A 57,671-nucleotide genomic window follows, 5' to 3' on the forward strand; every position below is an offset into this window, starting at 1 on the left:
AGGGGAAAGAGTGGTTCTGGTAAGTCTACTTTCTTAAAAGCCTTTCAATTCGCATATGAGTGTGAATATATCTATGAAGGACAGAGAATAGATGAACAAGATCAAGATAGTAGACAACAGCTCATTTATGATCATATGGTCAATGTACCTCAGATTCCTTTGTTTATTGAAGGAATGACTATAGAGGAACATATTAAACAATTAGTTAAATTAGGTTATCAAAGAAATGATACATATGAAGAAAAGTTTGGTATAGCTTCTCTAAAGAAAAAATATCCTAGAAACTTATCAGGTGGTGAAAAGACAAGAGTCGCTATCTGTTTAGCTATTATGAGTCAGCCAGAAATATTGATACTTGATGAGCCTACAGCCGCTTTGGATGCATCCTATGCGATAGAAATGATTAAGTATCTAAAAGAGTATGCGCAAGAGGGACATTATGTGATTGTGGCAACTCATGATAAAAGGATGATTGAAGAAGCAGATGTGCTCTATAAGGTTGATCAAACACTTATTCTAGAAAAAGAAAATAAGAGGGAAACATCTCTTATATCACAGATACCACATAATCGTAAATTATTTACTCTACGTTTTTCTCATCGTACGTTTAGAATAGTTATGAACATACTTGTTGCTTTCACAATGATTATATGTGCATATAGCTATAATGTTTATGGACATTATAATGCATCTTATGAACAAAAAATCAATACGATTGCTTCGAGAGATTTAACTGTATATAAGGAAAAGATGAGTAATGACTATTATTCATATAATGGTTCAGAAATTCCTATGACACAATCAGATTATAAAAAGATTAAATCTGTAAAGAATATTGAGAGTGTTAAATGGCGTTATGAAAAAGAATACAATGATGTTATGATACTTGGATTAGATACTGAAACTCAATTGAAATATCAAGAAGCAAAACTAACAGGAAAGAAATGTAATCAAACAATAAGTCTAGGAAGTATGCAGGTATATGGGGATGAAGATGATTATACAAATTTAACTGTAAAGCATATTGATAATAAAGGTGTATATATAAGTAATCAGTTATTATCTAATCAGGATGTTTCAGTTGATTCAATCAATATGGATGATCTTAAATTAAAGTTTTATTTACCTATTCCTATGTATGATGCATCAGGTATTACACAGACAGGTATTGATTTAGAAGGTAGTGAATATGTGGATGTTAATACTGTCCTCGTGGATTTAGTAGAGGTAGAACTACCTGTAAGAGGTATATTAAAGGAAGGAACAGAAATAAGTTCAAATTCATATAATGGTACTGGCAGTATCTATGTCCCACGAAGTGTTGTAAATCAATATAGGAAGAAACATCGTGCAACACAATCAAAGGTATTATATGGTGTGCCTGGTGAAGAAGGAATGGATTATACATATTATGAAGGATCATTACCTTCTACTTATACAATGAGTGATGTGGATCAGGTCGTTGTAGAAACACCTTGGAAACCAGGTGCTTATACTGTAAGGGTAGATAGTCTGAAGAATATAGATAAGGTGACACAGGAATTAGAGAAACTAGGCTTTAATGTAGAAGGTGTATTTGTGGATAATAGTGCAATCAATAAACTTCTTTCCAACAATAAACAAGTATTAATACAATTCATGATTATAGTATTTGTATTGTTGTATGGATTCTATTTCTACCTCAAATACCTCATTCTTAAGGAAGAAAAACAGACAAGAGATTTTCTATATAACTTAGGTTTTACTACTAAGAGAATAAATAACAGTTTTAATCTTACCTATATCAAGAATTCTCTTATGTTAGCTGTTTTGGGAGTAGTATTACTAGAAGTCTTTATAGAGTTTGTTATAAGGATACATATATATAGTTTGATTATACCTGTAACTAAAATGCTGATATTATTATTCTTTATGGCAGCATTCATCATAGAATTCTTTATTCCTACACTTATTCAAATGATTATGAAAAATCAAAAGGGACTGTAATGAATAGGTAGTATTTATTACTATCTTGAGCGTTACAGCTCTTTTTTCTTGCCCTTAAACCTTACTTTAGGGTTAAAATGAATGTATGGAGGATATGTATATGAAGAAATTAGGATTTGGTTTAATGCGTCTACCATTACTAGATCAAAATGATGCAGGCAGCATTGATATTGAAGAAACTAAAAGAATGGTGGATACATTTCTAGAAAAAGGATTTACTTATTTTGATACAGCCTGGATGTATTGTGCCTTTAAGAGTGAGGAAGCGACTAAGACAGCTTTAGTAGAAAGACATCCAAGAGATTCTTTTACACTAGCTGATAAGCTTCATGCAGGTTTTATTGAAACAAAAGAAGATAGAGATAGAATCTTCAATGAACAGTTAAGAAAAACAGGTGCAGAATACTTTGATTATTATCTCCTACATGATGTAGGGACAGATCATTATAAGAAATATACAGAATTGGACTGTTTCACATGGTTGAAGGATAAGAAAGAAAAAGGATTAGTAAAACATATTGGTTTCTCTTTCCATGATAATGCAGACTTATTAGAACGTGTCTTATCTGAACATCCAGAAGTAGAATTTGTACAGCTTCAATTGAATTATCTGGATTGGGAAAGTGAAGGCGTACAGTCTCGTAAATGTTATGAAACGGCAGTAAGACATCATGTTCCTGTATTTGTAATGGAACCAGTGAAGGGTGGTACTCTCGCCAATGTACCTGATGAAGTAGAAGAGACATTCAAATCTTATCATCCAGATATGTCTATTCCATCTTGGGCGATTCGTTTTGCAGCAAGTTTAGATAATGTCCAGGTTGTCTTATCTGGTATGAGTAATATGGAACAGCTATTAGATAATACAGGGTATATGGAAGACTTTAAGCCTTTAAATGAGGAAGAACAGACACTGATTAAGAAGGCTGTTGATATTATTAATAGTAGTATTGAAATTCCTTGTACCGGCTGTTCTTATTGTACAGAAGGGTGTCCAATGCATATTGCGATTCCTAAATACTTCTCACTCTATAATGCTGATAAACAGGAAGTAGCAACTAAATCATGGAGACCTCAAGGAGAATACTATACACGTTTAACACATACATTTGGTAAAGCAAGTGAATGTATTGGATGTGGGCAGTGTGAAGCAGCATGTCCACAACATCTTCCAATTATTGAGAACTTGCAAAAAGTGGCAGAATACTTTGAAAAATAACTTTTTCTTAAACATCATGGTAAAATAGTATCATGATGTTTTTATATAGGAGGAAAGTATGAAGACACTCTATGTAACAGATTTAGATGGTACATTACTAGAACCAGATAAATCAATAAAACCAGATAACTTAAAACTCATTAATCAGCTCATAGAAGAAGATGTAAATATCACCTATGCGACTGCACGTTCTCTTATTACCGCAAAACAGGTAATAGGTGATATAAACTTTAAGCTTCCAGTCATTGTCCAGAATGGGACGTTTATATTATCACCTAAAGGAGATATGATCCTAGGAAACTATTTAGGAGATTCTATACTAGACACTGTAAAGGATTATGATATCTCACCTATTGTCTATTCTCAAATAGGAAAGAAGAATTACTTCTCTTATATTAAGGATAAGATGAGTGCAGGAGTAAAAGCTTTTGTGGATGATCATTTAGACGATCCTAGAAATCATCCTGTGAATACTTATGAAGATCTCTATGAGGGGGATATATTCTATTTATTATTGATTGATGATTATGGTAAATTAAAGCCTCTTTATGATTTGTTTAAGGAAGACTATTATGCTGTCTTTGATCAGGAAATGTATTCTCATGATTGGTGGTTAGAAGTGATGTCACCAGATGCTTCTAAAGCGAATGCGATTAAATACTTAAAACAGAAACTACAGTGTGATGAAGTGGTTGTATTTGGGGATGGAAAGAATGATATCGAAATGTTTGAAGAGGCAGACTATAGCTGTGCTGTAGAGAATGCTGCTCCTGAACTCATCAAATGTGCAGATGAAGTCATCCATACTAGTGTGCCGCAGTATATAAATCAAAGAAAAAAATAAATTGTTTTTTTAAATTTTTTTAAAGTCTAAAAAATGGCTTAAATATCACAAAAAGTGAAGATATGTATTGTATTTTTTAAACTGTAAGCACCTTTGTAACATTGACTAATGTAAGCGTTTATGATAAAATTTTCACTAGATGAAAAGTTAGTCATCAAAGGTATTGTATAGGAGGAAAATATAATATGAGATTTACATTACCAAGAGATTTATATCATGGCAAAGGTGCCTTAGAAAACCTTAAGAACTTAGAAGGTAAGAAAGCTATTGTCTGTGTAGGTGGCGGAAGTATGAAGAGAAATGGCTTCCTGGATAGAGCTGTTAAATATCTTGAAGAAGCTGGTATGGAAGTTAAATTATATGAAGGTATCGAACCAGATCCATCAGTAACTACAGTTATGAAAGGTGCTGCAGTTATGGAAGAATTCAAGCCTGACTGGATCGTAGCTATGGGTGGAGGTTCACCTATCGATGCTGCAAAAGCTATGTGGATTAAGTATGAATATCCAGAAATCACATTCGAAGAAATGTGTAAAGTATTTGGTATTCCAAAGTTAAGAAAGAAAGCTCATTTCTGTGCAATCCCATCTACAAGTGGTACTGCAACTGAAGTTACAGCTTTCTCAATCATTACTGATTATGATAAAGGTATTAAATATCCAATCGCTGACTTTGAAATCACTCCAGATGTTGCTATCGTAGATCCTGACTTAGCTGAAACTATGCCAGTTAAATTAGTTGCTCATACAGGTATGGATGCTATGACTCATGCAATTGAAGCATATGTATCTACTGCAAACTGTAACTACACTGATCCACTTGCTATTCATGCAATTGAAATGATCCAGGCTAACTTAGTTAAATCATATAGTGGTGATATGAGCTGCAGAGATGATATGCATGATGCACAGTGCTTAGCAGGTATGGCATTCTCTAACGCATTATTAGGTATCGTACATTCAATGGCTCATAAGACTGGTGCTGCTTTCGTAGATCAGGGTGGACATATTATCCATGGTGCAGCTAATGCTATGTACTTACCAAAGGTTATTGCTTATAACGCTAAAGATGAAACAGCTAAGAAACGTTATGGTGTAATTGCTGATTACATGCACTTAGGTGGAGAAAATGATGATGAAAAGGTTGCATTATTGATTAAATACTTAAGAGGTATGAATGATGCATTAAATATCCCACATAGTATCAACCACTATGGTGCTGATGGTTTACCAGCTGAAGTTGGATTTGTACCTGAAGATGTATTCTTAGAAAGATTACCAGAAATCGCTAAGAACGCTATTGCTGATGCATGTACAGGTTCTAACCCACGTATTCCAACTCAGGAAGAAATGGAAAACTTATTAAAGGCTTGCTACTACGATACAGAAGTTGATTTCTAATGTGTAGAGATAAGAACGGTCTTACAGAAGAAGAATTTTTAAAAAGCTATAATCCTGATAAATATCCTAAACCTTCACTGACAGCTGATATTTGTATCTTTGCTCATTCTAATGTGACAGAGATTCTATTGGTTAAACGTGGTGGACATCCTTATATAGGTAAATGGGCACTACCTGGTGGCTTCGCTAATAAGAATGAACCGATTGAAAAGACGGCTTCAAGAGAACTTAAAGAAGAGACAGGTATAGAAGGTGTGTCTATGAAGCTTGTAGGTGTTTATAGTCAGCCGGGAAGAGATCCTCGTGGATGGGTTGTATCTACTGCATTTTATGCAGATGTAGATAAGAAGAGTATTCATCCAGAAGCTGGTGATGATGCCAAAGAAGCAAAATGGTTCACTATTGTCGATGAAACACATCTAAGATGTGGTGATATCAATATAGGTATGAATGATCTTGCCTTTGATCATGCTGATATTATTCATGATGCTATAAATAAGGGTCTGTAGAAATACAGATCCTTTTTTTTACACACTGATATAGTTTAAAACTATGGTACCCTATTTTATAAAACTATAATCCTACTAAAATAGTAGATATTATCGTGTTTTGTGTTGACGCACTAAATTTGTGGTGCTAAGATGAAACCACATCAAGAAAAGACAGTGAAAAGAAGAGTACTGTGATGAAACTTATACAGAGAGTTCCGTTAGCTGAGAAGGAATAAAGGGAAGTTATAGGAAGATGGTCTTGGAGTTGCATGGCTGAAATGTAAGTCATGACGGGAGCGCCCGTTACAGCGATAGAGTATGCATGTACTCGAAGAGGTTATTAAGGTGACTTAATAATGAATTTAGGTGGTAACACGAAACATTACGTTCTCGTCCTATTATATGGATGAGAACGTTTTTTATTTAAGGGAAGGAGAGAGAACATGATCCACTTAGAACATGTTACAAAGACTTTTAAGACTAAAGATGGCGATGTCCATGCTGTCAAGGATGTCAGTCTGAATATTGAAGAAGGTGAAATCTACGGTATTATTGGTTTCTCAGGGGCTGGTAAATCTACATTAGTAAGATGTATCAACTTATTAGAAAAACCTGATAGCGGCGCTGTTGTATTTGGGGATAAAGATTTATTAAAACTATCCGATGCAGATTTAAGAAAAGAAAGAGAAAAGATTGGAATGATCTTCCAGCACTTTAATCTTTACAACAGTCGTACTATTTACGACAATATCGCTTTTCCATTAAAACATCTAGGCTGGAGTAAGGATAAGATTCAAAAGAGAGTCTTGGAATTACTCGAACTTATCGATTTGGTAGAAAGAAAAGATTCTTATCCAAGTCAGTTATCTGGAGGACAGAAACAAAGAGTTGCAATCGCAAGAGCGCTTGCCAACAATCCTAAAGTACTTTTATGTGATGAAGCTACAAGTGCTTTAGACCCTCAGACAACACAAAGTATTCTTCAGCTTATTAAGAAAGTAAATAAAGAACTTGGCTTAACAGTTATTTTAATTACTCATGAAATGGCTGTAGTCAAGGAAGTATGTGATAAGGTAGCAGTCATGGAAGATGGCCGTGTGGTAGAACAGGGCAGTATTGTTGATATCTTCTCTAATCCACAACATCAGATTACTAAGAACTTTATCGCTACTACAAACAATCTTAATAAGATTGATGAATTGATCAAAGACAATCATCGTATTACACAGTTAAATGAAAACCAGCAGATGGTGAAATTACAGTATCAGAGTTCTAATACAGATGTCGCATTAATTTCAGTATTATCAAGAGATTACAATGTAGATTGTTCTATTATCTTTGGAAATGTAGAAATTATCCAGGGACAGCCAATTGGTACACTTATTACAATCTTTACTGGCGAAGATGCAGATATCAAGAAAGCATTAGAATTCACAAAACAACAGGGAGTTAAAGTGGAGGTGATTAAACGTGGTAACTAAGCTATTTCCAAACGTTATAGAGTTTGCTTCAGATTTCCCACAAGCTATTATTGATACATTATTAATGTTGGTAATCAGTGGTTTAATCTCAGTGGTTATTGGAATCTTGTTAGCAGTTATTGTAGTAGTCACTAGAAAAGATGGTTTAAAAGAAAATCAACCAGTTTTCTGGATCTTAGATAAGATTATTAACTTATTTAGATCTATTCCATTTATTATCTTAATTCCTACTGTAGCTGTGCTCTCTCGTGCCTTATTTGGTACAACTATTGGTATCGAAGGTGCACTTGTTCCTCTAGTTATAGGAACAGCACCATTTGTCGCAAGACAGATGGAATCAGCCATTATGGAAATTGATCCAGGAATCATTGAAGCAAGTATTGCGATGGGACTCAGTACAAAAGAAATCATCTTTGATGTTTATCTAAGAGAAAACATTCCAGGGATGATCAGAGGTCTTACAATTTCATTTATTGCGTTAGTTGGACAGATTGCGATTGTTGGTTCTGTTGGCGCAGGCGGACTTGGTGATATGGCGATCAGATATGGTCTACAGAGATCAATGGGAGATATCACATTCGTCGTTATTGTCTTAATTCTTATTTTAATTTCAATTGTTCAGGCAATTGGTGACAAACTCGTAGAAAAAACAACACATTAATTAATACATTGGAGGAAAATATTATGAACAAAAACATTTTAAAGGTATTTACAGCAGGTCTTTTAGCTTTCTCATTAGCAGGATGTGGAAGTAAGTCAGATTCTAAAACTATTACAGTCGGTGCAACAACTTCACCTCATGCTATTATCTTAAAGCATGTCCAGCCAGAATTTGAAAAAGCAGGATATAAATTAAAGATTAAGGAATTCTCAGATTATCCTAACATCAACCCATCTACTTCAGATGGTTCATTAGATGCAAACTATTTCCAGCATCAGCCATACTTAACTTCTTACAACAAAGACAAAGGTTATAAGAAGGGTGATGATGGATATCTAGTATCAGTAGGAGCTATCCACTTTGAACCTTTAGGATTATATTCAACTAAATATAAAGCAGTATCTGATATTAAAGATGGTGCTAAGATCGCAATTCCTAACGATGCAACTAATGAAGCAAGAGCTTTATTATTACTTGCAGACAATGGTGTTATTACATTAGATAAGAATGCTGGTGTAAACGCAACTAAGAAGGATGTCACTTCTTACAACAAAAAAGTAGAATTAGTAGAAGTAGATGCTGCACAGGTGGCTTCTAAATTACCTGATGTTGATTTTGGTATTGTTAATGGTAACTATGCATTAGATGCAAAAGTGACTGATAAGATCATCACTTCTGAAGATTCAAGTTCTGAAGCTGCAAAGACTTACCAGAATGTCATCGCTGTAAAAGAATCAAATAAAGACAATAAAGCAATTAAGAAACTTGTTGAAATCTTAAAGAGCGATAGCACTAAGAAATGGATTGAAAAGAAATTCGGAGTATCTGTAAAACCTGCAGAATAATGAATTGAAGCGGTCAATTGACCGCTTTTTATTTATCTATAAGCTTGTTTCTTATATAATAGTTCTATAAGGAGGTCAATTTTATGGAATTTGATCAGTTATTAGAAGAAAGATATTCTGTTAGAAAGTTTTCTGATCAGAAGGTAGAAAAAGAAAAAATAGATAAAATATTAGAAGCTGCAAGAATAGCACCTACAGCTGTAAACTATCAGCCACAAAGAATTCTTGTAGTAGAAGATTCAGATAATCTTGCAAAACTAAAGGAATGTACTAGATATCATTTCCATGCACCTCTCGCAATGATTTTATGTTATGACAAGACTGTATCATGGAAGGATATGCATAATAGAGAATGTGGTGAAGTAGATGTGTCTATTGTGGCTACATATATGATGCTTAAACTCTTTGATTTAGGATTAGGGTCTACTTATGTAGGTTCTTTTGATTATAAGGAGTTAATCAAACAGTTTAATATTCCTGAAAACTATGTACCAGTGATGATCTTACCTATTGGTTATCCAAGAGAAGATTGTGTACCTGGACCAATGCATGATAAGAGAAAACCAATCAATGCGATTGTATCTTATGAGGAATATACACAGGGGGAATAATAATGGAGTTATTAATAAAACAATTAGAAGAACTTATTTCATCAAATGAATGGTTTGTGACTAACTTGTCCAATGCAAGTGCTTTACTCATGGATGCGATTGATGATTTAAGCTGGGTAGGTTTTTATATGATGAGAGCTGGGGAACTTGTTTTAGGTCCTTTCCAGGGTAAAGTGGCATGTACACATATTAAAGTAGGTAAAGGGGCTTGCGGTGTATGTGTACAGGGAGATCAGACAATTCTTATTGAAGATGTGACGACATTCCCAGGCTATATTGCCTGTGATGCAGAAGCAAAGTCTGAAATTGTAGTTCCTTTACATGATGAAGAAGGTAAAGTGATTGCGGTATTGGATGTTGATTCTAATAGTTTGGGTCGTTTTGGAGACAAGGAACAGGAATTATTTGAGGCTCTTGGAAAAGTATTAGAAAAATCATTATGGAGCGAAAAAGCAGACGTTTAAGTTATATTCTCAGACATTGTCCAGAAAGTATAGGTATTAAACTTGATGAACATGCTTATGGTGATGTGCAAAAGATATTAGAAGCGTTAAATATCACAATAGAAGACTTAGATATGATTGTGAGAGAAGATGAGAAACAGCGCTATTCATATAATGAAGATCATACAAGAATACGTGCGAATCAGGGACATTCTATTCCTGTGAATGTAGATTTAAAAGAAGTACAGCCACCTGATATTCTTTATCATGGTACAGCGACTCGTTTTGTACCTTCTATTTTAGAAGAAGGTATATTAAGTCAGACACGTCTTTATGTTCATCTTTCTCAAGACATAGAAACCGCAACGAAGGTTGGTTCAAGACACGGGAAACCATATGTCTTTACTATTGACACTAAACAGATGTATGAAGATGGATACAAGTTCTATCTCTCAGAAAACAATATCTATCTTACAAAGATTATACCTACAAAATACTTAAAGGCTTCCACTTAAGGAAGCTTTTTTGTGCTATACTTGTTGAGAGAATATGAAGGAGGGGTTTTATGACTCTAGATGAATTAAAGATTGGGGAAAGTGCTACAGTGACTTATGTAGGAGGCTCTGGGTCATTAAGACAACATTTCCTAGATATGGGTTTAATACCAGGTTCTGTTGTAACATTGGAAAAATTCACCCCTATGGGTGATCCAATGGAATTACGTATTCATGGCTATGAGCTAACATTACGTTTAGATGATGCAAAAAAGATTGGAATAGATATGACTTCTAAAGGTGTAGAAGATCATACACCTATTCCACCTATTCAACACCATATTCATCCAGGACTCGGTGAAGGTGGTAAATATCATGATAAAGAGACTGAAAATCCTTTATCAGAAGGAACACAGATCACCTTTGCATTAGCAGGTAACCAGAACTGTGGTAAAACTACATTATTTAATCAATTAACAGGTTCTAATCAACATGTAGGGAACTTCCCTGGTGTCACTGTTGATAGAAAGAGTGGGTCTATTAAAGGACATCCAGAAACACTTGTAACTGATTTACCAGGTATTTATTCTTTATCTCCTTATACAAGTGAAGAATTAGTATCTAGACAGTATATCTTAGATGAAAAACCTAAAGGAATCATCAACATCGTAGATGCAACAAACATAGAAAGAAACCTATATCTCACTATGCAGTTAATGGAACTTGATGTACCAATGGTTCTAGCACTGAATATGATGGATGAAGTAAGAGGTAATGGTGGTTATGTTCATCTAAATAAGATGGAAGAACTATTGGGTATCCCAGTTGTCCCTATTTCTGCTGCTAAGAATGAAGGTATTGATGAACTAGTGAATCATGCTATCCATGTAGCGAAATATCAAGAAGCACCTTTAAGACAGGACTTTTGTGATGAAAATGATGAAGGTGGTGCAGTACATAGATGCTTACATGCCATCATGCATCTAATTGAAGACCATGCGCAAAGAGCAGGTATTCCATTACGTTTTGCGGCTAATAAACTAGTAGAAGGTGATGCAAGAGTAGAAGCAGCTCTAGACCTTGATACAAATGAAAAAGAAATGATTGAACATATCATTTCACAGATGGAAGAAGAAAGAGGATTAGACCGTACTGTTGCTATTGCGGATATGCGTTTTACTTTTATTAATAAATTAGTTAAAGAAACAGTAGTTAAACCACATGAAAGTAAAGAAAGAGAAAGAAGCCGTAAGATTGATGAAGTCTTAACAGGTAAGTATACAGGTGTTCCAGCTTTTATCATTATTATGGGACTCGTATTCTTTTTAACATTTAATGTATTTGGTGCCTGGGGACAGTCACTTATGGAAATAGGTGTTGATGCTTTGACTAAAGTTGTAGACAAAGGACTTACTGCTTGGAATATTAACCCAGTACTACATTCATTAGTCATTGATGGTGTATTCCAGGGTGTTGGTTCTATTATTAGTTTTTTACCTATTATCGTTATTTTATTCTTTTTCTTATCATTATTAGAAGATACAGGATATATGGCGCGTGTTGCCTTTGTAAGTGATAAACTACTCAGAAAGATTGGTTTATCAGGAAGAAGTATTGTGCCAATGTTGATTGGATTTGGATGTTCTGTGCCAAGTGTTATGGCAAGCCGTACACTCCCTTCAGAACGTGACCGTAAGATGACAATCATGTTGACACCATTTATGAGCTGTACTGCAAAGCTTCCAATCTATGCATTCTTTGCAGCTGCATTCTTCCCAAAACAAGCTGGCTTAGTCATGGTAGGATTATATATCTTTGGTATTGTGATGGGTATTATTACAGCTCTTATTTCTAAGCGTTTCTTATTCAAGGGTGAAGCTGTTCCATTTGTGATGGAACTTCCTAATTACCGTATGCCTAGCGCAAAAACTACTTTCCAGTTATTATGGGAAAAAGCCAAGGATTTCTTACAAAGAGCCTTTGGTATTATCTTTATCGCTTCTATTGTCATTTGGTTCTTAAAGAGCTTTAATTTAAGATTAGATTTAGTTTCTAATTCACAGGATAGTATTCTAGCAATGGTGGCAGGATTTATTGCGCCAATCTTCAAACCTTTAGGCTTTGGTGATTGGAGAATCTCTACATCGCTCATTGCTGGATTTATGGCTAAAGAAAGTGTTGTTTCTACACTCTCAGTATTATTTAAAGGAACAGAATCTTTAATGACAATACTTACACCTCTAGGTGCATTATCACTCTTAGTATTCTGTTTATTATATACACCTTGTGTGGCAGCTATCGCTTCTATTAGAAGAGAACTAGGTGGTCCATGGGCTGTAAAGATTGTGGTATTCCAGTGTGTTATTGCCTGGATCTGTGCCTTTATCGTACATACTATTGGATTACTCTTCATATAATTATTTTTCTCAAAATAGTTGTAATGTTTGATACATTTATTGTGATTAATTATAATAAATGTATTGAAGGGGGTGTTCATCATGAAACTATCTAAAATCATACTTTATTCAGATGCGAAAGGACGTGGAGTAAAACCGGATGCTTGTGTAGAAGTCAGTCAGCGTTTAACAATCCTGCGTGATGGACACATCTGGTTTACTGGATACAATTACGGAGATGGATTCAATTCTAGAAGAATTATTAGACGTAAAAGAGTGAATATAGGACAAGAAAAAGCTGAAACACTCTTAGAACTATTAAAAGAATTCTTTCTTGAATCTTCTAATCATCCATCCTCTACAAATCGTGATTGGTGGCGTATTCAGTTAATTGATGAAGACGGAAATGAATACAACTATAATGTATCTATTGTAGGAGAAGTCATTCTTAAAGAAATAGATCTCACACAATATATGAGAAATATTATTCCTATAGATGATATGTATTTGTTTGGGAACAAGGATTCACACAATTTGACATAATCGAATTATAATCTTAACACATTCGTTAAGTATTATATGTATTGTAGTCAAGCAATCCCTTCCCTTCGTTAGACTACAAAGTACAAGTGTAAATACAAGAAAGAAGATAAGTGTTCCCCATGCTTATCTTTTTTCTTTATCACATAGTTTGAATTAACTAATTGATTTATGTAGTATGAGTAAGGGAGGTGTTCATATGGTTTTAATTATACCTTTTATAGGAACAACACTAGGTGCAGCCTGTGTGTTCTTTATGAAAAGAGAATTAAGTTTAAATATACAAAAAGCACTCACTGGATTTGCGGCAGGTGTAATGGTGGCTGCCTCTATCTGGAGTTTAATCATTCCATCACTTGATCAATCTTCTACCTTTATTCCTGCACTTATAGGATTTTGGTTAGGTATACTATTTTTATTATTACTTGATCATTTGATTCCTCATATGCATTTAGATCATAGTCAGGAAGGACCACGTAGTCACTTGTCTCAAACAATCAAGTTAGTACTTGCAGTCACTATTCACAACATTCCTGAAGGAATGGCAGTAGGTGTTGTCTATGCGTCTTATTTATCAGGTAATGAAGGAATAACTGCTATGGGAGCACTTGCTTTATCAATAGGTATCGCAATACAGAACTTTCCTGAAGGCGCAATTGTATCCATGCCTTTAAGAAGTACAGGAGTGTCTCGATTGAAGTCTTTTATGTATGGCACATTGTCAGGTATTGTAGAACCTATCGGAGGTTTTATTACAGTCTTATTATCAAGTTATATTATCTCAGTGATGCCTTATCTACTTAGTTTTGCGGCAGGTGCTATGATGTATGTTGTAGTAGAAGAATTAATTCCTGAAATGAGTCAGGGAGAACATTCACATCTAGGTGTATTATTATTCTCAGTAGGATTTACTTTGATGATGGTTCTAGATGTCGCATTAGGTTAATTTGTAGTATTCATCTTTACTATTAGTTGAATTAAGCATAAGATAGATATAAGAGGTGAAATAAATGAGAAAGATATTCATAGTTTTATTGATGTCTTTGTTTTTTATAAGCCCAGTTTATGCAGATAATCATGTAGTCAATGTCAACTATGATGGTGAAGTGACAACTGCTTCTGGAGAAGCACCATCACTCCCATTAAAGGCGAAGGTAACTTTCTATGATGGTAGTGAGAAGGAATATAATATTGACTGGAATACATTTGATGAAAGCTTATATAAGACAAGAAATGCGAGTCAATTTACTGTCACAGGCTCTATTGCGGATTTACAGGTAACCACTAGCTGTATAGTGAATGTAGAAGCAGCTAAAATAACACATATTGATGATTTAGCTAATAAAACAGTGACTATAGGAGAAGCACTTTCTTTACCTGCCACTGCTTCTGTAACATGGTCTAATGGAGATCAATCAAATGAAATCATACGCTGGGATAATTATGATAATAATGCTTTAAAGTATGTACATACATTTTCTTTAAATGGTCATATTTATGATCAGACTATTACACAGACAATTCATGTAAAGTATGCATCTGTTACAAGTGTAAGTGTTCCTGCAGTTGTTTATACAACTACAGGAGTAGAAGCACAATTACCACAATATGCGACTGTTAGTTATTCTAATAAGACAAGTAAAAAGGTTAAGATTATCTGGAATAATCAGATTTTTAATGAAGCAGGTAAATATACAGTTTATGGTAAGTTATATCAGTCTACACGTAAAGTATCAATACGAGTAGAAGTAAAGAAAAATGAAGACACTACTACAGAAACACCAAAACAGGAAGAACCTGTAAAAAAGACTAAGACTAAGAAGAAGACTAAGAAGGTTCAAAAAGAAGAGAAGTCATCTTTTTCTTATGTGATTGCATTAGTTGTATTCACAGCTATTTTATTTGGTTTTATCACATTAATTTCTTTTATTAAAAGAAAGATTAGAATTAAGGAGAATCGTTAAGGATTCTCTTTCTATTTTATTAATAAGGTAAGCGTTTACTGGAGGGCAGAGTATGGATGAAATAAGGGGTGTTAGAAAAAAGAATGTTGTTAAGATTATTCAGTCGTTAGTAAAACAAGGAGGGTGTACAAAGAATGAATTAGTATTCTATACTGGTTTATCTTTATCTACGATTGATAGTCTTTTAGAAGAGATGTTGAAAAGTAATCTTGTGATTAAAGAAGGATATAGAGAATCTACTGGTGGAAGACCTAGTATGGGCTATCAAGTCAATGGAGAGTTTTCACAAACATTATGTATATATGCTTATAAGCATGATAAGACAATAACAGTTATAGGACGTCTTTATAATCTTTATAGTGAGATGATGGAAGAAAAGAGAAGGGATATACCTAAGCTAGACCGTGATGTATTGTGTTCTTTTATAGATGAGATGTTGAATGCACAGGTACATACAATATATCTCTCATTACCTGATAGTGATATAGATATAAAGAATCGTTATAAACAGCGTATATTAATAGAAAATAATGTATATATGGGGGCTATAGGCGCTTATATTAAGCATATGCAATATGATTCTATTGTATTGTTGGATTCAAAGAATGATTCACGTCTAGGAATAGTTATTAATGGTCATCTTGTAGAAGGAAAGAGTTCTATTGCTGGACAAACTTATTTCATGCCTGTTATAAATCATGAAGATTATAAGAATAGAAGATCGATGAAAGGTAGAAGTAAAAGACTTGTTTTAGAATTACAGAATATTATTGGAATGTTGAATCCTGAAGCTATTGTAATATGTGCTCAAAGTATTGATGAACATTATGTAGAAGAAGAACTATTAAAGATATTTAAGATGAGTGATATGCCTCATTTGATTTATATTGATAATTATATTGATGAAGTCATGTTAGGTATGGAGAGTATAAGTAAAGATAGCTTATTTGACAAAATATCAAGATAAAGTATGATGGTAGAAAGGGGTGAAAAAGATGTCACAGACAGTATTAATTACAGGTGCTTCTAATGGAATAGGGAAAGCATGTGCACGTGTATTTGCGAGAAAAGGATATGATCTTGTACTTCTTGCACGTCATAGAGAAAAATTAGAAGCAGTGAAAGCAGAATTATCTGAATATAATGTACAAATCAAAGTGATTGCGATGGATCTTACAGGAGAAGATGCTGCCGTAGATCTATATAATGATTTAGTACTTGATGATATAAGTATTGATATTCTAGTCAATAATGCAGGTTTTGGAGATCATGGTGCTTTTCATGATTCATCATGGGAAAAACAGAAGAAGATGGTTTTATTGAATATAGTGGCTTTAATGCAGATGACTTATGTATTTGGCCAGTCAATGAAACGTAGAAAGAAAGGCCGTATATTGAATGTGGCTTCTATTGCCGGACTTTGTGCCGGACCTTATATGTCTACTTATTATGCAACGAAAGCTTTTGTATTATCTTTTAGTGAATCTATTGCCTATGAACTGAAAGACTATAATGTAGAAGTATCATGTTTATGTCCTGGCCCTACTAAAACAGGATTTATGGATGTAGCCAACTTAGGTCAGTCTCCGATGTTTAGATTATTTAAACCACAGTCTGCAGAGGCTGTTGCGGAAATAGGTATACAAGGTTTATTTGATAATCGTTTAGTTCAGTTCACGGGTATATCAGGATACTTATTAAATATTGCGGCAAGATTCCTACCACGCTCATTTTTAAGTTCATGTACAGGATTTGTGAACGGAAAGAGAAAAGTATGATTGAACATCCATTAGAACCAATCATAGATGAACAATGTGAAGTATTAATATTAGGAAGTTTCCCTTCAGTTAAATCAAGGGAAATTTCTTTCTATTATGGTCATCCTCAAAATAGATTTTGGAAGATTATTGGTACAATCACACAAACAGACTATGAAACAATAGAAGATAAGAAAAAGATGTTATTGGAACACCATATTGCGATATGGGATATTATTCATTCATGTACTATTACAGGAAGCAGTGATGCCTCTATTAAGGATGTTGTACCCAATGATATTAAAACTTTAATACAAGGTACAAATATCAGGAGGATATATTGTAATGGTGGGACTTCTTTAAAACTTTATAAGAAGTATCAGGAAAAAGAAACAGGCATAAAAGCAATTCTTTTACCCTCTTCTTCTCCTGCCAATGCCCGTTACAGATTAAGTGATTTAGTCGATATATGGAAGAAAAAATTGACTTTATAATAACCTTTATGTATGATTAATCATGTTAATCAAGGAGGACATATATGGAATCAATCGCATTATGGTTTGCAGGAACATTAGGTAAATATATTTCATCTAAGCTTGCAGTATTTATTGTATCTTTAGTTCCTATTCTTGAATGTCGTGGAGGATTAATTGCATCAGCATTATTAAAAGTAGATATTCGTTATGCAGTACCTCTATGTATTCTAGGAAATATCTTACCAATTCCATTTATTTTATTATTTATTAAACGTATATTTAAATGGCTTAAGAAGTTTAACTTCTCTAGACCATTAATTGAAAAACTAGAAAACCGTGCTATGAACAAGAGTAAGAATATGAGTAATGGTGAATTCCTAGGACTCTTATTATTCGTAGGTATTCCATTACCAGGTACTGGTGCATGGACAGGTTCTTTAGTGGCTGCATTACTTGATATGGACTTTAAGAAGGCTATTACAGCTATCTTCTTAGGTATCTTACTTGCAACACTTATTGTTGGTTCATTATCATATGGCTTATTAGCTGCATTCTAAAAGAGAGACTAATCATCTCTCTTTTTACATTCCTCTAAGATTTCCTGCATCTTCACAAGACCTCTTTCACAATTTGGATGAAGTAGATCACAGCTTCTAGCACATCCTAAACAGAATTCATTTTCTAATAGTTTCAGTTCTTCCTCTTTCATAATTTTCACCTCAAGGTATTATAGGAATAACTTTCTATGATTGACAAGCGATATGAATTTGATAGAATGAAATTAATTAAAGGGGAGTAGCTCTTACAGAACCGTTCGTCAACACGTTATGATTTACATAACCGGATTGTTTTGGTCATTTATGATCAGCGAGACCTTTAATAAAACGATTGTTTTTATTAAAGGAGGAATACAAATGTATAAAAAAACAATTGAAGAAGTAGTAAACTCTTTAGATACAAATATTGAAAAGGGACTGACTTCTTCTGAAGCAAAGAAGAGACAAGGCATATATGGTACCAATGAACTAGAAAAGCCACAGAAAAGGTCTCTTCTTTTACGTTTTCTAGATCAATTCAAGGATGCAATGATTATTATTTTAATTATTGCAGCAGTGATATCTATTGTTGTAGAACCAGGAGACTGGATTGATTCTCTTATTATCGTAATCGTAGTAATGATGAATGCGATTCTAGGTGTTGTATTAGAGAGTCATGCAGAAAAGAGTCTTGAATCATTACAAGAATTATCTGCACCACAATCTAAGGTATTAAGAGATGGTGTGAAACAGACTATTGCCTCTAAGGAATTAGTGCCTGGTGATATTATTATTCTTGAAACAGGAGATATGATTCCTAGTGATGCACGTTTAATTGAAGCTTATAACTTAAAGGTAGATGAATCAGCCTTAACAGGTGAATCTGTTCCTGTAGAAAAGACAACTGATCCTATTAGTCAGGATGTTGTGATTGGGGACCAGACAAATATGGTCTTCTCTTCTACAGTAGTCACTTATGGTCGTGGTAAAGCAATAGTGACATCTACTGGTATGAAGAATGAAGTAGGTAAGATTGCTGGCATGTTAAATGCGAGTGAAAAGGAATTAACACCTTTACAGGTTAAATTAAATGAAATAGGTAAAACAATTGGATTACTTTGTATTGTAATCTGTGTGATTGTATTTATTCTTGAATCATTGAGCGGTATTAGCTGGTTAGAATCATTTAAGACAGCTGTTGCGTTAGCTGTTGCAGCTGTACCAGAAGGACTTGCAGCTACTGTTACTATTGTCTTAGCTGTTAGTGTGACTAAAATGGTTAAACAGCATGCCATTATTCGTAAACTACCTGCAGTAGAAACATTAGGTAGTACTTCTATTGTATGTTCTGATAAGACAGGTACATTAACACAAAATAAGATGACTATCTTAAAGACTTACTTAGATGGTGATGAAGTAAAAGACTTAGGAGATGCAGATTCTAAGACTGTTGATATGTTGAATGCATTTACTCTATGTTCTGATGCTTCTATTGATGATGGTAAGGTACTAGGTGATCCTACTGAAGTTGCACTAGTAGAAGCAAGTAAAAAGATGAACTTTGAAAAGAAAGCACTCATGGAAAAGCATCCACGTGTAGGAGAATTAGCTTTTGATTCTGATCGTAAGATGATGAGTGTTATTGTGAAGGATGGAGATCATTATGTGTCTATTACTAAAGGTGGACCTGATGTGATCTTAAATAGATGTCGTGATGTAGATAGTGACCAGGCTATGACTGCCAATGATGAAATGGCTAAAGATGCATTAAGAGTTTTAGCTGTGGCAGTGAAGACATATGATACAATGCCTACTCACATTACAGTAGAAGAAATAGAAAATGATATGGACTTTATTGGGTTTGTAGGTATGATTGACCCGGCTCGTCCAGAAGCAAAAGAAGCCATTAGAGTTGCTAAGCATGCAGGTGTGCGTACTATTATGATCACTGGTGACCATAAGACAACAGCGACTGCCATTGCGAAAGATTTAGGTATTTTAAATGAGGGACAGGAAGTTATTTCTGGTGAAGAATTATCTCAGATGTCTCAGGAAGAACTAGAAAAGAATGTAGAAAAATATAGTGTTTATGCACGTGTGGCTCCCGAACATAAAGTAAATATCGTCAAAGCATGGAAATCAAAGAATAAGATTGTCGCTATGACAGGGGATGGTGTCAATGATGCACCAGCCTTAAAGACTGCAGATATTGGCTGTGCTATGGGTATTACAGGTACAGATGTTGCGAAGAATGCTGCCACTATGATCCTAACAGATGATAACTTTGCGACTATTATTCAGTCTATTAAACAGGGCCGTGGTATTTTTGATAATATCCAGAAGGATGTACAGTTCTTATTATCAAGTAATATTGGTGAAGTACTTGCAATCTTCTTAGCTTCTATTATTGCGTTAATTAATCCTTCTTGGGGATTTGGTGTTCCACTATTACCTATTCATTTATTATGGATTAACCTCATCACAGATGCTTTACCAGCCTTTGCGATTGGTTTAGAACCAGTTGAAGATGATATCATGGATAGAAAACCAAGAGAAAAGGATGAAGGTTTCTTTGCGAATGGCTTAATGGTGAAAGTCATCTGGCAGGGTGTTGTGGTAGGTTTACTTACTTTAGTTTCTTATTCAATTGGTCAGTATTTCAGTAATCATGAATATGCGATGACTATGGCATTTATCACAATGTCAGGTGCTGAATTATGTCATGCTTTTAACGTAAAGAGTCATCATTCAGTATTTAATAAACAAGTATTCAACAATAAGTATTTATGGGGTGCAACAGCTTTAGGTCTTGTATTACAGTTAGCCATCATCTTTACACCTCTTTCTCATTTATTTAGTTTAGTGCCTCTTGATCCATCTCATTTCGCGATTGCAGCATTACTTGCATTCTCAGTTATTCCAATCGTAGAAATCTCTAAACGTTTCGATAAACGTTAACACCTGCATTGTAGGTGTTTTTTTTACTGTTTCTATTGCATTTATCTCATATGAGTAGTATTATTTAGTTAGTAAAGGCTAACCCTTTACTAAACACAACATATCCTTTCATATTCTCAGTTCCTTTAAACAGAGGACATAAAAAAATCACAGGACGGCACACACCTGTGATTTTTTTATTTAAATCTTATTTTTAAAATAAGCTTTTAAAGCTTCAAAAGTTTCTGGTGAAATATAATGTTCGATACGACATGCATCCTGTGAAGCAGTAGATTCACTAACACCAATATGAATTAAGATATTTCTTAATTCAGTATGTCTTTCAAATATCATATTCGCAATCTTAGCACCAGCGTCTGTTAATGTAATGGCACCATCTTCATCCATGTTGATGAGTTCCTTCTCTTTTAATCTTTTCATCTGTTGTGAAATAGTAGGTTTAGAGAAATTCATTTCACGGGCGATATCAATGGAACGCACATGTCCTTTCTTTTTCTGAATAACTAATATAGTTTCTAAGTACATTTCTGTAGATTCACTCATTTTATTCACCTCATTTACATCATTATAGCATAAAAATTCAAATAATGAAAAAGTTAGGCTTTACTAATATTTTTGTTGACATATAAAAACAGTAAGTCTATACTAACATTGAAGTTAGAAAAGGCTAATTAGTTTAGTCTAATCATCTGAGGAGGCGGATTATATGCCAATTAGTATGGCAAATCCTGGAGATACAGTCATTATTAGACGTATTACAGGAACTGATAAAGTAAAGAATCATCTAGCAGAACTTGGTTTTGTGGTAGATGGGGAAGTGACTATTATCAGTAAAGTGGATAACGGAATTATTTGTAATGTGAAAGGTAGTAGGATTGCGCTTTCTGAACAGATGGCGAATCGTATATTGTTTTAAGGGAGGCGTAACATGAACTTAAAAGATGTAAAAGTGGGCGAAACAGTAACTATTAAAAAAGTAACTGGTACAGGTCCAGTAAAAAGAAGAATTATGGATATGGGTTTAACCAAAGGACAGAGTGTTTATGTAAGAAAAGTTGCACCTTTAGGAGATCCAGTAGAAATTACAGTACGTGGTTATGAATTATCTTTGCGTAAAGCAGATGCGCAGATGATTGAAGTGGAGGAATAGTTATGAAGATAGCGTTAGCGGGTAACCCTAACTCTGGTAAAACAACGTTATTCAATGCACTGACTGGTAGTACTCAGTATGTTGGTAACTGGCCAGGGGTTACAGTTGAAAAGAAAGATGGGAAACTAAAAGGTCATAAAGATGTAACTATCCAGGATTTACCTGGTATTTATTCATTATCTCCTTATACACTTGAAGAAGTGGTTACAAGAAGATATTTAATTAATGAAACACCTGATGCAATCATTAATATCATTGATGGAACTAACTTAGAAAGAAACTTATATTTAACAACTCAGTTAGCTGAATTAGGTATTCCTATGGTTTTAGCTGTCAACATGTATGATATCATCGAAAAGAAGGGTGATAAGATTGACTTAGATCAGTTAGGTCAGTTATTTGGTTGTAAAGCAGTCACTTTATCTGCATTAAAGAATAAAGGAACTCAGGAAGTGGCTGAAGAAGCAATTAAGCTTGCACATAACCATAAGGTATCAGAACATCCTCATGTATTCGTTGGTTCAGTAGAACATGCTTTGGCACATATTGAAGAATCAATTGAAAACAAAGTAGATGCATCTAAGTTAAGATGGTTTGCGGTTAAGGTATTTGAAAGAGATGAAAAGGTATTGGCTGAACTTAAATTAGATCAGGCAGTATTAAATGAAATCGAAGGTCATATTGCGGATTGTGAAAATGAAATGGATGATGATTCAGAATCTATTATCACAAACCAGAGATATACTTTTATTAAGAATTCTATTAATAAGGTTCTTACAAAGAAGAATCCACATCAGACATTATCTACATCAGATAAGATTGATAAGATTGTCACTAACAGATTCTTAGCTTTACCAATCTTTGTATTAATTATGTGGCTTGTTTATTACATCTCAGTATCTACAGTAGGTGACTGGATGACTGGATGGGTTAACGATGTATTATTTACAGAAATCATTCCACCTGCAGTAGAAACTTTCCTTAAATCAATTGGTTGTGCAGCTCCATTAATCAGCTTAATTAATGATGGTATTATCGCTGGTGTTGGTACAGTATTAGGTTTCGTACCACAGATGGCACTGATCTTCTTATTCTTAGCTATTCTTGAAGATTCAGGATATATGGCAAGAATTGCATTCATTATGGATAGACTATTACGTAAATTCGGTTTATCTGGTAAATCATTCATCCCTATCTTAATTGGTACAGGATGTGGTGTTCCAGCCGTTATGGGTACACGTACTATTGAAAATGAATCAGATAGAAGAATGACTATTCTATTATGTACATTTATTCCTTGTGGTGCGAAGACTGTTATTATTGGTATGATCACTTCAGCATTCTTCCCAGGCAACATTTGGATTGCGCCAGCAATGTATTTCTTAGGTATTTTAGTTATTATCTTATCAGGTATCGCATTAAAGAAGACTCGTTTCTTTGCAGGTGATCCAGCACCATTCGTAATGGAATTACCAGCATACCATATTCCTACATTAAGAGGTGTATTCATCCATGTTTGGGAACGTGCAAAAGCATTCATGATTAAAGCAGGTACTATTATCTTTAGTATTTGTATCATAGTATGGTTATTATCTACATTTAACTTCTCATTCCAGATGGTTGAAGTTGAAAACTCAATGTTAGCCTCTATTGGTCATGTATTTGCAACATTATTCGCACCAGTAGGTATTGAAAACTGGAAAGGTTCAGTAGCTGTTATTTCAGCATTAGCTGCTAAGGAACAGGCTATTTCTACTATCTCTATCTTAAATCATATGGGTGATGCAGATTCAGGTGCGAAGGCAATTCATGCTATGGTGAATACTTTCTCTGCAATGGGTGGCTTCTCATTCATGATTTTGAACTTATTCGATCCACCATGCATTGCCGCTATTGGTACAATCATGAGAGAAATGGGTTCTAAGTTCTGGGGATGGTTCGCCGTATTATACCAGTTGGTATTAGGTTATGTATTAGCTATGATCACTTATCAGTTAGGTTCATGGTTATTCTATGGTGCAACATTCGGATTAGGTCAGATTCTATCAATCGTATGTATTTTAGTCATGATCTACTTCATTGTAAGACCAGCACCTAAACCAGAATTAAAGACACAGAGAGCTTAATCAATTATGGGTAACATCATAGTTGCGGCTATTGTTGTTGTGTTGCTCATTATAGGTGTTCTTCACTACAAGAAGACATTACAGTCAGGATGTTGTGGTGAACACGATCAAATAAAGAAAATAGGTACGGGGGATAAGGATAAAAATCTTTATCCCTATCGTACTATTCTTCATATTGACGATATGTTCTGCAAGAACTGTGCAGCAACAATAGAAAATGCGTTTAATCAACATAAAGAATATCTTGCATCAGTAAACATGAATAAGAAAGAAATCACTATTCTTTCTATGAATCAACCTGATCTAGAAACATATAAACAGATGATCATCAAACTTGGTTATATGCCAAGATAATTGTATAATAGAAGCAAGGAGGAGATAGTATGGGTACAATTATAGTAAGTATTTTATTAGTTATCTGGATTTGTCTTGTCCTTAGAACTATATATAAAAATAAGAAAAAAGGCATAGGTGTCTGTGGACATAATTGTAATACATGTGGCACAAATGATCTATGTCATGCTGATCTCTATAAAATGTATCGTGAAGAGATGCGTAAAGAAGAGCACGCTTAGTGTTCTTCTTTTTTTAGTTTGAGCATATTCATTGAATTATATCTCAAAAGGACTATAGTATAAGTAGTAATAATTACTATATACGAAAGGAGGAAACTAATATGAAATGGGTATGTAAAGTATGTGGATATGTGTATGAAGGTGATGAATTACCTGAAGATTATGTATGTCCACTATGTGGTGTAGGACCAGAAGAATTTGAAAAAGTAGAAGAATAATATAATTATTTTTCAAAGCAAAAAAGGCTGTAACGCTTAAGGTAGTAGTCAATACTATCTGTTCGTTACAGCCTTTTAATCTGGCAGGGAATACACCTAGTTTTTTAAAGAATATGTAAGTGTTGTGTATTTTGATTAGGTTTGATTTATTTAGTTGTTTGATATGATATAGTAGAGTGGAATGGAGAGGTGAATATGAAGAAAATATTAATTTTATTAGTGACAATGATGTTATGTGCCTGCTCACCTGCAGAACCTATGTCACTCAAAGACAGCTATGGACAGTACAAACAAGAGAAAATCGTATATGCGAATAAGAAGGATTACATAAAGAAGAAGGATGCTTATAATGCGTATCTTGTTTATGAAATCAATAAAGATGCATGTACATTTGAAAGTGATTTAAAGTATCAGAATATCCAGTATAAGAAGGTTGAACTATCAAAAGATGAGAAAGAAAAAGTTCCTGAAGCACTCATCAAATACAACCTTTATGAAGGTGAAAAACAGTTAGATATTGCAGTTTACTTAGGTGAAGAAACTGTTTATATTTCTAGCTATGATCAATATGATGGTAAACCTGTATATATTGCGAAAATGAAAAAAATCACGAATAAGAGTTAAAATTTACGAAAAACAGAAAATAAATAATTTTGTTTATATTTCAAGAAAAATTATTGACAAAGTAATAAAGTGATTGTATTATAGACCCAAGTTAAATAAACAAATCGATGAACGAGAAGAGTATCTTACAATCACCTACAGCGAGATGACATAGAGTGGAAGGTCATCAGGAAGATATAAGAGAAACGCACTCGGGAGAGTCTGTTGGAATTGAGTATAACAGAACGTGAATCTGCGTTAATGAAGAGGTGGTTTGTATGATACAAGCAACTAGAGTGGTACCGCGTTTATATACGTCTCTGGATTAATCCAGAGGCGTTTTTTGTTTATTAAAGGGGTGTTTGATATGAAGGAACGACGATCTAGTTAAGTAGTGGGGCATTAAAATAAAACATCAAACATTTAAAGGAGAAGAAAATTATGGAAAAGAAAACATTTAAGAAAGTTGTATTAGCTTATAGTGGAGGATTAGATACTTCAATTATTATTTCTTGGTTAAAGGAAAATTATGGCTGTGAAGTTATTGCAGTTGCTGCTGATGTGGGACAGGGTGCTGGAGAACTTGATGGTCTTGATGAAAAGGCTGCAAAGACAGGTGCTTCTAAATATATTTGTGTAGATTGTAAACCTGAATTTGTTAAGGATTTCTGTTTTGAAGCAGTTAAAGCCAATGCATTATATGAAGGTAAATATATGTTAGGTACTTCTCTTGCAAGACCAATTATTGCGAAGAAGTTAGTAGATATCGCTTTAGAAGAAGGTGCAGATGCAATCTGTCATGGATGTACTGGTAAAGGTAATGACCAGGTAAGATTTGAATTAGCTATTAAAGCATTTGCACCAGATATGCCTATTATCGCTCCTTGGAGAGAATGGGATATTAAATCAAGAGAAGAAGAAATCGAATATGCGGAAGCAAGAAAGATTCCTCTAAAGATCAACAGAGAAACAAACTACTCTAAAGATAAGAACTTATGGCATTTATCTCATGAAGGTTTAGATCTTGAAGATCCAGCTAATGAACCTAAGTATGATGAAATCCTAGAAATGGGTGTTTCACCAGAAAAGGCACCAGATGTTCCAACATATATCACTTTAACTTTTGAAAAGGGTGTTGCAGTTGCATTGAATGGTGAAAAGCTTGAACCAGTAGAAATGTTAGCTAAGTTAAATGAAATCGGTGGTGCGAACGGTGTTGGTATCGCAGATATGGTTGAAAACAGACTTGTTGGTATGAAATCAAGAGGTGTATATGAAACACCAGGTGGAACTATTTTATATGCAGCACATCAGAACCTAGAAGAAATTACTGTAGATAAAGAAACACAGCATTTCAAACAGCAGGTAAGCTTAAAGCTTGCTGATAATATCTATAACGGTCAGTGGTATACACCTCTTACTGAAGCATTGCTTGCATTTGTAGATAAGACTCAGGAAAACGTAAATGGTGATGTTAAACTTAAATTATATAAGGGTAATATCGTGGGCGCTGGTGTAACATCTCCAGATACATTACATGATTTACAGACAGCATCATTTGATGAAGATGATGATTATGATCAGTATGATGCGAAAGGATTCATCACATTATACGGTTTACCAATTAAGGTAAAAGCTAAGTTAGATCAGAAGAAAAAGAAATAGGAGTTTAAGATATGGTATTGTGGAAAGGTAGATTTTCTAAAGAATTAAATCATGAAGTGAATGCATTCAATTCATCTCTTTCATTCGATCATCGTATGTATGAGCAGGATATCAGAGGATCTCTTGCTCATGCAAAGATGTTATGTAAACAGAGTATTATTGAAGAGAAAGATTATGAAGAGATTGTAGAAGGTTTAAATGCAATTTTAAAAGAGATTGAAGAGGGTACACTCCTCTTTGATCCTGAAGCTGAAGATATTCATATGTTTGTGGAAAGTGAACTCACAAAACGTTATCCAGTAGCTGGTAAAAAACTACATACAGGACGTTCTAGAAATGATCAGGTTGCATTAGATCTTCGTTTATATGCACATGATGAAATTCTAGAAATCAAGAAAATGTTAGTGAACCTGATTCATACATTAACAGATTTAGCTGAACACAACCTTGATACAATCATGCCAGGATATACACACTTACAAAGAGCACAGCCTATTACTTTTGCACATCATTTAATGGCTTATGCATCAATGTTCTTAAGAGATATTGATCGTTTAGAAGATGTTGATAAGAGACTTTATGTATCACCTCTAGGAAGTGGTGCACTTGCAACAACAACTTATCCATTAGATAGACCATTTGTGGCAGAAGAATTAGGTATGTATGATATTATGTATAACTCTTTGGATGGTGTGAGTGATCGTGATTATGCGATTGAGTTATCAAGTGCCTTAGCCACAATCATGATGCATTTATCAAGATTCTCAGAAGAAGTGATTCTATGGTGTTCATGGGAATTCAAATTCATTGATCTTGATGATGCCTATGCAACAGGTTCTTCTATTATGCCTCAGAAGAAGAATCCAGATATTGCAGAATTAGTAAGAGGTAAGAGTGCAAGAGTCATTGGTGATGTGAATACATTACTTACAATGATGAAGGGACTCCCTCTTGCTTACAATAAAGACATGCAGGAAGATAAAGAAGCTTTATTTGATGCAATTGATGAAGTTAAGTTTTGTCTTCCAGTCTTTACAGATATGATGGCAACTATTACTGTTCATAAAGATAAGATGAGAGATGCTGCTGCAAGAGGATTTATTAATGCGACTGATTGTGCAGATTATCTCACTAAGAAGGGTATGCCATTTAGAGATGCTTATAAGATTACTGGGGAACTTGTAAGATACTGTATTGAACATGGAGAAACATTAGAAACACTTCCTCTAGATGTTTATACAGGTTATACAGATATGTTTGGTGAAGATGTTTATCAGGCTATTTCATTAGAAACATGTCTTAACAACAGAGCAGTTGTTGGTGGACCTTCTCCTAAAATTGAGATGGAGAATATTCATAGAATCAATCAGAAAGTGAGTGGATATTGTGATTAAAGCAGGTATTATTGGTGCAAGTGGTTATGCAGGATGTGAACTATTAAGAATCTTATTAATGCATCCTGAAGCAGAAGTAACAGCTATTTCTTCACATAGCTATACTGGTAAGAAGATTTATGATCTTTATCCTAACTTCTATCAGGTATGTGATTTAGAGTTTATTGAAGATACAGAAGTCATTGAGAAAGCAGATATTATTTTTGCATCTCTTCCTCATGGCTTATCTGAAAAGTATGCCAAGACATGTGTAGAAAAGGGTAAGAAGTTTATTGATTTAGGGGCTGACTTCAGACTTGATAAAGAAGAAGATTATCAGAAATGGTATGGTTTAGATTATAACTTGCCAGAACTTCATAAGAATCAGGTATATGGTTTACCTGAAGTCAATAGAGATAAGATCAAGGATGCCACTATTATTGGAAATCCTGGTTGTTATCCTACAACTATTACATTAGGTCTTTATCCTTTATTAAAGAATAAGCTCAATGTATCACAGAAGATTATTATTGATTCAGCATCAGGTACAACAGGTGCTGGTAAGAACTTAAGTGATGGTATGCATTTCCCAAGATGTAATGAATCGTTCCATCCTTATAAAGTAGGTGTACATAGACATACACCAGAAATTGAACAGGAATTAAGTAAGATGAATGAAAAAGATGTACATATCACATTTGTCCCTCATTTACTTCCTGTAGACCGTGGTATTGTTTCTACTATTTATGTTCCTGTAGATAAGTCTCTAGAAGAAATCTATGAAACATATGTAGAAGCTTATAAGGATGAACAGTTTGTGAGAGTATTACCTCTTGGACAGGTCGCAGACTTAAAGTTTGTGAAAGCATCTAACTATTGTGATATTTCATTACATATGGATGAACGTGATCATACATTAATTGTAGTGTCTACAATTGATAATATGGTGAAAGGTTCTGCTGGTCAGGCAGTACAGAATATGAATATTATGTATGGACTCGATGAGAATACAGGTTTAAATCTTGTCGCTCCATCATTTTAAGGAGGATGTTATGAAAGATATACTTGGTGGTGTTTGTGCACCAATAGGATTTAGCGCAAATGGTATTCATGCAGAAATGAGAAAGAATAAATCTAAGAAGGATTTATCTCTTATTGTGAGTGAAGAGTTATGTACAGCAGCTGCAACATATACACAAAATAAAGTAAAAGGTGCTCCTTTGACAGTTACAAAGCAGCATTTAAAGAATGGTCGTGCAAGAGCAATTATCTGTAACTCAGGTAATGCGAATACATGTAATGCGAATGGTATTGAGCTTGCAAATGAAGTATGTGCTTTAGCTGCAAAGGAATTAGGTTTAAAGGAAGATGATATTATTGTCGCTTCTACTGGTGTTATTGGTCAGCCTATGTCTATTGATCCTTTTAAAAATCATATGAAAGAACTTGTAAAGGGATTAAATGTAGATGGGTCTCATGATGCATGTTATGGAATCATGACAACTGATACACAGCCTAAAGAATATGCAGTAGAATTTAAATTAGGTAATGTTAAATGTCATATTGGAGCTATCGCAAAGGGTTCTGGTATGATTCATCCAAATATGGCAACAATGCTTGCCTTTGTCACAAGTGATGTAGCCATCTCTAAAGAATGTCTAGAAGCAATGGTACATGAAGTTGTAGATGATACATTTAATATGGTCAGTGTTGATGGGGATACATCTACTAATGATATGTTATGTGTATTATCAAATGGTATGGCACAGAATAATAAGATTGTCTTAAAGGACCAGTCTTATAATATTATGAAGGATGCGTTATATCATATTTGTGAACAATTGTCTCGTGGTATTGCGAAAGATGGTGAAGGAGCCACTAAACTTCTTACATGCAATGTCAAGAATGCGAAGACATTACAGGATGCCAAGATTGTCGCAAAGAGTGTCATCACTTCTACTTTATTTAAAGCAGCGATGTTTGGTAGAGATGCGAACTGGGGTCGTATCTTATGCGCTATTGGTTATTCTGATGCTGATCTAGACATCAACAAAGTATCTGTGACATTAGCTTCATCTGCAGGAGATATTCATGTTTGTGAGAAGGGCATGGGTGTTATCTTTGATGAAGACAAAGCATTAAAGGTCTTATCTGAAGATGAGATTGATATTAATATTGATTTAAATGATGGTATGTGGGATGCAACAGCGTGGGGCTGTGATCTAACTTATGATTATGTAAAAATTAATGGGGAATATAGAACATAATGGAAGAAAGAGAAATATATCGAGCAAAAATCTTATCTGAAGCTGTTCCTTATTTACAGGAATACAATGGTAAGACAGTAGTAGTAAAATATGGTGGAAATGCGATGATCAATGAAGAATTGATGAACAATGTCATTTCTGATATATGTCTAATGACTTTAGTTGGTATTAATGTGGTATTGGTTCATGGTGGGGGCCCTGAAATCAATAAAGCATTAAAACGTTCTGGTATAGAATCAAAGTTTATTGATGGGTTACGTTATACTGATGAAGAAACAATTGATATCGTACAGGAAGTATTAGCTGGTAAAGTCAATAAAAATCTTGTAAAGCTGATTATGAATGGGGGAGGCCGTGCAGTAGGTCTTTGTGGTATTGATAATAAGTTATTAGAGGCGAAGAAGATTAAAGATGAATTAGGTTATGTAGGTACTGTCACAAACGTAAATAATGAAATCATTAAGGATGCAATCAAGAGTGGATATATTCCAGTTATTGCGTCTATCGCAATGGATGATGAAGGTCATAGTTATAATGTGAATGCAGATTATGCAGCAGCAGCTATTGCAGATAGTCTAGAAGCAGAAAACTTGATTGTAGTTAGTGATATTCCTGGTTTATTAAGAGATCCTCATGATGAAAAGACATTGATTCCAGAGGTATCTATCCAGGATGTAGAAAACTTAAAAGCAGAAGGTATTATTGCAGGAGGTATGATTCCTAAAGTGGATTGTATTACTCATGCATTAAAAGGCAATATGTCAAAAGCAGTCATTATTGATGGTCGTATTCCACATTCTATTCTTATTGAAATATTATCTAAGGATGGTAGTGGGACACTATTCACAAGATAACAGAGTTACATCTGTTATCTTTTTTTTACCTCTAAAATAGTATATTATTAAAGATAAGGAGGAAACGATGAAAAGATTATTATGCTTATTATTATGTAGTATATTGTTTGTGGCATGTGGTACTACAAAAGAGACAAAAAAGAAAGATACTGCAGTAGTAGAGAAACAAAAGAAAAAGAAAGAGGAAGCTAAGAAACTAGAAGAACAAAAGAAAAAGGAAGAAGAAGCTAAGAAACTAGAAGAACAGAAACAAATAGAAGAACAGAAGAAATTAGAAGAACAGAAAAAACTAGAGGAACAGAAGAAGTTAGAAGAACAGAAGAAAGCAGCTGAAGAAGCTAAAAGACAGGAAGAAGTAAAAAGACAACAGGCACCTGTTGCGATAAATAATAATGTGGTTGCTATTGATGCAGGACATCAGGCGAGAGGTAATTCACAATTGGAACCTATTGGTCCTGGCGCTTCAACACAAAAGGCTAAGGTCGCAGGTGGAGCAACAGGAACTGCCACACGTATTCCTGAATACCAGACTACTCTTAATGTGAGTTTGAAACTAAGAGATGTATTACAGTCTAGAGGGTATAAGGTTGTTATGATCCGTACAACCAATGATGTAAATATTTCTAATAGAGAAAGAGCTGAAATGGCTAATAATGCAGGTGCTGGTGCTTTTATTAGATTACATTGTGATGGTATTGGTAATAGCGGTGTGACTGGTGCAAGTGTACAGGAACCAGCTAATGGAAATCCTTATATGAGTGCAGGTAATGTGTCTGCTTCACAATCTTTAGGAAGAACAGTACTGAATCATTATTGTAGTACAACAGGTATTAGAAATAGAGGAATGGCAGCACGTAATGATTTAAGTGGAATCAACTGGTGTAAGACACCTGTCTGCTTACTTGAGATGGGATTCATTTCTAATGGTGATGAAGATAGAAAGTTAAATAACAGTGATTTCCAGCAGAAAATTGCGGAAGGTATTGCGAATGGTATTGATGCGTATTTTGGTCGATAATAATTGCATTTATGCCTATTAACTGTTTATAATATTTCTTGATAAGGTTATCCTTAGAGGATAACCTTGAATTTTAGAGTATATTCCTATGTATTTAGTAGGAACTAGAGGTGAAACAATGGATAACATTAAAGCGATAGAACGTAGTATTATTACAAACTTTAGAAAACCTTTATGGCGTAGATTTATTAAGGGTATTCAGGATTATGAACTCATTGAACCTGGTGATAAGATTGCGGTATGTATTTCAGGTGGGAAGGATTCAATGCTTCTTGCGAAGCTATTACAGGAATTACAGAGACATGGTAAGTTTCATTTTGATTTAGAGTTCATCTGTATGGATCCAGGCTATAATCCTGCCAATAGAAAATTGATTGAAGAGAATGCGGAAAAGCTAGGTATTCCTATTCAGTTCTATGAGTCAGATATATTCAATGTCGTACATGGGATAGAAAAGAATCCATGTTATTTATGTGCAAGAATGCGTAGAGGGTTCTTATATAATAGAGCACAGGAATTAGGATGTAATAAGATTGCGTTAGGCCATCATTATTCAGATGTCATAGAAACAATATTAATGGGTATGATGTATGGGGCTCAGATTCAGACTATGATGCCTAAACTTCATAGTAAGAACTTTAAAGGTATGGAATTAATTCGCCCTATGTATTTGATTCATGAAGAAGATATTATTGCCTGGGCTGAGAAGTTTAATTTAAAATTCTTACAGTGTGCATGTCGTTTTACAGAAGAGTCTGAAGCACGTGGAGAAATTGAACATACATCTAAACGTGCAGAAACTAAGATGTTGATTAAGAAACTAAGAGAAATCAATCCTAAAGTGGAACAGAATATCTTTAAGAGTGTAGAAAATGTCAATCTTAAAACAATTATTGCCTATACTGACTGGGATGAATCAAAGAAGAGTTTCTTAGATTTCTATAAGGAGCAGGAATAATGGATGATCAGTTTACAAGATTAAGATGGGTAGCAGGTAATGAGTCTATTGATATCATGAAGACTAAACATGTTGCAGTGTTTGGCTGTGGTGGTGTTGGAGGCTATGTCATTGAAGGATTGGTTCGTTCTGGTATAGGAACAATTGATGTATTTGATCATGATACAGTGGATATCACAAATCTCAATAGACAGATCATTGCCTTACATTCTACAGTAGGCAAGAAGAAAGTAGATATTATTAAAGAACGTATGTTAGATATTAATCCAAATTTAAATATAAATACGTTTGATACATTTTATTTACCAGAGAATGCTGATACAATAGATTTATCTCAATATGATTATGTAATTGATGCAATTGATACAGTAACTGCAAAGATAGAATTGATTAAGAGATGTACAGAATTGAATGTACCTATTATCTCTTCTATGGGTACAGGAAATAAGCTTGATCCTTCTCACTTACAGATTACTGATATCTATAAGACAAAGATTGATCCTCTTGCGAAAGTAATGAGAAGAGAATTAAAAGCAAGAAGAATTAAGAAGTGTTTAGTTGCTTGTTCAGATGAGATTCCTGCAAAGACAGGACAGAGAACACCAGGTAGTAGTGTGTTTGTGCCAGCGAGTGCAGGATTAATGATTGCAGGATATGTGTTTCAATCATTGATAGGAGGATAATAGTATGGCTAAAGTTGCAGTTTTAATGGCAGATGGTTTTGAAGAAGTAGAAGCCTTAGGTGTAGTAGATATCTTAAGACGTGCAGAGGTGGATGTAGACACTGTTTCTATTAAAGAGGAGCAGGTTGTCATTTCTTCTAGAAACATTCCTGTACGTGCCGATAAGACACTTACAGACATGGATTATTATGATATGATTGTGATTCCTGGAGGAGCAGGTGCTTGGACCTTAAGAGATGATGATCGTATTATTTCACTCATTAAGAAATATGATCATGAAGAAAGATATATTGCCGCTATATGTGCAGGACCTATGGCTCTAGGTAAAGCAGGTGTAATCACTAATAAGAAAGTCACTTCTTATCCAGGAGAAGAAATAGAAAGCTATTTAAAAGCAGGTAAATATGTTGAAGAAGAAGTGGTTGTAGATGGTCATATTATTACAAGTAGAGGACCAGCCACAGCATTTGCGTTTGCCTATAAGCTTTTAGATGTATTAGGTATTGATTCATCAAGTCTTAAGCATGGAATGTTGTATGATTTATATAGATAGCCTTTGTGCTATCTTTTTTTATTTAGGTATAAAAAAAACGATCCCGAAGGATCGTAGTATTTAATATGGTGACCGGTACGGGATTCGAACCCGTGAATGCATGCGTGAAAGGCATGTGAGTTAACCGTTTCTCCAACCGGCCAGCGGAATTGAGTATATCATAGGAGAAACGAATACGTCAATAGTTATTTTAATATTTTGATAATGAAAATGCAGAAATTTTTTTGTCTTTAAAGGTAAACTTAATTTGTATATTCTTCTCTTTATATTTATAGGTTATAGTACCTTTTCCGTTATTGTAATGGTTAGAAGTAGGAGAAGAATAAGTATGCTTTACTGTAGAATAATCAGTCCCAACAGTAATATTATTCTTAAGTTTATACTTCTTAGTAAAGAGAGTGATTGTTTGGATTTTTCCATCCTTTTCTGAATATTGAATATTAGAATCAAATAAAGCATCTGACATCTTTGATGCACTCACACCAGGATAAACCTCTTTATTCTTATAAATGACTGTATAGTCCTTTATATCAGTTTGAGCACTACATGCACATAATAAGAGACATAGTAATAATAGTATCTTCTTCATATGTATACCTCCTTGTCTTTATATTAGAACTTTAATAAGAAATTGCAAGAGAAGTTTGACAGGGAGTAACTACCGTCTAGTAGAGCGAAGAAAAAGGGGCTGTAACGCTCAAGGTAGTAGTAAATTCTATCTATTCGTTACAGCCCCTTTTTTTGAACTATTAACTTTTGGAACAACTCTTTATATATTTTGCTTGTCTCTTAAAAGAAGAGATGGTTGATTGTTTCAATTTAGTTGATCACTTATTATAATTGGGTTGATCAAGTCTTCCAACCTTATGAATGCATAGTGTAGTAATAAATTCTTCTAGTAGAATGCTGAAGAACCATAATAAGCATGCATAGAGAATAATAGGTATATGCATCATGAAAGTCATAAAGATACTTATGATTAGTAGTATGATTAAATAGAATACGTAGTAGTAAACATAATCATATCGTGCAAGAGATTTTAACTCTTTAATACTTAATCCATTCTCATATAGGAAGAAGTATTCATCCTTATTGGAATCAATCGTCTTTTGACGATGATAGATTAGAATAATCAACATGATAATAAATATCGCACATATTAACATCATTAAACTATTCATCATTCTAGAATTAATCTGAGTGAGGTGATCAAGATTCACATTAGAATATACTGTTAAGTGAGAATCTATATCATTGATTTGTGAAAGAATACTAGATATATATTGTGCATCATCCACTCTCACAAGTAACATCTTTACATCATCAATCTCAAAGTATTTCCTATATAGAGCTTCAGGAAGATAGAGTACATCATCTCCTTGAGAAGAAATAGTATTCTTTTTGTTTATGTAGGATGAAACATGAAAAGTATGATTATTGATGGTGATGTCTTTACCTAAATTCTTGATTGTACGAGATGCTTTGATTATATCACCGGTATAAGATTGTACAATCAAAGTGTCAGTCACTGTTTCATAGAATGGAGTGATATGAATATGTTCTATTTCATTGAGGTCTCTTCTTATATCCATTCTAATGGGCTCAGTAATAGAATCATAAGCATTCTTACTGTTATTTCCATAATAGAGGCGTATATCTAGTAGTTTCTCTTGTATCGCATTAATCTCATGTGAATAGTATGTACGATATCCTAATATACCTATAGTCATAGAAAGAATCAAACCAAAAAGTATATATAGGATTTTAGAAGAACGTATAAGATGCTTTTTGTAATAAGATAAATAGTTTTGTGGTTTTCTATTAATAGAAGTGGTTTCTAGTTCTTCTATCATACTCTTTTTGATAGGTACTATTTTATGATTCTGAATCTCATAGAGATCATCTGCATAATCAATAATACGTTTATCATGTGTTGCGATAAGAACGCATACTGGATGTGTATGAATATAATCACTCAGTAGTTCTATTAATAACTTGCAGTTAATAGAATCTAGAGAAGCAGTTGGTTCATCTAAAAGAAGGAGAGAAGGATCTTTCATTAATGCAAAGGCGATAGCTGCACGTTGTCTTTCTCCTCCTGATACATGATCAGGTGTCTGATTGAGTAGATGTTCTATCTTCATAGAACATAGAATATCATTCATTCTAGTTTCGTTATATTCCTGCCCGGAGAGTAGGAATGCGAATTCCATATTCTCTCTAATGTTCATGTTATTGAATAATGTACTTTCTTGATGTACATAACCGATCTTTTCTTTCCTTGTAGTAAGAGGGTCATCAATAGAATGACCCTCGATTAAATAATCACAGGCTAAAGGGGCTACAAGTCCTAATTGATTCAATAAGGTTGTTTTACCTGTACCACTTTTTCCTTTGATTGTAGTAATGCTGTTGTTAGATAAGGTGATGCTTGCATCATCAAAAATCACTCTATCAAATGTGATAGAAAGATGTTTAATATCAATCATGATCCGTACTCGTTACCATTCTTTTATTTGTAATATAGAAGACAAATGTAGTCACAACAGCACTTACTAAACCTATAATCATCTTGATTGAATTACTTACTAATGCAAATTCACTCGATGAGAATAGTCTTAGACAGAAGGAAAGAAGAACAGTTATAAACAGGAATGTAGACATAAACTGTATATCAACCATATGGATGGATTGAATCTGTTTCTCATTTAAATCAAGTTCTCGATATCTTATATATTCTCTTGATTTATTATAGAGGATTAAGAAAACAACATAGGCAATAAGACCCACAACAGTATAGATGAGAATCATAGTCTTTGTATTTTTAGAATCCTTTTGACGCATCTTTGCTGTTTGTTTATAATCGTCACTCTGTATATAAGTAACGATGTTTGGAGATATCTTATTGAGCCCATTTCTTACCTGATCTACATAACTTGCATTTTTACACTCTACTGCATAAGTTGCAGGAACATAATCAACAATATGTTCATTTAGATCTTCATATAAACTAATTGAAACATTAGTTGTACGATATTTATTTATAATAGAGTTCGCAAAGTCATTGTTTAAATAGACTTTTAATGCGTTATTTCCTGTGAAGTCATCCTGATCTTCATTTGATTTGATGACACCATAGATTTTAATAGATACTCTTTTCTTCTGATAAACAGGATGTCGTTCAATTACATCATAAGATTTTTTCTGTAATCCATTTTGATCACCATATCGCATAGTGCCATTATATTCAGTAGAACATACAGGTACACCTATATCCATTTTCATGGTTATAGGAAAATCTGAATCAGTCAATTCTAACGTTTTTATAAGACCTTCGCTTATATAATTTTTGTTTTTATTACCAAACTGACCTTTTATATAGCTTGATACAAAAACGTTGTCATCAGTAGAATATTCTCTTCCCTTGACTGACATATATGCAATTAAATTATCATCCTCATCATTTCTTGTATCATAATTACGAGTTGGGAACTGATAATAGCTTGTTATACTTTTAACTCCTTTGATAGCTTGAATAGATTGTATTTCTTGAGGAGTCATAGAAAATCCTTGATCATATTCCATGAACTTATAACCAGAAGGTAATTCATTTCTTGTAATGTATTCTTTTCCTGTATAGATAATTTTACTAGTTAAGTTATCCATCATAGATGCTGTATTCTTGTTTGTCATATATAACTCAATACCAGAATATAAAGTCATATTGATAATAACTAAACACAACAAAGCATATAAGAGGATGCTGAACTTTTCTTTCTTACTTTTTACATGTGCAATTCTTTTGGGAGTAAATTCATGAGTCACTGAAAGTGGTTCGCCATTACTTTCATTATCTTTGATACGAGTAAATTGAAGATTCTCAATTAAATACTTAATATCCAAATATTCATCAAATTCTTCATCATGAATAGTAAGAATAATAACACGGTTATGACTATATTCTTTTAATAATTTCATAATGGAATGCTTATCTTCATAATCTACAGAAGATAGAGGCTCATCTAATATAATACAAGGACTATTAGAATAAACACTTAAGGCTATCATTATTCTTTTCTTTTCACCTAAGGAACAAGAATCATATTTCTGTGATAAGCTGGCTTTAATATTTAAACTGTTGAATAGTTCATCTATTGTATTTTGATCATGCTCTCTATTGTATACAGATTCTATTAATTCAAATTGTTGAATAATGGTAAGGTCTTTTTTTAATAATGCATCCTGGTTTCCATAGAATATAGAAGTGGCATCATTCACCATAGAGTCTAGATGAATCTGTTTAGAGATGATTTTTAAGAAGGTGGTTTTTCCACAGCCACTCTCACCTGCGATACCTATCATTCCAGTAGAAGGGGCTTTGAAAGATGCACCATCGAAAAGAATTTTATTTGTTTTGTATGTAAAGTTTTTTAATTCAATCATAGAAGTTCACCTCTTTTTATAAAAGTATGTTAGCGCTAACATAATTATATAATCTGTAAACAAAAAAACAACAGATTACTCAAAGGGTGTTTTGTGATTGTATGTGTTATAAACAAACATATATAATATATATGAAGAGGTATTCCAATTGAATAAGAAGGAGGAATGGCTATGAAAAAGTTAATTCAATTGTTGGTGGTACTCTGTATTTTTGTATTAACGGGCTGTAAAACAAATAAAGAACGTTATCTATCTATTACAACGAGTGGATATGATAAGAAAGGGAACGTAGTAGTGAATATCTATGAATATTCATTATCTACTAAGAAAGTGACTAAAAAGTATACTTCTTCTAATCCACTTGGTATTTATTCTAAGTCTAATAATGCTGTATATTATGCTGAAGAAGATAATAGTGGCGATCATCTGTATACTTATGATCTTGATACAAAGAAATCTAAAAAGTTGTCTGGTGGATTTATTGCAATGAATCAGATTATTCCTGTAGAGAATAATATCTATGTATTAGGCGTAGAAAAAGGTCAAAGATTACTCAAGCCTTATCGTTATAATATAGAAACAAAGAAGTTCAGTAAGATTAAGGCAGAAGAGGATTTAGATTTTGATCATATGGTCTATGATGTTTTCAATCATGATTTATATCTATGTGCAAGTAATCAAAAAGAAGAAGATCAGGCATTAGAAGATGCAAATGCGGGTAAGGGAAGTAAGTATATTGCACCTAATACGCATATTTATCGTTTAAAAAATAATCAACTCAAATGTATCTATACTACAAATCGCAAGTTAGTCTATAGAATGCTTCCAATGGAAAGTGGAAATCTTACATTTACTGAAAGTGACACCATTCCAGCTTGGAATCCTCAATATCATACATATACATTAGATACAAAAACTGTTATGAAATGACCGTTGTCAAGACATAAATCAACTTTCTATTGGTCAGCTACGCCATAATAATCAGCCTACATATTTCTCTAAGAAATGAGTAATATTGCTTTGAACAAGTTTCTTCTCTTTATGATAAGATTCACCATGTGCAGCATCATTCACAATAAGTAATTTCTTTTCTGCCTGACAGGCATTATAGAGTTCTAATGCCATGTAAGTAGGCACAAAGTGATCCTGGTTACCATGTATAAATAATGTAGGTGTTTTAGACTTCTTGACTTGATTGACTGCACTGGCCTGTTTGAAGTTATACCCTACTGTCTTTTTAGATAATAATGTAGCACTAGGAAGTAATAAGAATGGTGGACATCCTTTATTCTTTAAGTAGTATTTGAATTCATCATAAGCACTTGTATAGCTGCAATCAGCGACAATAGCTTTCACATTATCAGATAATTCTTCACCACTTACCATGAGGACTGTTGCCCCACCCATGGATATACCATGTAAGACAATGCTCATAGGTTCATTATGGAAGTACTCTTCCATTTTTTTAATCCATTCTAATATATCTAAACGGTCAAGCCATCCAAAACCAATATAATGTCCTTCTGATTGTCCATGCGCTCTATTATCTGGAAGAAGGATATTATAACCAAGTTCATGATAGAAACGAATATAATATGCAAACTCACGATAATGGTAAGAATGGAATCCATGAACACAGATTACTAATTTATTAGAATCAGGATAAGGAAGGAACTGCCCTTCTAGCTTTAATCCATCATAAGAAGTGATTTCCATATCAATAAATGTCTGATGATCTAGCCATTGTTTATCATCTTCACTTATTGGATGTTTTAATCCTACTTTTTCTTTTTTGCATCTTGTACATACTTTTTCTATCGCAATGCGCCCTGCTGCAAGATAAGTGGCAGATGCCGCAGCTACTGCGCCTATTGTACCAATAACTACATTCTTCTTTTTCACGAAAAAATGCCTCCTTTTATTTATTATATAAGATATTCTGTGAAGAATTCATATACAAACAATCAAGTTTGAATAAATAATTGACAGATATATGAATTTGTAAGTAGAAAAGGGTATGTTGGAAAGCGATAAATATATGTTTTTAAGAAAGTTTTTGTGTTAGAATAATACCGATATGAGGTGATTTTAATGACACAGGTTATAGGACCAGAACAGATGGATTTATTAGTAAGTGCAGTAAGAGATGGGAAGATTGTTGCATTTCCTACGGAAACTGTTTATGGCGTTGCCTGCTTATTCGATGATTTGAAGGGTCTTGATAGAATTATGGAAATCAAGAAACGTAACCCGAATAAAGCAGTGACTCTTATGTTGTCAAAAAAAGATGATGTAAAGAAGTATGGCTTAGTAGACGAGGGTACCCAGAGAGTGATTGATAAGTTTATGCCAGGTAGAATGACAATCGTATTAAAAAGACTGGATAGTGTGGATTCGAGACATGTTAGTGGAAAAGATACAATAGGTATTAGAATCCCAGACAGTTCTTTCGTTTTGTCACTCATTGATCAGACAGGGCCTTTATCAGTAACAAGTGCTAATTTATCTGGTCAAGGGAATACAACAAACGAAAAAGAAGTACTTGCACAGCTTGATGGACAGATTGATATGGTTGTCAGAGGACAGACTGCTTCGGCAACTGCATCTACAGTCGTGGATTTAAGTCAAGGTGATGTGAGAATACTAAGAGAAGGTTTAATTACCAAAGAAGAAATCGAGGAGGTATATTATGAAAATTGCAGTCGCTTGTGATCATGGTGGATTACGTTTAAAGAATGTTCTTATTGATGAAATGAAGAAACAGGGTTATGAAGTTGTAGACTATGGTACTTATACTGAAGACTCTTGTGATTATCCTGATTATGCATCTAAGGCAGCTAAAGCTGTTGCATCAGGAGAATGTGAGAAAGGTGTCGTTGTTTGTGGAACAGGCATTGGTGTATCAATTACATGTAATAAGGTAGATGGTATCCGCTGCGCATTATGTCATGATGTATTTAGTGCAAAAGCGACAAGAGCTCATAATGATACTAACATGATTGCAATGGGACAGAGAGTTATTGGAGAAGGACTCGCTGTTGAAATTCTTAATGCATGGCTTCATACTGATTTTGAAGGTGGAAGACATGTTAAGAGAATTGAAAAAATGATGGCTTTAGAAAAGGAGTAAGTATTATGAGAGATACAGAAGTATTTGCGAGTGTTGAGCGAGAATTGAATAGACAAAGAAACAATATTGAATTAATTGCTTCCGAAAACTTTGTATCTAAAGAAATCATGGAGCTTGCGGGCTCAGTTCTAACAAATAAATATGCTGAAGGATATCCAGGTAAGAGATATTATGGTGGATGTCAGTTTGTGGATGAAGTAGAAACATTGGCACAGGAAAGACTTAAGAAGTTATTTGGCTGTGAGTATGCAAATGTTCAGCCTCATTCTGGTGCACAAGCGAATACAGCTGTTTATTTTGCTTTATTACAGCCAGGTGATAAAGTACTAGGTATGTCTTTAAATGATGGTGGGCATTTAACTCATGGACATCCATTAAACTACTCTGGTAAGACTTATGAATTCCATGCTTATGGTGTTGATAAGGAAACAGAAAGAATTGATTATGATGAATATAAGAGATTATGTGAAGAAATCAAACCTAAGTTAGTTGTTGCAGGGGCAAGTGCTTATGCAAGAACGATTGATTTCAAATTCATGGCTGAAGTAGCACATAGTGTTGGAGCTATCTTTATGGTAGATATGGCACATATCGCTGGTTTAGTTGCTGCAGGAGATCATCCATCTCCATTCCCTTATGCAGATATCGTGACTACTACAACTCATAAGACTTTAAGAGGTCCTAGAGGTGGTGTCATCATGTGTAAGGAAAAGTATGCAAAAGATATTGATAGAGCTGTTTTCCCTGGTATGCAGGGTGGACCTCTTATGCATATTATTGCGGCTAAAGCAGCTTGCTTCTATGAAGCATTACAGCCTGAATTCAAGGAATATAGTCATCAAATCATTAAGAATGCAAAAGCTTTAGAAGAATCTTTAAAGGAAGAAGGATTCCGTCTTGTAACTGGTGGTACTGATAATCACCTATTACTTATTGATGTAAAGAGCAGCTGTGGTATTACAGGTAAGAAAGCTCAGAGATTACTTGATGAAATCAATATTACAGCTAATAAGAATGCGATTCCTTTCGATACAGAAAAACCTTTCAAGGCTTCTGGAATCCGTGTTGGTACACCAGCAATGACCACAAAAGGATTCAAGGAAGATGACTTCAGAGAAGTTGGAAAGATTATTGCTTATCGTTTAAAGAATGAAGAAACTGATGAAGTAAAGAATGAATGTCTTGCAAGAGTAAAGAAGTTAACTGATAAAGTGACTATGTATGACGATATTAAATACTAGGAGGTCATAAGATGGTTAAAGTACTCAATCATGCATTAATTAAACACAAACTTTCAATTATGAGAGAAGAAAAGACATCAAACTATATTTTCAAGCAGAACCTTGATGAAATCGCAATGTTGATGGCTTATGAAGTCACAAAAGATTATCCTTTAAAAGAAAAGGAAATTGAAACACCTATTTGTAAGACAACAGGTTATGAACTAGATAGAGATATTATTCTTGTACCTATCTTACGTGCAGGTGTGGGTCTTGTAGATGGCTTCAGAAGAATCATTCCAACTGCGAAAGTAGGTCATATTGGTATGTATAGAGATGAAGAAACATTGATTCCTCATGAATATTATGCTAAATTTCCTAAGGGATTAGAGAGCGCAAAGGTTATTGTTCTTGATCCTATGCTTGCTACTGGTGGTTCAGCTGATATGGCTATCCAGAATATTAAAGATCGTGGTGCGAAGGATATTGAACTTGTCTGCCTTGTAGGTGCACCTGAAGGTGTGAAATACATTGAAGAACATCATCCAGATGTTAAGCTTACTTTAGCTGCATTAGATGAAAAACTAAATGACAAGGGATATATTGTACCAGGTTTAGGAGATGCGGGAGACCGCTTGTTTGGTACTAATTAATGGGATTTGATGAATATGAAGTAAGAAGAACTTCTGTTAAAGTATTTCTTGCAGGATTGATTCTTGCGGTTATACTTTCCATCATTCTTCATTCAATCAGCTACTGCGTAGGATTTGTATTAGGTTATCTTATTGATTTATTAATTCTACAGATCAATATGAAGATGACTGATACAATACTTTCTATCCAGACTGCAGGTAAGACAATTGCGGTTATGTTATTTATGGCTAAATTGTTTATATTTGCAGTAGGTTTTGCGATAGCTGGATTTTTTCCAGAAATAGTAAATATGTATACTGTATTTCTGGGCTATCTAGTAGTAAAGATTTCTATTTATATACATGCATATGGAGAAAGGAGGCGTATGAGATAATGAAAATCACTATTCAGCCAGAACTGATATCATCATTGATTGTGACTGTGATACTTTCTATTTTCTTTGTTTATGCAGGTAAAAAAATAAGAGAAGCAGATCCAACTAAGAGACCAAAAGGTGTGGTTCTTCTTGTTGAAACCGCCATTAAGATGGTTTACGATTATATGGGCACAATCATGCCTAAGAAATATGCGAAGAACTACTATCCTTATTTCTCTATGTTATTTGCATGGCTGTTGGTATCTAACTTATTTGGATTAACAGGTTTTGATGCGCCAACTACTAACTACTCAATCACGTTATCCTTAACATTAATTACATGGGTATTAATTCAGATTAATGCGATTAAGTATCAGGGTGTTGGCAGTTATATTAAGGGAACTTTGATTCCCCCAACAAACCTATTTGGTTTGATTTCACCATTGATTTCTATATCAATGCGTATTTTCTGTAACTTATTGAGTGGTACATTTATTATGGCCTTAGTATATCAGGCAACATCATTCTTAAGTTACAAGTTGATTCCATTCAACTTTTTAGGACCAGTGGTAGCACCATTATTACATTGTTATTTCGATGTATTCTCTGGATGTGTACAAGCACTGGTATTCGTTACACTATCTTCAATTCTGATTTCTAATGAAAATCCAGATGAAGAATAAATGAAAAAATGTCAATAGGAGGAAATTGATTATGACAAGAGGTTTAATTGCAATCGCTGCTGGTATTGCAGTACTTGCAGGTTTAGGTACAGGTATTGGTGAAGGTTTAGTTGCCGCTCATGCAGTATCTGCAATTGGAAGAAATCCTGAGGCTGAAAGCAAGATCCGTACTACTATGATCTTAGGTATCGCCTTAACAGAAACAGTAGCCCTCTATGGTTTACTTATTTCTTTCATCTTATTATTCGTATTCAAATAAAAAATAGTTTAAGGAGGAAAAAACTATGCCAGATATAGCCGCAAAGTTATTTCCAAACCCTACCACTATGATTGTTCAGTTATGTTCCACTGCAATCATGCTTCTTCTGTTCAAGAAATATTTATGGAATTATGTATTAGAATTCTTCCAGAAGAGAGCTGATTTTATAGAAGGTAATATCAATGATGCGAAGGCTAAGAATGAAAAAGCATCTGAATATCTTCTAGAAAGTGAAAAACAGGCTAAAGAAGCTGCAAAACAGTATAAAGAAATCATAGATCAGGCTAAGGAAGATGCCGTAAAGGCTAAGAGTAAAATCATGGATGAAGCTAACAAGCAGGCTCAAGAAAAGATTGAACAGGCTCGCCATGAAATTGAATCTGAAAAGCTTGCAGCACAGGATGAAATGAAGAAAGAAATTGTGGATGTTGCTGTTGAAGTGGCTACTAAAGTCATGGATCAGAATATGAATACTGAAGCCAATAAAGCTTTAGTAGATGATTTCGTAAAACAGGTTGTTAACTAATGGATGCAAATGTTGCAGAACGTTATGCTGAAAGCTTATATCAGTTAGCGTTAGAAGATCATGCGCTAGAAGATTATCTAGCAGACATGAAACTAGTTGATACAGTTTTAGAAAGTAATCCAGAATTTGAAAAATTCTTCTCTCATGTGCTTGTAGATGATGAAGCAAAGTGTGCATTACTTGATAAAGGTTTTGGCACTTCAGTAAATCATTATGTATTGAATTTTCTTAAACTGCTTGTAAAGAAAAGAAGAACAAGATACATTGCGCCTATTACAAAAAGCTTTATTAAGATGAGTAATAAGCATCTTGGTATCGAGGAAGGCGTTATCTTCACACCTTTCGCATTAAGCGATGAACAGGTTAAGACAATTGAAGAAGCGATTTCTCAGAAAGAAAACAAAACAATTACTTTAAGAACTGTTGAAGATAAGACACTTATTGGTGGTGTTAAGGTTCAGATTGAGAACCGTGTCTATGATGGCTCATTAAAGAACAAAGTCAGCAAGCTCAAGACTGAGCTGTTGAGAAAGTAGGTGACGCAAGTGGCATTAAGACCCGATGAAATCAGTGCTTTAATCAAAGAGCAGATTAAGCATTATGATGATGTCATGGAACAGAAAGACGTCGGAACAGTTATGACTGTTGGTGACGGTGTCAGTGTTGTTCATGGTTTAGACAATGCAATGCTAGGTGAATTGATCCTTTTCCCAGGTGATGTTTATGGTATGGTCATGAACCTAGATGAAGATAGTGTTGGTGTTACTTTATTAGGTAATGCGGACGAAATTAAAGAAGGCGACGAAGTAAGACGTACAGGTAAGATCATTGAAGTACCTGTAGGTGATGCAATGCTTGGTCGTGTCGTTAACCCTTTAGGACAGCCTATTGATGGTCAGGGTGAAATTATCACTACAAAGACTAGACCAATCGAAAGAGTGGCTCCTGGTGTTATGACAAGAAAATCAGTAGATCAGCCAGTACAGACTGGTATCACTACTATTGATGCAATTATTCCAGTTGGTAGAGGTCAGCGTGAGTTAATCATCGGTGACAGACAGACTGGTAAAACAGCGATCGCTGTTGATACAATCATCAACCAGAAAGGTCAGGATATGTACTGTATCTATGTTGCAATTGGTCAGAAGAACTCTACAGTTGCACAGGTTGTTGAAAAATTAAAGAAGGCAGGCGCAATGGATTATACTGTTGTTGTTTCTGCATCAGCTTCTGAACTTGCTCCAGTTCAGTATATTGCTCCTTATGCAGGTTGTGCTATTGCTGAAGAATGGCTTGACCAGGGTAAGGATGTATTAATCGTTTATGATGATTTAAGTAAGCATGCCGTAGCTTATCGTACAGTGTCTCTATTATTAAAGAGACCACCAGGACGTGAAGCTTATCCAGGTGATGTATTCTACTTACATTCAAGACTATTAGAAAGATCTTGTCGTTTAAATGAAGAAAATGGCGGAGGTTCTATCACTGCCCTTCCAATCATTGAAACACAGGCAGGTGATATCTCAGCATATATCCCTACTAACGTTATTTCTATTACTGATGGTCAGATCTTCTTACAGCAGGAATTATTCAATGCTGGTTTCAGACCTGCCATTGATACAGGTTTATCTGTATCACGTGTAGGTTCTACAGCACAGATCAAAGCTATGAAGCAGGTTTCTAGAAACTTAAAGTATGAATTAGCACAGTATGAAGAAATGCAGTCATTCGCACAGTTTGGTTCTGACTTAGATGCGGCAACTAAGAATGCGATTGAACATGGTGAACGTGTACGTGAAGTATTAAAACAGGCACAGTATGCACCAAGAGATGTTATTGATCAGATTATTACTCTATTTGCACTTGAAAATGGATTCGTTAAGAATGTTAAAGTGGAAAAGGTACAGGAATACATGGATGGTTTAGTAGAGAAGTTTGCTGTTGCACATAGTGATCTTCTTGATGAAATCAGAGAAAAGAAAGTATTATCTGATGAATTAACTGCTAAGTTGAAGGAAGCTGTTAAGGCTTATACAACTCAGTTCGAAAACTTACAGAAAGCTGAGGCTTAATTATGGCTGGGCAGATGCAAGCCATCAAGCGTCGTATCAAATCAATTGAATCTACTAAGAAAATCACAAGAGCTATGGAACTTGTTGCTAGCTCTAAGCTTTCTAAGACTAGAAATCAGTTGAATGACATGAAGCCTTATTATACACAGGTAAAGGATACTTGTGCACAGATCTTATCTTCTGCAGGAAATGATATTGATTCTCCTTATTTAGTATTAAATAATAAGGGTGAAGATGTTTATATTGTTATCACCTCTACTTTAGGTTTATGTGGTGGATATAACTCTAATATCTTTAAGCAGGTTGAAGCATCAGTCAATGATGCCAAGAAGATTATTGCGATTGGTAATAAAGGCTTAAATCAGTTTAAGAAACATTTTAAAGGTGAAGTAGATGGTACTTATGTAGACCTTAATACGACCCTTGATTTTAGAAGTGTTGTGAGATTAGTTGCTTCACTTCTAGAAGGCTATAAGAAAAAAGAAATTAAGTCTATTCATATTGTATATACAGAATATGTGAATGATTTAACTTTCGTACCTAGAGATGTGACTCTTCTTCCACTTAAGGCAGAAGATCTTGTCTCTGATAAGAAATTCCATAAAGATACATTGTTTGAACCAAGTCCTGAATCAGTACTTGGAAGCTTAATTCCGATGTATTTACAGGCCGTTATCTATGGTTACTTGATTGAATCAGTGACTGCAGAAAATGCGTCTAGAAGAACATCTATGAAGAATGCAACAGACAATGCTAATGAATTAACAGATGAGTTGTTATTAAAATACAACCAGGCACGTCAGAGCGCGATTACAAGTGAAGTAAGTGAAATCGTTGCTGGTGCCAATGCACAATAAGAAGGAGGTGCCATATGTCTTTGAATGTTGGTAAGATTATCAAGGCTCAGGGTCCAGTTGTCGATGTACAGTTCGCTGCGGATAAAGATCTTCCAGATCTAAATACAGCCATCACAATTGATAACCATGGTGAAGAGTTAACTGTAGAAGTTGCTCAGCATATTGGTGATGATATTGTAAGATGTATCGCAATGGGTCCTACTGATGGTCTAACAAGAGGTATGGATGCTGTGGATACTAATGCACCTATTAGTGTTCCAGTAGGTAATAAAACACTTGGTAGAATGTTCAACGTATTAGGACATTCTATTGATGGTAAAGATGAATTGACTGAAGAAAAACATATGCCAATTCATAGATCAGCACCTACATTTGCTGATCAGAGAACTGAAACTGAAATTCTTGAAACAGGTATTAAAGTCGTTGACTTGATCTGTCCATTCATCAAGGGTGGTAAGATCGGGCTATTCGGTGGTGCCGGTGTAGGTAAGACAGTTCTTATCCAGGAATTCATCAACAACATCGCAACTGAACATAACGGTTTATCAGTATTCGCCGGTGTTGGTGAACGTTCTCGTGAAGGTAATGATTTGTATTATGAAATGAAAGAAAGTGGTGTATTAGATAAGACAACACTAGTGTTTGGTCAGATGAATGAACCACCTGGATCAAGACTTAGAGTTGCATTATCAGCACTTACTATGGCGGAATATTTCCGTGATGAACAGGGACAGGATGTCTTACTATTCATCGATAATATCTTCCGTTTCACTCAGGCTGGTTCAGAAGTATCTGCCCTACTTGGACGTGTTCCATCTCAGGCAGGTTATCAGCCAACTCTTGCAACTGAAATGGGTCAGTTACAGGAACGTATTACTTCAACTAAACAGGGTTCTATTACATCTGTACAGGCTGTTTATGTACCTGCCGATGATATGACTGACCCTGCTCCAGCAACTACATTCACACACCTTGATGCAAGAGTTGTACTTGATCGTAGTATTGCAGCATTAGGTATTTACCCTGCAGTAGATCCACTAAACTCTTCTTCTAGAGGTCTTGATCCAAACGTTGTTGGTAAAGAACATTATGAAGTGGCTCATGGAGTAACTCAGATGTTACAGAAATATCAGGAATTACAGGATATTATCGCAATTCTTGGTATGGATGAATTGAGTGAAGAAGATAAACTAATCGTTGCACGTGCAAGAAGAATTAGAAACTTCTTATCACAGCCATTTACTGTTGCAGAACAGTTTACTGGTTTAGATGGTAAGTATGTACATGTAGAAGATACAGTAAAAGGATTTAAAGAAATTCTAGAAGGCAAATATGACGATTTACCAGAGCAGGCTTTCCATAATGTAGGTACTATTGAAGAAGCAGTAAAGAAAGCTGAATCTTTAAGTGAGTAAATTTCATTTACATATCGTCACTCCTAAAGGTACCTACAGGGATGTAGACGTAGATATTCTGAACATTAGAACAACTGATGGTCAGATGGGTATACTTGCTCACCATATGCCATTGGCGAGTGGTGTGGAAATCGCCGAAATGAATTATAGGATTGATAAAGACAGATATGAATTCGCTGTTGGTGGTGGATTTGTTTATGTAGATGGTGATAATACTGTTACACTTATTGTGAATGATATTGAATCACCAGAAGAAATCGACCTACGCAGAGCTGAAGAAGCAAAGGCAAGAGCTGAAGAGAGATTAAGATCAAAGAATCCAGATGTCGATTTACAGCGTGCTGAAATTGCATTAAAGAAGGCTATTACACGTATTCAAGTCAAAAACAATTACTAGGATCCAGGGTTATTCCCTGGATTTTCTTTTGGAGAAGTTATGAAAAGTGATTATGTGAGAGTAAAAGATTATATACCTGATATATATGTGGAACTACGTTATGCAACAGAACGTAATTTTACACATACTAAAGTATATGATTTTGATGAAGCGTATTTAAGAAGAGGTACTACACTTAAACTCAAGAAGGTTCAGGAAGAGTTAAAAGAAATAGGTTATAGTTTAAAAATCTGGGATGCTTATAGACCATTTACTGCACAACAATATTTCTGGGAACTGATCCATGATGATGAGTTTGTTGCTGATCCTACAAATGGTCCTAAGACACATAATTTTGGAAATGTTGTAGATGTGACTCTTGTAAAGAGTGATGGAAGTGAAATAGAGATGCCTACAGAGTTTGATGATTTTACGAGTCAAGCAAGTAGAGATTATTCATGGTTAACAGGTGATCCTCTTAAACATGTTCTATTACTAGAAGAAACAATGGAGAAGTATGGCTTTATAGGATATGAGGGTGAATGGTGGCATTATACAGATGAAGATTCTTATGACTATGTAGAATTTAAGCCAAACGAAAGACACAGCTAATAATGACGCTGTGCCTTTTTAATTAGAGTATAAATAATAAGTGTAAGTAATATCCCAATACATGCTCCTGTAGAATCTATCATAACATCTCTAAAGCTTGCACTACGTCCTCCTACAAAGAACTGATGAAGTTCATCTGAACATGCATAGAGGAAACTCACTAGTAGTGATATAAAGCATTTAAAGCGTAAGGGATAAGTTTCATAAGTAAACATCAGCAACATTGTAAGAATACTTAAAACGAAATATACAAACATATGTGCACATTTACGAATAATGAATTCTATAAAGCTAAAAGCATCTGTAGATAATGTATTCACTATATTGTGTCCAGTTAATGTCTTAGATATGTGTCCTATGAGATAGATGACTGATTGGGAAGAAGAGGAACTTTTAGGACCTGTTTGATTAGAAAAACAGAATATAATCCCCATCCAGATTATGATTAATAGAGTAAGTAGTATACGTAATTTCTTCTTTTTAGTCATAATGTTTCTCCCCTCTTTCTTGAGTTTATAATATACAACATCTGTAAAGAAAAAACAAATGTGTAGTGTATAGGTATTTTTGCTTACATACACTGTATAATTGTAAACTTCATAATTATTTGAATATCAAATCATACGATAATGTTTGACAATCTATAATTTAGATGTTATATTATTAAATGCATGAAAGCGCATTTACTTTGTGCTTATTGATTTTATTATTTTTACATCAGAATGAATTATGTGAAATTATTGATACAAATTGATGATTCATAATACACATGTTAAAATGATTTAACGCGAAGGAGGACACACTGATAAAAAAACTATTTAAGAGATTATGCGTTACAGTTTTATCTTTCCTGATGGTTGTAAGTAGTACTACTCTTCCAGCATTTGGTGAAGATATTAACTATAATGAAAGGAATGATATAGCAAATAGCTTTAGATATTCAAATGGGCGTGCAAAGAAAAGAGGCTACGCGAATTATGCTGCACGTGCTTCTTTGAATTCAGGATGGCCCGATGATCCAAAGGCTATTTGCAAGGGGATTGATGTAAGCTATCATAATGGCACTATTGACTGGAAGAGAGTCAAACAGTCAGAAGTAAAGTATGCGATTATCAGATGCGGTTATGGTAAAAATGTTAAGAGTCAGGATGACAAGAAATGGGAAGAAAATGTAAGGGGATGTACAGACAACAATATTCCTTATGGTGTTTACCTATATTCTTATGCGGATAATGTAGAGAAAGCATCTAGTGAAGCAGATCATGCAATTCGCTTATTAGAAGGTAAGAAGTTCAAGTATCCTGTTTATTATGATTTAGAAGAAGATAAGATACGTGACAGGCTCACTAAGCAGCAGATTGCGGATATTGCACAGACATTCTGTGATAAGCTATCTGCCAGGGGTTATACTGTTGGTATTTATGCGAATAAGAACTGGTTTACTAATTATTTGACTGATAGTCGTTTTAATAACTGGACTAAGTGGGTTGCACAATACAATACTGTCTGTAATTATCACGGCAAGTATGATATGTGGCAGTGCTCATCTTCAGGAAGTATACCAGGCATTTCAGGTAGAGTAGATTTAAACTATTCTTATAGTCCATTTGAATATACTGGACTCGCTCAGTATGGCAACGAATGGCATTATATTGAGAATGGTAAAGTAAACTGGAATTATACTGGTCTTGCTCAGCATGGCAATGAATGGTTCTATATTGAAAAAGGTAAGCTGAACTGGGATTATTCAGGAATTGTGGAATACAATAATCAGTGGTTCTATGTTGAAAGAGGACGCTTAAACTGGAATTATACAGGTTTAGGTCAGTCAGGTAATGACTGGTACTATATTGTAGGTGGACGTGTAAACTGGGGCTATACAGGTCTTGTGCAGAAAGGCAATGAATGGTTCTATGTTAAAGGTGGCAAGTTAGACTGGAATCATTCAGGCCTTATTTACTACAATAATACCTGGTTCTATATCGATCATGGACGTATTAACTGGAATTACAGTAATCCAATCTACTACAATAATGCCTGGTTCTATATTGATCATGGTTATATTAATTGGAATTTTACAGACTTAGTTCTTTATAATGATACCTGGTATTATGTAAAGAATGGTCAGATCGATTGGAACTATACAGGTTTAGTTTATCATGCTGGTGGATGGTATTATGTTTCTAAAGGAAAGCTAGACTGGAATCATTCAGGGCTTATTTACTACAATAATAACTGGTTCTATATCGATCATGGACATATCAACTGGGATTACAGTAACCTAATCTACTACAACAATGCCTGGTTTTATGTTTATCATGGTATGATTCATTGGGATTATTCGAATTTAGTTCTTTATAATGGTACCTGGTATTATGTGGATCATGGACAGATTGACTGGCATAAGACTACTTTATCACAGGTTAATGGATCAGGTTCTTGGTACTATGTAGAAAATGGTCAATTAAATTGGTCATATAATGGGACTTACAATTACAATGGAATAAATTACACAATACGTAATGGTATTGTTTGTTAGGGACAGTGTATGTCCCTATTTTTATGCATTAAAAAAGGATGTGATTAATCACATCCATTCTAACATTCTTCTGAAACGATGAACTTAGGTCTTCCTTTGATTTCATCATAAATCTGTGCAATATAGTAACCAATAATACCAAGACAGATCATGATAATACTACTAGAGAATAACTGAAGTAGAATAACTGTAGTAAAACCTCCTAAAGCTGTACCATTTACATACTGTACAATTGAGTTAATACCAAATATTACAGAGATAAGTAACATGATGAAACCACAAATAGTGACAATCTGCATAGGTGCAGAAGAGAAAGAAGTAATATTAAGTATTGCATACTTAATTAATGATTTAGTAGACCACTTTGATTCCCCTGCTTCTCTTTCAGCAACTCTAAATGGAATCTGTGTTGTCTTAAATCCTACCCATGAAGATAAAGCTCTAAAGAAAGAATTCTTTTCCTTCATATTAAGTAGTACTAACATTACTTTTCTATCAAGAAGCTTGAAGTCTGATGCATTCATCATATCGATATTAGTCAACTTAGATAGAAAGTATTAGCCATAAATCTATGGATACCTGATTCTTCTCCTCTATCCTCTTTGACAGCTTCTACAACTTCATATCCTTCCTGCCATAATTTATACATTTCTACAATTTTGATTGGTGGATGCTGTAAATCACAGTCCATGACAACACAACAATCCCCTTTTGCATATGTTAAACCTGCAGTAATTGCAGATTCTTTACCGAAGTTTCTAGAGAAATGAACACCTCTTACATGTTCATGTTTCTTTGATGCTGCTTGGATTCTATTCCAAGTATCATCTTTAGAACCATCATCCACAAATAAGATTTCATAAGGAATCTTATGTTCTGTCATGATATCTACTACAACATTCGCAGTATTATCAATTAATAGTCCTTCATTATAAGATGGTATTATAATACTTAATAAACCTTCCATTTTAGTTTTCCTTTCTATGTTTTTTTCTATAGATTGCACTTACGATTATAAACAATATTGCGCCTGCTGTTAAGCCGATACCTAATGTTTTGTATTTTGTATGATATCTCATAGTAATTTTATTAGTACCAGAATGAAGCTTGATGGCATATAAGCAGTTTCCAAATGACTTCACTTCTGCCTTTTGATTGTTCACTAATACATCCCAACAATCATCTACAGGTACAGATAAATAGAGATAACTATCTTTATCTTCTGCTTTAACTGTTGTATCAATAGCACCATTTTTTATTGAGATATTAACTTCATTCTTACGTGCTGTTTTAGCATACTCATCTAATACATTTAAATCTAATGCATAGAAATAGGCATTATCATAATTGAAATTAGAGTCTGCAGATTCAACTCTTAACTTTGTATTTGAGTTATCTGTTTCAATATGGAATACAGTTGGTGATAACCAGCATGCATACTTTGTAATCATATTTTTACCGTTATAAACATAAGATTCAGAATCTGAATTCCAAGGGATAAAACCATAATAAACCATGTTCTTATAGTTAGAAGTATTCAATTTAATTTCTGTATTTGAATCATCCTTCTTCATTACTGAATATTTAACCGGTTTATAGATATCTTTTGAAGTATTGAATAACTGTTTAAATAATAAGTTCTGATAATCAAATGGGTTTAAATAGCCTTTTTCATTCTTGATTGCATCAAAGTTACTACATGTAAATGCGAGAGGCATATAATATGGATTTGTATATGTATACTTACCATTGAGTTTAGTATTGTTTTTCTTTACTAGACCAGTGTAGTTTTCAGAAGTTAATACATATTTTACACTAAGTAATGAATCAATACCTAACATAGATGTATTTGTGACAGTTAAACAATCTGCATATGTAGGATAACCACACTTATTTAAGAACTCTAACTGTGTACCATCTGGTGAAGAAGTATATCCACTTGTTGATTTATATCCGTAGGATAGTGACTCGTTGTAGTTTGCAGTCAAATTACCATCATACATACCAAACATGCTTTTTGTTTTCACATCATAATCGTGATTAAGATTGCGTTCATATGATGCTCTGTTAGAAGTTTGGGTTATTCTATAACTTGAGGCATCATTACTTTCAATTTGATTGATGATTTTTTCTTGATTTTTTCTATATGATTTATAATTTAAGATATCCATAGAAAGAGAATTTGCAAGTAAATTAGAATTTATTCCTAAATCAACAGAACTTGCAATAAGCAATAGAACAAGGAACACATATTTTAGCTTTTGATTAGTAATTAACTGACTTGTGATCAATAAGATAGTTAATACTATGAGCATAGAAATAGTTAAATAAGCGTTTGTTTTCTCTTGAGGTGTATATTGTTGAGTGAAATAAATATTTAATAAAGAGAATAGAATTGCAGCAACTCCTATTGAATATAAGTTTTTTTTATCTGTTAAATAAATACAATTATATGCTGCTAAGAATAGAATAAAGAATTCAACAAGGAATGAATATCTATAGTTATAGCTGGTTACAGACTTAAAAAGAGAGAATACTAAATAAAGAGGATGCCAATAAAGACATAGAAGTATTCCAAATAAGAATACACCAAGTATTACCTTTACTTTTGCTTTGATTCTATTGTTGAAGAATACTGATAGTGAAAGTACTATCGCAAGTCCTCCACAGAATAAAGCAGGATATCCTAACATACTTTCTGCTCCATAGCTATACTTAGGAATAACACTTAACATATTACCTACAAAAGAGAAGTCTAATAAATCTTTAAATGAAAGACTTCCTCTAGGACCATTCGTTAAAGCACCAATAGTAGGTAAGAATAAGATTGCACTTACCATTACTCCTAGAATCATCGCAATCACATATCTAATACCAGTCTTAATAAACTGAATGAATGTCATTTTGTTTTCTACGGCATATAAACAACATTCTAATAAGAACCAGATACCAGTAAAGACACAGCTGATTCCAGCCATATACCAGTTAAAGATAATAGCTAAACCTACCGCAATAGATAGATTCCAGTTCTTTTTTCCCTGCACAATATAATAAACCTGTAATAACATGAAAGGTAACATGTACATGCCATCTAACCACATGATATTACTTGCTTGGAAGAAGCTATATTGACATAAACCATAACCGCAGGAAAGTAGAATAAAGAGAATACTATTGTCTTTATAAGATGTTTCAAATCTATTTGTGACAAAGTACGCAAAGGCGATGGATGCTAATGTAAGCTTTAATGCGACAACAATATTAAAGAATGTATAGAGATTCGCATTAGAGAAAAACAATAATAATAAATTAAATGGTGAAGATAAATAATAGCTAAGTACAGCTACATTTGATCCACCCAATGTTTTCCCAAAACTATAAGTTA

At 34.1% G+C, this 57,671-nt stretch carries 62 protein-coding genes, 1 tRNA gene and 2 other annotated features (1 of these 65 only partly in view); of the genes, 52 read left to right on the forward strand and 11 right to left on the reverse strand.

Annotation, left to right across the window (positions count from 1 at the left end):
- The 19 genes from QVO42_RS07400 to QVO42_RS07490 all read left to right on the forward strand — a co-directional run.
- A partial coding sequence (locus tag QVO42_RS07400) for an ATP-binding cassette domain-containing protein (protein ID WP_288164068.1) occupies positions 1-1,986 on the forward strand: 1,986 nt, incomplete at its 5' end.
- 100 nt (positions 1,987-2,086) lie between these two features.
- Positions 2,087-3,205, forward strand: coding sequence for an aldo/keto reductase (locus QVO42_RS07405; protein ID WP_022425492.1), 1,119 nt, complete (start codon positions 2,087-2,089; stop codon positions 3,203-3,205).
- Positions 3,206-3,263: 58 nt separating this feature from the next.
- Positions 3,264-4,049 carry a Cof-type HAD-IIB family hydrolase gene (locus QVO42_RS07410; RefSeq protein ID WP_022425493.1) on the forward strand — a complete coding sequence of 262 codons (786 nt, stop codon included), beginning with the start codon at positions 3,264-3,266 and terminating at the stop codon, positions 4,047-4,049.
- Positions 4,050-4,234: 185 nt separating this feature from the next.
- On the forward strand, positions 4,235-5,449 hold the full coding sequence (locus QVO42_RS07415) for an iron-containing alcohol dehydrogenase (protein ID WP_022425494.1): 1,215 nt from the start codon (positions 4,235-4,237) through the stop codon (positions 5,447-5,449).
- Positions 5,449-5,958, forward strand: a complete 510-nt coding sequence (locus QVO42_RS07420) for an NUDIX domain-containing protein (protein ID WP_022425495.1) — start codon at positions 5,449-5,451, stop codon at positions 5,956-5,958. Before QVO42_RS07415 ends, QVO42_RS07420 begins: the two co-directional genes overlap by 1 nt.
- A 147-nt stretch (positions 5,959-6,105) precedes the next feature.
- Positions 6,106-6,341 (forward strand) — a binding site (T-box leader).
- 42 nt (positions 6,342-6,383) lie between these two features.
- Positions 6,384-7,421 (forward strand): methionine ABC transporter ATP-binding protein, encoded by a 1,038-nt coding sequence (locus tag QVO42_RS07425; protein WP_022425496.1) that lies wholly within the window; start codon positions 6,384-6,386, stop codon positions 7,419-7,421.
- Positions 7,411-8,082 carry a methionine ABC transporter permease gene (locus QVO42_RS07430; protein ID WP_022425497.1) on the forward strand — a complete coding sequence of 224 codons (672 nt, stop codon included), beginning with the start codon at positions 7,411-7,413 and terminating at the stop codon, positions 8,080-8,082. The genes QVO42_RS07425 and QVO42_RS07430 overlap by 11 nt, the downstream gene beginning before the upstream one ends.
- Before the next feature lie 23 nt (positions 8,083-8,105).
- Positions 8,106-8,927, forward strand: coding sequence for a MetQ/NlpA family ABC transporter substrate-binding protein (locus QVO42_RS07435; RefSeq protein ID WP_022425498.1), 822 nt, complete (start codon positions 8,106-8,108; stop codon positions 8,925-8,927).
- A gap of 83 nt (positions 8,928-9,010) precedes the next feature.
- The gene (locus tag QVO42_RS07440) at positions 9,011-9,538 is read left to right on the forward strand and encodes a nitroreductase family protein (protein WP_022425499.1); all 528 of its coding nucleotides are present in this window, start codon (positions 9,011-9,013) and stop codon (positions 9,536-9,538) included.
- A 2-nt stretch (positions 9,539-9,540) separates the two neighbouring features.
- A complete protein-coding gene (gene msrC / locus QVO42_RS07445) occupies positions 9,541-10,002 on the forward strand; it encodes a free L-methionine (R)-S-oxide reductase MsrC (protein ID WP_022425500.1) in 462 nt (153 codons plus the stop codon).
- Positions 9,978-10,496 (forward strand): RNA 2'-phosphotransferase, encoded by a 519-nt coding sequence (locus QVO42_RS07450; RefSeq protein ID WP_022425501.1) that lies wholly within the window; start codon positions 9,978-9,980, stop codon positions 10,494-10,496. The genes msrC and QVO42_RS07450 overlap by 25 nt, the downstream gene beginning before the upstream one ends.
- Positions 10,497-10,546: 50 nt before the next feature.
- Positions 10,547-12,892: a ferrous iron transport protein B gene (gene feoB / locus QVO42_RS07455; RefSeq protein WP_022425502.1), complete on the forward strand. Its 2,346-nt coding sequence runs from the start codon at positions 10,547-10,549 to the stop codon at positions 12,890-12,892.
- 81 nt (positions 12,893-12,973) lie between these two features.
- Positions 12,974-13,414, forward strand: a complete 441-nt coding sequence (locus tag QVO42_RS07460) for a hypothetical protein (RefSeq protein WP_022425503.1) — start codon at positions 12,974-12,976, stop codon at positions 13,412-13,414.
- Positions 13,415-13,610: 196 nt separating this feature from the next.
- Complete coding sequence (locus QVO42_RS07465) at positions 13,611-14,357, forward strand: ZIP family metal transporter (protein WP_022425504.1); 747 nt, start codon at positions 13,611-13,613, stop codon at positions 14,355-14,357.
- 64 nt (positions 14,358-14,421) lie between these two features.
- Positions 14,422-15,375, forward strand: coding sequence for an Ig-like domain-containing protein (locus QVO42_RS07470; RefSeq protein ID WP_022425505.1), 954 nt, complete (start codon positions 14,422-14,424; stop codon positions 15,373-15,375).
- A gap of 52 nt (positions 15,376-15,427) precedes the next feature.
- Positions 15,428-16,342: a hypothetical protein gene (locus QVO42_RS07475; RefSeq protein WP_022425506.1), complete on the forward strand. Its 915-nt coding sequence runs from the start codon at positions 15,428-15,430 to the stop codon at positions 16,340-16,342.
- 28 nt (positions 16,343-16,370) lie between these two features.
- A complete protein-coding gene (locus tag QVO42_RS07480; RefSeq protein ID WP_022425507.1) occupies positions 16,371-17,153 on the forward strand; it encodes an SDR family NAD(P)-dependent oxidoreductase in 783 nt (260 codons plus the stop codon).
- On the forward strand, positions 17,150-17,626 hold the full coding sequence (locus QVO42_RS07485) for a DNA-deoxyinosine glycosylase (protein WP_022425508.1): 477 nt from the start codon (positions 17,150-17,152) through the stop codon (positions 17,624-17,626). Before QVO42_RS07480 ends, QVO42_RS07485 begins: the two co-directional genes overlap by 4 nt.
- Positions 17,627-17,670: 44 nt before the next feature.
- The gene (locus QVO42_RS07490) at positions 17,671-18,165 is read left to right on the forward strand and encodes a COG2426 family protein (protein ID WP_022425509.1); all 495 of its coding nucleotides are present in this window, start codon (positions 17,671-17,673) and stop codon (positions 18,163-18,165) included.
- A gap of 8 nt (positions 18,166-18,173) precedes the next feature.
- Here QVO42_RS07490 and QVO42_RS07495 read toward each other — a convergent pair whose 3' ends face one another.
- Positions 18,174-18,317, reverse strand: coding sequence for a hypothetical protein (locus QVO42_RS07495; protein WP_022425510.1), 144 nt, complete (start codon positions 18,315-18,317; stop codon positions 18,174-18,176).
- A 205-nt stretch (positions 18,318-18,522) separates the two neighbouring features.
- On the opposite strand from QVO42_RS07495, the gene QVO42_RS07500 reads away from it, so the two are divergent.
- Positions 18,523-21,102, forward strand: a complete 2,580-nt coding sequence (locus tag QVO42_RS07500) for a cation-translocating P-type ATPase (protein ID WP_022425511.1) — start codon at positions 18,523-18,525, stop codon at positions 21,100-21,102.
- A gap of 180 nt (positions 21,103-21,282) precedes the next feature.
- On the opposite strand, the gene QVO42_RS07505 is transcribed toward QVO42_RS07500, so the two are convergent.
- Positions 21,283-21,645, reverse strand: coding sequence for a metal-dependent transcriptional regulator (locus QVO42_RS07505; RefSeq protein WP_022425512.1), 363 nt, complete (start codon positions 21,643-21,645; stop codon positions 21,283-21,285).
- Between the two features lie 163 nt (positions 21,646-21,808).
- Between QVO42_RS07505 and QVO42_RS07510 the strand changes: the two genes are divergently transcribed.
- From QVO42_RS07510 to QVO42_RS07585, 16 genes are all read left to right on the forward strand, one after another.
- Positions 21,809-22,018: a FeoA family protein gene (locus QVO42_RS07510; protein WP_006505528.1), complete on the forward strand. Its 210-nt coding sequence runs from the start codon at positions 21,809-21,811 to the stop codon at positions 22,016-22,018.
- A 12-nt stretch (positions 22,019-22,030) separates the two neighbouring features.
- Positions 22,031-22,252, forward strand: coding sequence for a FeoA family protein (locus QVO42_RS07515; RefSeq protein WP_022425513.1), 222 nt, complete (start codon positions 22,031-22,033; stop codon positions 22,250-22,252).
- Between the two features lie 2 nt (positions 22,253-22,254).
- On the forward strand, positions 22,255-24,378 hold the full coding sequence (gene feoB, locus QVO42_RS07520; RefSeq protein WP_022425514.1) for a ferrous iron transport protein B: 2,124 nt from the start codon (positions 22,255-22,257) through the stop codon (positions 24,376-24,378).
- Positions 24,379-24,384: 6 nt separating this feature from the next.
- Positions 24,385-24,732 (forward strand): heavy-metal-associated domain-containing protein, encoded by a 348-nt coding sequence (locus tag QVO42_RS07525; protein ID WP_022425515.1) that lies wholly within the window; start codon positions 24,385-24,387, stop codon positions 24,730-24,732.
- A 29-nt stretch (positions 24,733-24,761) separates the two neighbouring features.
- Positions 24,762-24,953, forward strand: coding sequence for a FeoB-associated Cys-rich membrane protein (locus QVO42_RS07530; protein WP_022425516.1), 192 nt, complete (start codon positions 24,762-24,764; stop codon positions 24,951-24,953).
- A gap of 101 nt (positions 24,954-25,054) precedes the next feature.
- On the forward strand, positions 25,055-25,171 hold the full coding sequence (locus QVO42_RS07535; protein ID WP_022425517.1) for a rubredoxin-like domain-containing protein: 117 nt from the start codon (positions 25,055-25,057) through the stop codon (positions 25,169-25,171).
- 195 nt (positions 25,172-25,366) lie between these two features.
- The gene (locus tag QVO42_RS07540) at positions 25,367-25,795 is read left to right on the forward strand and encodes a hypothetical protein (RefSeq protein WP_022425518.1); all 429 of its coding nucleotides are present in this window, start codon (positions 25,367-25,369) and stop codon (positions 25,793-25,795) included.
- A 98-nt stretch (positions 25,796-25,893) separates the two neighbouring features.
- Positions 25,894-26,099, forward strand: a binding site (T-box leader).
- A 116-nt stretch (positions 26,100-26,215) separates the two neighbouring features.
- A complete protein-coding gene (locus QVO42_RS07545) occupies positions 26,216-27,439 on the forward strand; it encodes an argininosuccinate synthase (RefSeq protein ID WP_022425519.1) in 1,224 nt (407 codons plus the stop codon).
- 11 nt (positions 27,440-27,450) lie between these two features.
- Positions 27,451-28,833 carry an argininosuccinate lyase gene (argH, locus tag QVO42_RS07550; RefSeq protein ID WP_022425520.1) on the forward strand — a complete coding sequence of 461 codons (1,383 nt, stop codon included), beginning with the start codon at positions 27,451-27,453 and terminating at the stop codon, positions 28,831-28,833.
- On the forward strand, positions 28,817-29,854 hold the full coding sequence (gene argC / locus QVO42_RS07555) for an N-acetyl-gamma-glutamyl-phosphate reductase (RefSeq protein WP_202976633.1): 1,038 nt from the start codon (positions 28,817-28,819) through the stop codon (positions 29,852-29,854). The genes argH and argC overlap by 17 nt, the downstream gene beginning before the upstream one ends.
- A 10-nt stretch (positions 29,855-29,864) precedes the next feature.
- A complete protein-coding gene (gene argJ, locus QVO42_RS07560) occupies positions 29,865-31,079 on the forward strand; it encodes a bifunctional glutamate N-acetyltransferase/amino-acid acetyltransferase ArgJ (protein ID WP_022425522.1) in 1,215 nt (404 codons plus the stop codon).
- Entirely contained in the window at positions 31,079-31,933 is an 855-nt protein-coding gene (argB, locus tag QVO42_RS07565; protein WP_022425523.1) for an acetylglutamate kinase, read from the forward strand. The genes argJ and argB overlap by 1 nt, the downstream gene beginning before the upstream one ends.
- Before the next feature lie 67 nt (positions 31,934-32,000).
- On the forward strand, positions 32,001-32,951 hold the full coding sequence (locus QVO42_RS07570; RefSeq protein ID WP_022425524.1) for an N-acetylmuramoyl-L-alanine amidase: 951 nt from the start codon (positions 32,001-32,003) through the stop codon (positions 32,949-32,951).
- A 118-nt stretch (positions 32,952-33,069) separates the two neighbouring features.
- Positions 33,070-33,909: a tRNA 2-thiocytidine biosynthesis TtcA family protein gene (locus QVO42_RS07575; RefSeq protein WP_195921123.1), complete on the forward strand. Its 840-nt coding sequence runs from the start codon at positions 33,070-33,072 to the stop codon at positions 33,907-33,909.
- Positions 33,909-34,592, forward strand: a complete 684-nt coding sequence (locus QVO42_RS07580; protein WP_022425526.1) for a tRNA threonylcarbamoyladenosine dehydratase — start codon at positions 33,909-33,911, stop codon at positions 34,590-34,592. The genes QVO42_RS07575 and QVO42_RS07580 overlap by 1 nt, the downstream gene beginning before the upstream one ends.
- Positions 34,593-34,596: 4 nt before the next feature.
- Complete coding sequence (locus QVO42_RS07585; protein WP_006506239.1) at positions 34,597-35,145, forward strand: DJ-1 family glyoxalase III; 549 nt, start codon at positions 34,597-34,599, stop codon at positions 35,143-35,145.
- Positions 35,146-35,211: 66 nt separating this feature from the next.
- Here QVO42_RS07585 and QVO42_RS07590 read toward each other — a convergent pair.
- The 4 genes from QVO42_RS07590 to QVO42_RS07605 form a co-directional block, all read right to left on the reverse strand.
- Positions 35,212-35,287 (reverse strand) — tRNA-Glu (locus QVO42_RS07590).
- Between the two features lie 48 nt (positions 35,288-35,335).
- Positions 35,336-35,734 (reverse strand): hypothetical protein, encoded by a 399-nt coding sequence (locus QVO42_RS07595; protein ID WP_022425527.1) that lies wholly within the window; start codon positions 35,732-35,734, stop codon positions 35,336-35,338.
- A gap of 238 nt (positions 35,735-35,972) precedes the next feature.
- On the reverse strand, positions 35,973-37,634 hold the full coding sequence (locus QVO42_RS07600) for an ABC transporter ATP-binding protein (RefSeq protein WP_022425528.1): 1,662 nt from the start codon (positions 37,632-37,634) through the stop codon (positions 35,973-35,975).
- Positions 37,627-39,588: an ATP-binding cassette domain-containing protein gene (locus QVO42_RS07605; protein WP_022425529.1), complete on the reverse strand. Its 1,962-nt coding sequence runs from the start codon at positions 39,586-39,588 to the stop codon at positions 37,627-37,629. The genes QVO42_RS07600 and QVO42_RS07605 overlap by 8 nt, the downstream gene beginning before the upstream one ends.
- A 171-nt stretch (positions 39,589-39,759) precedes the next feature.
- Between QVO42_RS07605 and QVO42_RS07610 the strand changes: the two genes are divergently transcribed.
- On the forward strand, positions 39,760-40,518 hold the full coding sequence (locus QVO42_RS07610; RefSeq protein WP_022425530.1) for a hypothetical protein: 759 nt from the start codon (positions 39,760-39,762) through the stop codon (positions 40,516-40,518).
- Between the two features lie 51 nt (positions 40,519-40,569).
- On the opposite strand, the gene QVO42_RS07615 is transcribed toward QVO42_RS07610, so the two are convergent.
- Entirely contained in the window at positions 40,570-41,490 is a 921-nt protein-coding gene (locus tag QVO42_RS07615; RefSeq protein ID WP_022425531.1) for an alpha/beta hydrolase, read from the reverse strand.
- Between the two features lie 189 nt (positions 41,491-41,679).
- Here QVO42_RS07615 and QVO42_RS07620 point away from each other — a divergent pair, with 189 nt between their 5' ends.
- The 14 genes from QVO42_RS07620 to QVO42_RS07685 are packed head-to-tail and all read left to right on the forward strand — an operon-like array spanning position 41,680 to position 51,747.
- Positions 41,680-42,300 carry an L-threonylcarbamoyladenylate synthase gene (locus QVO42_RS07620; RefSeq protein WP_022425532.1) on the forward strand — a complete coding sequence of 207 codons (621 nt, stop codon included), beginning with the start codon at positions 41,680-41,682 and terminating at the stop codon, positions 42,298-42,300.
- Positions 42,278-42,718 (forward strand): ribose 5-phosphate isomerase B, encoded by a 441-nt coding sequence (gene rpiB / locus QVO42_RS07625; protein ID WP_006506955.1) that lies wholly within the window; start codon positions 42,278-42,280, stop codon positions 42,716-42,718. Before QVO42_RS07620 ends, rpiB begins: the two co-directional genes overlap by 23 nt.
- A gap of 5 nt (positions 42,719-42,723) precedes the next feature.
- Positions 42,724-43,959, forward strand: coding sequence for a serine hydroxymethyltransferase (gene glyA / locus QVO42_RS07630; RefSeq protein ID WP_022425533.1), 1,236 nt, complete (start codon positions 42,724-42,726; stop codon positions 43,957-43,959).
- Between the two features lie 11 nt (positions 43,960-43,970).
- Positions 43,971-44,591 carry a uracil phosphoribosyltransferase gene (gene upp / locus QVO42_RS07635; RefSeq protein WP_022425534.1) on the forward strand — a complete coding sequence of 207 codons (621 nt, stop codon included), beginning with the start codon at positions 43,971-43,973 and terminating at the stop codon, positions 44,589-44,591.
- The gene (locus QVO42_RS07640; RefSeq protein ID WP_022425535.1) at positions 44,591-44,965 is read left to right on the forward strand and encodes a hypothetical protein; all 375 of its coding nucleotides are present in this window, start codon (positions 44,591-44,593) and stop codon (positions 44,963-44,965) included. Before upp ends, QVO42_RS07640 begins: the two co-directional genes overlap by 1 nt.
- Positions 44,965-45,630: a F0F1 ATP synthase subunit A gene (locus QVO42_RS07645; protein WP_022425536.1), complete on the forward strand. Its 666-nt coding sequence runs from the start codon at positions 44,965-44,967 to the stop codon at positions 45,628-45,630. The genes QVO42_RS07640 and QVO42_RS07645 overlap by 1 nt, the downstream gene beginning before the upstream one ends.
- Positions 45,631-45,661: 31 nt before the next feature.
- Positions 45,662-45,889, forward strand: coding sequence for an ATP synthase F0 subunit C (atpE, locus tag QVO42_RS07650; protein ID WP_006506960.1), 228 nt, complete (start codon positions 45,662-45,664; stop codon positions 45,887-45,889).
- 25 nt (positions 45,890-45,914) lie between these two features.
- Positions 45,915-46,415: a F0F1 ATP synthase subunit B gene (gene atpF, locus QVO42_RS07655; protein ID WP_006506961.1), complete on the forward strand. Its 501-nt coding sequence runs from the start codon at positions 45,915-45,917 to the stop codon at positions 46,413-46,415.
- Positions 46,415-46,951: a F0F1 ATP synthase subunit delta gene (locus QVO42_RS07660; protein ID WP_006506962.1), complete on the forward strand. Its 537-nt coding sequence runs from the start codon at positions 46,415-46,417 to the stop codon at positions 46,949-46,951. Before atpF ends, QVO42_RS07660 begins: the two co-directional genes overlap by 1 nt.
- Before the next feature lie 9 nt (positions 46,952-46,960).
- Positions 46,961-48,487: a F0F1 ATP synthase subunit alpha gene (gene atpA / locus QVO42_RS07665; protein ID WP_022425537.1), complete on the forward strand. Its 1,527-nt coding sequence runs from the start codon at positions 46,961-46,963 to the stop codon at positions 48,485-48,487.
- 2 nt (positions 48,488-48,489) lie between these two features.
- The gene (gene atpG / locus QVO42_RS07670; RefSeq protein ID WP_022425538.1) at positions 48,490-49,344 is read left to right on the forward strand and encodes an ATP synthase F1 subunit gamma; all 855 of its coding nucleotides are present in this window, start codon (positions 48,490-48,492) and stop codon (positions 49,342-49,344) included.
- Positions 49,345-49,358: 14 nt separating this feature from the next.
- On the forward strand, positions 49,359-50,759 hold the full coding sequence (gene atpD, locus QVO42_RS07675; protein ID WP_022425539.1) for a F0F1 ATP synthase subunit beta: 1,401 nt from the start codon (positions 49,359-49,361) through the stop codon (positions 50,757-50,759).
- On the forward strand, positions 50,752-51,156 hold the full coding sequence (atpC, locus tag QVO42_RS07680; protein WP_022425540.1) for an ATP synthase F1 subunit epsilon: 405 nt from the start codon (positions 50,752-50,754) through the stop codon (positions 51,154-51,156). Before atpD ends, atpC begins: the two co-directional genes overlap by 8 nt.
- Before the next feature lie 39 nt (positions 51,157-51,195).
- On the forward strand, positions 51,196-51,747 hold the full coding sequence (locus tag QVO42_RS07685; RefSeq protein WP_022425541.1) for a M15 family metallopeptidase: 552 nt from the start codon (positions 51,196-51,198) through the stop codon (positions 51,745-51,747).
- Here QVO42_RS07685 and QVO42_RS07690 read toward each other — a convergent pair.
- On the reverse strand, positions 51,744-52,235 hold the full coding sequence (locus tag QVO42_RS07690) for a VanZ family protein (protein ID WP_022425542.1): 492 nt from the start codon (positions 52,233-52,235) through the stop codon (positions 51,744-51,746). The two genes, QVO42_RS07685 and QVO42_RS07690, sit on opposite strands and share 4 nt — an antisense overlap.
- A gap of 365 nt (positions 52,236-52,600) precedes the next feature.
- Between QVO42_RS07690 and QVO42_RS07695 the strand changes: the two genes are divergently transcribed.
- Positions 52,601-54,286: a glycoside hydrolase family 25 protein gene (locus tag QVO42_RS07695; protein ID WP_022425543.1), complete on the forward strand. Its 1,686-nt coding sequence runs from the start codon at positions 52,601-52,603 to the stop codon at positions 54,284-54,286.
- A 59-nt stretch (positions 54,287-54,345) separates the two neighbouring features.
- On the opposite strand, the gene QVO42_RS07700 is transcribed toward QVO42_RS07695, so the two are convergent.
- The 3 genes in view from QVO42_RS07700 to QVO42_RS07710 are tightly spaced (at most 11 nt apart) and all read right to left on the reverse strand, a layout consistent with a single transcriptional unit that may run on beyond the window.
- The gene (locus tag QVO42_RS07700) at positions 54,346-54,813 is read right to left on the reverse strand and encodes a glycosyltransferase involved in cell wall biogenesis (RefSeq protein WP_022425544.1); all 468 of its coding nucleotides are present in this window, start codon (positions 54,811-54,813) and stop codon (positions 54,346-54,348) included.
- A gap of 11 nt (positions 54,814-54,824) precedes the next feature.
- Positions 54,825-55,253, reverse strand: a complete 429-nt coding sequence (locus QVO42_RS07705; RefSeq protein WP_022425545.1) for a glycosyltransferase family 2 protein — start codon at positions 55,251-55,253, stop codon at positions 54,825-54,827.
- A 1-nt stretch (position 55,254) separates the two neighbouring features.
- A protein-coding gene (locus QVO42_RS07710; RefSeq protein ID WP_022425546.1) for a YfhO family protein crosses the window boundary here: on the reverse strand, positions 55,255-57,671 show its 3' portion. 190 nt of this gene lie beyond the right edge of the window; 2,417 of the gene's 2,607 nt are visible here — the last part of the coding sequence; the start codon falls outside the window, past its right edge — the gene reads right to left on this strand; its stop codon occupies positions 55,255-55,257.

It is taken from the genome of Catenibacterium sp. CAG:290, from assembly GCF_000437715.1.
Lineage (GTDB): Bacteria > Bacillota_I > Bacilli_A > Erysipelotrichales > Coprobacillaceae > Catenibacterium > Catenibacterium mitsuoka_A.

Bases quoted from the DNA above. Each gene is read 5' to 3' on its own strand.
- QVO42_RS07405 (WP_022425492.1), top strand. From the start codon at position 2,087: ATGAAGAAATTAGGATTTGGTTTAATGCGTCTACCATTACTAGATCAA.
- QVO42_RS07410 (WP_022425493.1), top strand. From the start codon at position 3,264: ATGAAGACACTCTATGTAACAGATTTAGATGGTACATTACTAGAACCA.
- QVO42_RS07415 (WP_022425494.1), top strand. From the start codon at position 4,235: ATGAGATTTACATTACCAAGAGATTTATATCATGGCAAAGGTGCCTTA.
- QVO42_RS07420 (WP_022425495.1), top strand. From the start codon at position 5,449: ATGTGTAGAGATAAGAACGGTCTTACAGAAGAAGAATTTTTAAAAAGC.
- QVO42_RS07425 (WP_022425496.1), top strand. From the start codon at position 6,384: ATGATCCACTTAGAACATGTTACAAAGACTTTTAAGACTAAAGATGGC.
- QVO42_RS07435 (WP_022425498.1), top strand. From the start codon at position 8,106: ATGAACAAAAACATTTTAAAGGTATTTACAGCAGGTCTTTTAGCTTTC.
- QVO42_RS07440 (WP_022425499.1), top strand. From the start codon at position 9,011: ATGGAATTTGATCAGTTATTAGAAGAAAGATATTCTGTTAGAAAGTTT.
- msrC (WP_022425500.1), top strand. From the start codon at position 9,541: ATGGAGTTATTAATAAAACAATTAGAAGAACTTATTTCATCAAATGAA.
- QVO42_RS07450 (WP_022425501.1), top strand. From the start codon at position 9,978: ATGGAGCGAAAAAGCAGACGTTTAAGTTATATTCTCAGACATTGTCCA.
- feoB (WP_022425502.1), top strand. From the start codon at position 10,547: ATGACTCTAGATGAATTAAAGATTGGGGAAAGTGCTACAGTGACTTAT.
- QVO42_RS07460 (WP_022425503.1), top strand. From the start codon at position 12,974: ATGAAACTATCTAAAATCATACTTTATTCAGATGCGAAAGGACGTGGA.
- QVO42_RS07465 (WP_022425504.1), top strand. From the start codon at position 13,611: ATGGTTTTAATTATACCTTTTATAGGAACAACACTAGGTGCAGCCTGT.
- QVO42_RS07470 (WP_022425505.1), top strand. From the start codon at position 14,422: ATGAGAAAGATATTCATAGTTTTATTGATGTCTTTGTTTTTTATAAGC.
- QVO42_RS07475 (WP_022425506.1), top strand. From the start codon at position 15,428: ATGGATGAAATAAGGGGTGTTAGAAAAAAGAATGTTGTTAAGATTATT.
- QVO42_RS07480 (WP_022425507.1), top strand. From the start codon at position 16,371: ATGTCACAGACAGTATTAATTACAGGTGCTTCTAATGGAATAGGGAAA.
- QVO42_RS07485 (WP_022425508.1), top strand. From the start codon at position 17,150: ATGATTGAACATCCATTAGAACCAATCATAGATGAACAATGTGAAGTA.
- QVO42_RS07490 (WP_022425509.1), top strand. From the start codon at position 17,671: ATGGAATCAATCGCATTATGGTTTGCAGGAACATTAGGTAAATATATT.
- QVO42_RS07495 (WP_022425510.1), bottom strand. From the start codon at position 18,317: ATGAAAGAGGAAGAACTGAAACTATTAGAAAATGAATTCTGTTTAGGA.
- QVO42_RS07500 (WP_022425511.1), top strand. From the start codon at position 18,523: ATGTATAAAAAAACAATTGAAGAAGTAGTAAACTCTTTAGATACAAAT.
- QVO42_RS07505 (WP_022425512.1), bottom strand. From the start codon at position 21,645: ATGAGTGAATCTACAGAAATGTACTTAGAAACTATATTAGTTATTCAG.
- QVO42_RS07510 (WP_006505528.1), top strand. From the start codon at position 21,809: ATGCCAATTAGTATGGCAAATCCTGGAGATACAGTCATTATTAGACGT.
- QVO42_RS07515 (WP_022425513.1), top strand. From the start codon at position 22,031: ATGAACTTAAAAGATGTAAAAGTGGGCGAAACAGTAACTATTAAAAAA.
- feoB (WP_022425514.1), top strand. From the start codon at position 22,255: ATGAAGATAGCGTTAGCGGGTAACCCTAACTCTGGTAAAACAACGTTA.
- QVO42_RS07525 (WP_022425515.1), top strand. From the start codon at position 24,385: ATGGGTAACATCATAGTTGCGGCTATTGTTGTTGTGTTGCTCATTATA.
- QVO42_RS07530 (WP_022425516.1), top strand. From the start codon at position 24,762: ATGGGTACAATTATAGTAAGTATTTTATTAGTTATCTGGATTTGTCTT.
- QVO42_RS07535 (WP_022425517.1), top strand. From the start codon at position 25,055: ATGAAATGGGTATGTAAAGTATGTGGATATGTGTATGAAGGTGATGAA.
- QVO42_RS07540 (WP_022425518.1), top strand. From the start codon at position 25,367: ATGAAGAAAATATTAATTTTATTAGTGACAATGATGTTATGTGCCTGC.
- QVO42_RS07545 (WP_022425519.1), top strand. From the start codon at position 26,216: ATGGAAAAGAAAACATTTAAGAAAGTTGTATTAGCTTATAGTGGAGGA.
- argH (WP_022425520.1), top strand. From the start codon at position 27,451: ATGGTATTGTGGAAAGGTAGATTTTCTAAAGAATTAAATCATGAAGTG.
- argJ (WP_022425522.1), top strand. From the start codon at position 29,865: ATGAAAGATATACTTGGTGGTGTTTGTGCACCAATAGGATTTAGCGCA.
- argB (WP_022425523.1), top strand. From the start codon at position 31,079: ATGGAAGAAAGAGAAATATATCGAGCAAAAATCTTATCTGAAGCTGTT.
- QVO42_RS07570 (WP_022425524.1), top strand. From the start codon at position 32,001: ATGAAAAGATTATTATGCTTATTATTATGTAGTATATTGTTTGTGGCA.
- QVO42_RS07575 (WP_195921123.1), top strand. From the start codon at position 33,070: ATGGATAACATTAAAGCGATAGAACGTAGTATTATTACAAACTTTAGA.
- QVO42_RS07580 (WP_022425526.1), top strand. From the start codon at position 33,909: ATGGATGATCAGTTTACAAGATTAAGATGGGTAGCAGGTAATGAGTCT.
- QVO42_RS07585 (WP_006506239.1), top strand. From the start codon at position 34,597: ATGGCTAAAGTTGCAGTTTTAATGGCAGATGGTTTTGAAGAAGTAGAA.
- QVO42_RS07595 (WP_022425527.1), bottom strand. From the start codon at position 35,734: ATGAAGAAGATACTATTATTACTATGTCTCTTATTATGTGCATGTAGT.
- QVO42_RS07600 (WP_022425528.1), bottom strand. From the start codon at position 37,634: ATGATTGATATTAAACATCTTTCTATCACATTTGATAGAGTGATTTTT.
- QVO42_RS07605 (WP_022425529.1), bottom strand. From the start codon at position 39,588: ATGATTGAATTAAAAAACTTTACATACAAAACAAATAAAATTCTTTTC.
- QVO42_RS07610 (WP_022425530.1), top strand. From the start codon at position 39,760: ATGAAAAAGTTAATTCAATTGTTGGTGGTACTCTGTATTTTTGTATTA.
- QVO42_RS07620 (WP_022425532.1), top strand. From the start codon at position 41,680: ATGACACAGGTTATAGGACCAGAACAGATGGATTTATTAGTAAGTGCA.
- rpiB (WP_006506955.1), top strand. From the start codon at position 42,278: ATGAAAATTGCAGTCGCTTGTGATCATGGTGGATTACGTTTAAAGAAT.
- glyA (WP_022425533.1), top strand. From the start codon at position 42,724: ATGAGAGATACAGAAGTATTTGCGAGTGTTGAGCGAGAATTGAATAGA.
- upp (WP_022425534.1), top strand. From the start codon at position 43,971: ATGGTTAAAGTACTCAATCATGCATTAATTAAACACAAACTTTCAATT.
- QVO42_RS07640 (WP_022425535.1), top strand. From the start codon at position 44,591: ATGGGATTTGATGAATATGAAGTAAGAAGAACTTCTGTTAAAGTATTT.
- QVO42_RS07645 (WP_022425536.1), top strand. From the start codon at position 44,965: ATGAAAATCACTATTCAGCCAGAACTGATATCATCATTGATTGTGACT.
- atpE (WP_006506960.1), top strand. From the start codon at position 45,662: ATGACAAGAGGTTTAATTGCAATCGCTGCTGGTATTGCAGTACTTGCA.
- atpF (WP_006506961.1), top strand. From the start codon at position 45,915: ATGCCAGATATAGCCGCAAAGTTATTTCCAAACCCTACCACTATGATT.
- QVO42_RS07660 (WP_006506962.1), top strand. From the start codon at position 46,415: ATGGATGCAAATGTTGCAGAACGTTATGCTGAAAGCTTATATCAGTTA.
- atpG (WP_022425538.1), top strand. From the start codon at position 48,490: ATGGCTGGGCAGATGCAAGCCATCAAGCGTCGTATCAAATCAATTGAA.
- atpD (WP_022425539.1), top strand. From the start codon at position 49,359: ATGTCTTTGAATGTTGGTAAGATTATCAAGGCTCAGGGTCCAGTTGTC.
- QVO42_RS07685 (WP_022425541.1), top strand. From the start codon at position 51,196: ATGAAAAGTGATTATGTGAGAGTAAAAGATTATATACCTGATATATAT.
- QVO42_RS07690 (WP_022425542.1), bottom strand. From the start codon at position 52,235: ATGACTAAAAAGAAGAAATTACGTATACTACTTACTCTATTAATCATA.
- QVO42_RS07695 (WP_022425543.1), top strand. From the start codon at position 52,601: ATGGTTGTAAGTAGTACTACTCTTCCAGCATTTGGTGAAGATATTAAC.
- QVO42_RS07700 (WP_022425544.1), bottom strand. From the start codon at position 54,813: ATGATGAATGCATCAGACTTCAAGCTTCTTGATAGAAAAGTAATGTTA.
- QVO42_RS07705 (WP_022425545.1), bottom strand. From the start codon at position 55,253: ATGGAAGGTTTATTAAGTATTATAATACCATCTTATAATGAAGGACTA.